General features: G+C 69.7%; 52 protein-coding genes, 1 tRNA gene and 2 pseudogenes (2 of these 55 only partly in view). 19 read left to right on the top strand and 36 right to left on the bottom strand.

Annotated elements, in window-relative coordinates; translation table 11 throughout:
- Window positions 1–330 carry the 5' end (the start) of a BTAD domain-containing putative transcriptional regulator gene (locus tag ABZ267_RS07090; protein WP_356754498.1) on the bottom strand. The gene continues 2400 nt to the left of window position 1, outside the view, so the window shows 330 of its 2730 coding nt (coding positions 1–330); the start codon lies at window positions 328–330; its stop codon lies off the left edge, out of view.
- Between the two features lie 880 nt (window positions 331–1210).
- Window positions 1211–1350: pseudogene (locus ABZ267_RS07085) on the bottom strand (IS5/IS1182 family transposase); the annotation flags it as partial.
- Here ABZ267_RS07085 and ABZ267_RS07080 point away from each other — a divergent pair.
- Window positions 1349–1996: an IS5 family transposase gene (locus ABZ267_RS07080; protein ID WP_356754500.1), complete on the top strand. Its 648-nt coding sequence runs from the start codon at window positions 1349–1351 to the stop codon at window positions 1994–1996. The pseudogene ABZ267_RS07085 and the gene ABZ267_RS07080 sit on opposite strands and share 2 nt — an antisense overlap.
- 489 nt (window positions 1997–2485) lie before the next feature.
- The gene (locus tag ABZ267_RS07075) at window positions 2486–3100 is read left to right on the top strand and encodes a hypothetical protein (RefSeq protein ID WP_356754502.1); all 615 of its coding nucleotides are present in this window, start codon (window positions 2486–2488) and stop codon (window positions 3098–3100) included.
- Here the strand turns inward: ABZ267_RS07075 and ABZ267_RS07070 are convergent.
- The 3 genes from ABZ267_RS07070 to ABZ267_RS07060 all read right to left on the bottom strand — a co-directional run bounded on the left by ABZ267_RS07070 (window position 3054) and on the right by ABZ267_RS07060 (window position 5869).
- Entirely contained in the window at window positions 3054–4013 is a 960-nt protein-coding gene (locus tag ABZ267_RS07070) for a DNA methyltransferase (RefSeq protein WP_356754504.1), read from the bottom strand. The two genes, ABZ267_RS07075 and ABZ267_RS07070, sit on opposite strands and share 47 nt — an antisense overlap.
- Window positions 4014–4558: 545 nt before the next feature.
- Window positions 4559–5020: an ATP-binding protein gene (locus ABZ267_RS07065; protein WP_356754506.1), complete on the bottom strand. Its 462-nt coding sequence runs from the start codon at window positions 5018–5020 to the stop codon at window positions 4559–4561.
- Window positions 5021–5131: 111 nt separating this feature from the next.
- The gene (locus tag ABZ267_RS07060) at window positions 5132–5869 is read right to left on the bottom strand and encodes a methyltransferase domain-containing protein (protein ID WP_356754508.1); all 738 of its coding nucleotides are present in this window, start codon (window positions 5867–5869) and stop codon (window positions 5132–5134) included.
- A gap of 85 nt (window positions 5870–5954) precedes the next feature.
- Between ABZ267_RS07060 and ABZ267_RS07055 the strand changes: the two genes are divergently transcribed.
- Both ABZ267_RS07055 and ABZ267_RS07050 read left to right on the top strand, forming a co-directional pair.
- A complete protein-coding gene (locus ABZ267_RS07055) occupies window positions 5955–6629 on the top strand; it encodes an HAD-IA family hydrolase (protein ID WP_356754510.1) in 675 nt (224 codons plus the stop codon).
- Window positions 6626–7483 (top strand): DUF1932 domain-containing protein, encoded by an 858-nt coding sequence (locus ABZ267_RS07050; protein WP_356754512.1) that lies wholly within the window; start codon window positions 6626–6628, stop codon window positions 7481–7483. Before ABZ267_RS07055 ends, ABZ267_RS07050 begins: the two co-directional genes overlap by 4 nt.
- Before the next feature lie 37 nt (window positions 7484–7520).
- Here the strand turns inward: ABZ267_RS07050 and ABZ267_RS07045 are convergent, their stop codons facing one another.
- On the bottom strand, window positions 7521–8081 hold the full coding sequence (locus ABZ267_RS07045; RefSeq protein WP_356754514.1) for a guanylate kinase: 561 nt from the start codon (window positions 8079–8081) through the stop codon (window positions 7521–7523).
- A pseudogene (locus tag ABZ267_RS07040) lies at window positions 8078–9118 on the bottom strand (AAA family ATPase). The gene ABZ267_RS07045 and the pseudogene ABZ267_RS07040 overlap by 4 nt, the downstream one beginning before the upstream one ends.
- A gap of 212 nt (window positions 9119–9330) precedes the next feature.
- Between ABZ267_RS07040 and ABZ267_RS07035 the strand changes: the two are divergent.
- The 4 genes from ABZ267_RS07035 (at window position 9331) to ABZ267_RS07020 (ending at window position 12918) form a co-directional block, all read left to right on the top strand.
- Window positions 9331–9528, top strand: a complete 198-nt coding sequence (locus tag ABZ267_RS07035; RefSeq protein WP_356754516.1) for a hypothetical protein — start codon at window positions 9331–9333, stop codon at window positions 9526–9528.
- Window positions 9529–9833: 305 nt separating this feature from the next.
- Window positions 9834–10511 (top strand): HAD family hydrolase, encoded by a 678-nt coding sequence (locus ABZ267_RS07030; protein WP_356899706.1) that lies wholly within the window; start codon window positions 9834–9836, stop codon window positions 10509–10511.
- Window positions 10508–11509 (top strand): alcohol dehydrogenase catalytic domain-containing protein, encoded by a 1002-nt coding sequence (locus ABZ267_RS07025; RefSeq protein WP_356754518.1) that lies wholly within the window; start codon window positions 10508–10510, stop codon window positions 11507–11509. The genes ABZ267_RS07030 and ABZ267_RS07025 overlap by 4 nt, the downstream gene beginning before the upstream one ends.
- A 17-nt stretch (window positions 11510–11526) precedes the next feature.
- A complete protein-coding gene (locus ABZ267_RS07020) occupies window positions 11527–12918 on the top strand; it encodes a tyrosine-type recombinase/integrase (protein ID WP_356754520.1) in 1392 nt (463 codons plus the stop codon).
- A 127-nt stretch (window positions 12919–13045) separates the two neighbouring features.
- On the opposite strand, the gene ABZ267_RS07015 is transcribed toward ABZ267_RS07020, so the two are convergent.
- The 8 genes from ABZ267_RS07015 to ABZ267_RS06980 form a co-directional block, all read right to left on the bottom strand.
- Window positions 13046–13119: transfer RNA gene (locus ABZ267_RS07015), tRNA-Thr, on the bottom strand.
- A gap of 118 nt (window positions 13120–13237) precedes the next feature.
- The gene (locus ABZ267_RS07010; RefSeq protein ID WP_356754522.1) at window positions 13238–14770 is read right to left on the bottom strand and encodes an alpha/beta hydrolase; all 1533 of its coding nucleotides are present in this window, start codon (window positions 14768–14770) and stop codon (window positions 13238–13240) included.
- Window positions 14771–14848: 78 nt separating this feature from the next.
- Window positions 14849–16063 carry a DNA polymerase III subunit delta' gene (locus ABZ267_RS07005; RefSeq protein WP_356754524.1) on the bottom strand — a complete coding sequence of 405 codons (1215 nt, stop codon included), beginning with the start codon at window positions 16061–16063 and terminating at the stop codon, window positions 14849–14851.
- Between the two features lie 122 nt (window positions 16064–16185).
- Window positions 16186–19431, bottom strand: a complete 3246-nt coding sequence (gene tmk, locus ABZ267_RS07000; protein WP_356754526.1) for a dTMP kinase — start codon at window positions 19429–19431, stop codon at window positions 16186–16188.
- 158 nt (window positions 19432–19589) lie between these two features.
- Entirely contained in the window at window positions 19590–22484 is a 2895-nt protein-coding gene (topA, locus tag ABZ267_RS06995; RefSeq protein ID WP_356899705.1) for a type I DNA topoisomerase, read from the bottom strand.
- Window positions 22485–22765: 281 nt separating this feature from the next.
- Entirely contained in the window at window positions 22766–22963 is a 198-nt protein-coding gene (locus ABZ267_RS06990; RefSeq protein WP_356755658.1) for a hypothetical protein, read from the bottom strand.
- Between the two features lie 114 nt (window positions 22964–23077).
- Complete coding sequence (locus ABZ267_RS06985) at window positions 23078–23275, bottom strand: hypothetical protein (protein WP_356755538.1); 198 nt, start codon at window positions 23273–23275, stop codon at window positions 23078–23080.
- Window positions 23245–23646 (bottom strand): hypothetical protein, encoded by a 402-nt coding sequence (locus ABZ267_RS06980; RefSeq protein ID WP_356755540.1) that lies wholly within the window; start codon window positions 23644–23646, stop codon window positions 23245–23247. Before ABZ267_RS06980 ends, ABZ267_RS06985 begins: the two co-directional genes overlap by 31 nt.
- A 25-nt stretch (window positions 23647–23671) precedes the next feature.
- On the opposite strand from ABZ267_RS06980, the gene ABZ267_RS06975 reads away from it, so the two are divergent.
- Complete coding sequence (locus ABZ267_RS06975; protein WP_356755541.1) at window positions 23672–24256, top strand: hypothetical protein; 585 nt, start codon at window positions 23672–23674, stop codon at window positions 24254–24256.
- An 84-nt stretch (window positions 24257–24340) separates the two neighbouring features.
- Here ABZ267_RS06975 and ABZ267_RS06970 read toward each other — a convergent pair whose 3' ends face one another.
- From ABZ267_RS06970 to ABZ267_RS06950, 5 genes are all read right to left on the bottom strand, one after another.
- Entirely contained in the window at window positions 24341–25885 is a 1545-nt protein-coding gene (locus ABZ267_RS06970) for a class I SAM-dependent methyltransferase (protein WP_356755543.1), read from the bottom strand.
- Window positions 25886–26014: 129 nt separating this feature from the next.
- A complete protein-coding gene (locus ABZ267_RS06965; protein WP_356755545.1) occupies window positions 26015–26653 on the bottom strand; it encodes a small secreted protein in 639 nt (212 codons plus the stop codon).
- A 274-nt stretch (window positions 26654–26927) separates the two neighbouring features.
- On the bottom strand, window positions 26928–29372 hold the full coding sequence (locus ABZ267_RS06960; protein WP_356755547.1) for a sodium-translocating pyrophosphatase: 2445 nt from the start codon (window positions 29370–29372) through the stop codon (window positions 26928–26930).
- 492 nt (window positions 29373–29864) lie between these two features.
- On the bottom strand, window positions 29865–30317 hold the full coding sequence (locus ABZ267_RS06955) for an ATP-binding protein (RefSeq protein WP_356755549.1): 453 nt from the start codon (window positions 30315–30317) through the stop codon (window positions 29865–29867).
- A 224-nt stretch (window positions 30318–30541) separates the two neighbouring features.
- On the bottom strand, window positions 30542–30895 hold the full coding sequence (locus tag ABZ267_RS06950; RefSeq protein ID WP_003967428.1) for an STAS domain-containing protein: 354 nt from the start codon (window positions 30893–30895) through the stop codon (window positions 30542–30544).
- A 79-nt stretch (window positions 30896–30974) separates the two neighbouring features.
- On the opposite strand from ABZ267_RS06950, the gene ABZ267_RS06945 reads away from it, so the two are divergent.
- A complete protein-coding gene (locus ABZ267_RS06945) occupies window positions 30975–33458 on the top strand; it encodes a DEAD/DEAH box helicase (RefSeq protein WP_356755551.1) in 2484 nt (827 codons plus the stop codon).
- A gap of 63 nt (window positions 33459–33521) precedes the next feature.
- Here ABZ267_RS06945 and ABZ267_RS06940 read toward each other — a convergent pair whose 3' ends face one another.
- Window positions 33522–33707 (bottom strand): hypothetical protein, encoded by a 186-nt coding sequence (locus tag ABZ267_RS06940; RefSeq protein ID WP_356755553.1) that lies wholly within the window; start codon window positions 33705–33707, stop codon window positions 33522–33524.
- Between the two features lie 12 nt (window positions 33708–33719).
- Entirely contained in the window at window positions 33720–33944 is a 225-nt protein-coding gene (locus tag ABZ267_RS06935; protein WP_356899704.1) for a TlpA disulfide reductase family protein, read from the bottom strand.
- 506 nt (window positions 33945–34450) lie between these two features.
- On the opposite strand from ABZ267_RS06935, the gene ABZ267_RS06930 reads away from it, so the two are divergent.
- Complete coding sequence (locus ABZ267_RS06930; RefSeq protein WP_356755556.1) at window positions 34451–34885, top strand: DUF3515 family protein; 435 nt, start codon at window positions 34451–34453, stop codon at window positions 34883–34885.
- Here ABZ267_RS06930 and ABZ267_RS06925 read toward each other — a convergent pair.
- From ABZ267_RS06925 to ssd, 8 genes are all read right to left on the bottom strand, one after another.
- On the bottom strand, window positions 34839–35360 hold the full coding sequence (locus tag ABZ267_RS06925) for a LuxR C-terminal-related transcriptional regulator (RefSeq protein ID WP_356899708.1): 522 nt from the start codon (window positions 35358–35360) through the stop codon (window positions 34839–34841). The genes ABZ267_RS06930 and ABZ267_RS06925 overlap by 47 nt on opposite strands.
- Window positions 35361–35599: 239 nt before the next feature.
- Window positions 35600–36160 (bottom strand): Rv3654c family TadE-like protein, encoded by a 561-nt coding sequence (locus ABZ267_RS06920; RefSeq protein ID WP_356899707.1) that lies wholly within the window; start codon window positions 36158–36160, stop codon window positions 35600–35602.
- Window positions 36161–36228: 68 nt separating this feature from the next.
- Window positions 36229–36561: a TadE family type IV pilus minor pilin gene (locus tag ABZ267_RS06915; protein ID WP_356755562.1), complete on the bottom strand. Its 333-nt coding sequence runs from the start codon at window positions 36559–36561 to the stop codon at window positions 36229–36231.
- 115 nt (window positions 36562–36676) lie between these two features.
- Window positions 36677–36847 (bottom strand): DUF4244 domain-containing protein, encoded by a 171-nt coding sequence (locus tag ABZ267_RS06910; protein ID WP_356755564.1) that lies wholly within the window; start codon window positions 36845–36847, stop codon window positions 36677–36679.
- A gap of 178 nt (window positions 36848–37025) precedes the next feature.
- Window positions 37026–37994: a type II secretion system F family protein gene (locus ABZ267_RS06905; protein WP_356755565.1), complete on the bottom strand. Its 969-nt coding sequence runs from the start codon at window positions 37992–37994 to the stop codon at window positions 37026–37028.
- Window positions 37991–38896 (bottom strand): type II secretion system F family protein, encoded by a 906-nt coding sequence (locus ABZ267_RS06900; RefSeq protein ID WP_356755567.1) that lies wholly within the window; start codon window positions 38894–38896, stop codon window positions 37991–37993. The genes ABZ267_RS06905 and ABZ267_RS06900 overlap by 4 nt, the downstream gene beginning before the upstream one ends.
- Complete coding sequence (locus ABZ267_RS06895) at window positions 38893–40041, bottom strand: TadA family conjugal transfer-associated ATPase (RefSeq protein ID WP_356755569.1); 1149 nt, start codon at window positions 40039–40041, stop codon at window positions 38893–38895. The genes ABZ267_RS06900 and ABZ267_RS06895 overlap by 4 nt, the downstream gene beginning before the upstream one ends.
- Window positions 40038–41177, bottom strand: a complete 1140-nt coding sequence (ssd, locus tag ABZ267_RS06890) for a septum site-determining protein Ssd (RefSeq protein WP_356755571.1) — start codon at window positions 41175–41177, stop codon at window positions 40038–40040. The genes ABZ267_RS06895 and ssd overlap by 4 nt, the downstream gene beginning before the upstream one ends.
- 503 nt (window positions 41178–41680) lie before the next feature.
- On the opposite strand from ssd, the gene ABZ267_RS06885 reads away from it, so the two are divergent.
- Complete coding sequence (locus tag ABZ267_RS06885; protein ID WP_356755573.1) at window positions 41681–42526, top strand: HAD-IB family hydrolase; 846 nt, start codon at window positions 41681–41683, stop codon at window positions 42524–42526.
- Between the two features lie 530 nt (window positions 42527–43056).
- On the opposite strand, the gene ABZ267_RS06880 is transcribed toward ABZ267_RS06885, so the two are convergent.
- Window positions 43057–43881: an oxidoreductase gene (locus tag ABZ267_RS06880; protein ID WP_356755575.1), complete on the bottom strand. Its 825-nt coding sequence runs from the start codon at window positions 43879–43881 to the stop codon at window positions 43057–43059.
- 102 nt (window positions 43882–43983) lie between these two features.
- Between ABZ267_RS06880 and ABZ267_RS06875 the strand changes: the two genes are divergently transcribed.
- Complete coding sequence (locus ABZ267_RS06875; RefSeq protein ID WP_356755577.1) at window positions 43984–44979, top strand: ATP-binding protein; 996 nt, start codon at window positions 43984–43986, stop codon at window positions 44977–44979.
- A gap of 87 nt (window positions 44980–45066) precedes the next feature.
- On the opposite strand, the gene ABZ267_RS06870 is transcribed toward ABZ267_RS06875, so the two are convergent.
- Window positions 45067–46404, bottom strand: coding sequence for a hypothetical protein (locus tag ABZ267_RS06870; protein ID WP_356755660.1), 1338 nt, complete (start codon window positions 46402–46404; stop codon window positions 45067–45069).
- A gap of 406 nt (window positions 46405–46810) precedes the next feature.
- Between ABZ267_RS06870 and acs the strand changes: the two genes are divergently transcribed.
- The 5 genes from acs (at window position 46811) to ABZ267_RS06845 (ending at window position 52313) form a co-directional block, all read left to right on the top strand.
- Window positions 46811–48808 (top strand): acetate--CoA ligase, encoded by a 1998-nt coding sequence (gene acs, locus ABZ267_RS06865; RefSeq protein WP_356755579.1) that lies wholly within the window; start codon window positions 46811–46813, stop codon window positions 48806–48808.
- A 183-nt stretch (window positions 48809–48991) separates the two neighbouring features.
- Window positions 48992–50431 carry a Na+/H+ antiporter NhaA gene (gene nhaA, locus ABZ267_RS06860; protein ID WP_356755581.1) on the top strand — a complete coding sequence of 480 codons (1440 nt, stop codon included), beginning with the start codon at window positions 48992–48994 and terminating at the stop codon, window positions 50429–50431.
- Window positions 50432–50471: 40 nt separating this feature from the next.
- The gene (locus ABZ267_RS06855) at window positions 50472–51008 is read left to right on the top strand and encodes a phage holin family protein (RefSeq protein ID WP_356755583.1); all 537 of its coding nucleotides are present in this window, start codon (window positions 50472–50474) and stop codon (window positions 51006–51008) included.
- A complete protein-coding gene (locus ABZ267_RS06850; RefSeq protein WP_356755585.1) occupies window positions 51005–51979 on the top strand; it encodes an alpha/beta hydrolase in 975 nt (324 codons plus the stop codon). The genes ABZ267_RS06855 and ABZ267_RS06850 overlap by 4 nt, the downstream gene beginning before the upstream one ends.
- Window positions 51980–52094: 115 nt before the next feature.
- The gene (locus ABZ267_RS06845) at window positions 52095–52313 is read left to right on the top strand and encodes a hypothetical protein (protein WP_073874567.1); all 219 of its coding nucleotides are present in this window, start codon (window positions 52095–52097) and stop codon (window positions 52311–52313) included.
- A 94-nt stretch (window positions 52314–52407) separates the two neighbouring features.
- Here ABZ267_RS06845 and ABZ267_RS06840 read toward each other — a convergent pair whose 3' ends face one another.
- The 3 genes from ABZ267_RS06840 to nth all read right to left on the bottom strand — a co-directional run bounded on the left by ABZ267_RS06840 (window position 52408) and on the right by nth (window position 55567).
- Window positions 52408–53607, bottom strand: a complete 1200-nt coding sequence (locus ABZ267_RS06840) for a MarP family serine protease (protein WP_356755587.1) — start codon at window positions 53605–53607, stop codon at window positions 52408–52410.
- A gap of 91 nt (window positions 53608–53698) precedes the next feature.
- Entirely contained in the window at window positions 53699–54505 is an 807-nt protein-coding gene (locus ABZ267_RS06835) for a CoA pyrophosphatase (protein ID WP_356755589.1), read from the bottom strand.
- Between the two features lie 102 nt (window positions 54506–54607).
- On the bottom strand, window positions 54608–55567 hold the full coding sequence (gene nth / locus ABZ267_RS06830) for an endonuclease III (protein ID WP_356755591.1): 960 nt from the start codon (window positions 55565–55567) through the stop codon (window positions 54608–54610).
- Between the two features lie 349 nt (window positions 55568–55916).
- Here nth and ABZ267_RS06825 point away from each other — a divergent pair, with 349 nt between their 5' ends.
- Entirely contained in the window at window positions 55917–56591 is a 675-nt protein-coding gene (locus tag ABZ267_RS06825) for a Crp/Fnr family transcriptional regulator (protein WP_003967450.1), read from the top strand.
- 94 nt (window positions 56592–56685) lie between these two features.
- Here the strand turns inward: ABZ267_RS06825 and ABZ267_RS06820 are convergent, their stop codons facing one another.
- Window positions 56686–56918, bottom strand: the 3' portion of a protein-coding gene (locus ABZ267_RS06820; RefSeq protein WP_356755593.1) for an MBL fold metallo-hydrolase. Its footprint extends 598 nt past the window's final position; only the last 233 of its 831 coding nucleotides appear in the window; its start codon lies off the right edge, out of view; the stop codon is at window positions 56686–56688.

Raw genomic sequence — 56918 nt, 5'->3', positions numbered from 1 at the left:
CTGGAGGGCGAGCGGCCCGAGGATGAGCAGCCGGGGCCGGGCGGCGCCGCGCGGTGGCCCGGTACGGGTGGTGGCCAGCAGCTCCGCCAGCTCACTCCCGCTCAACTCCAGGACTTCGGCCAGCCGTTGCAGCGTACGGGCCTGCGGCCGCTGAACCCGTCCCCGCTCGATGTCCCGCAGCGCCCGCGTACTGATCCCGGCCCGTAAGGCAGCCGCCTCCTGACTCAGCCCGGCCCGCCGCCGGTACGCCTGAAGCCGATGCCCGAACGCCCCCTGCTCCCCCTCCGGCCCACCCGGGGACAGCACCTCGGCCGACGTCCGCTCTGACATGGCATCCCCCTCGTCCGATGACCACCTCCGCCGATCACGGCCCGCGGCGCCACTGCGGGCCGCGCGCGGCCGACTCTCCGGAGGCTTCGTCGCGGATCAGTTTGGACTAGACCAATAGGACAGGCAAGGGGGCATCCGGAGGGCGGAAGGGGGCGCCGGGTGAGGGGTCCGGCCGAGCCGGCCGGGCGTAGCGAGCGCGGCCGACTCCCGCTACGTCAGCCTGACTTCGACGACCATTCCGCCGACCCGGGAAGCGGCGCCGCCGCGGACGTGATGAGACGACGACAGGCACGGGCCATCTTCGCGGCCATGGGCGTACCGGCGAGGAAGTACGAGGTTCTCGACGGGTGACATTCCGGCGACCGGGCTGGTAGGAAGGTTGACTCCAAGGTCACCGAGAAACAAGAAACCGCAGGTCAGGTACCTGACCTGCGGTTCTTGGTGGAGCCGCCTTCGGGATTCGAACCCGAGACCTACGCATTACGAGTCCTGCAAGATCATCCCGGGAGGTGCTGGGCGGTGCCATCGAATCCTACTTCCGCTGATCAGGGACTTGCAGCCGTGATCGTCGTGACAGCTGGTCCGCCCCCGTGCCACCCAGTCCGCTCACGCAGCGCTCACGCAACGGCGACTGCCTTCCGGCCCGCTGCCCCCTCCTCTCAGATGTCACTGCCCAAACTGACGGCCACCGTAGGGACCGTTGGACTTGACGCTTCGAGCTCGCCATATACCCATGACATGGCATTCCTCGTCGACCGAAGGCAGCCCACACTTTCAGCCGACTCCCAAGGGTCACGAGTAGGCGCGCTTGCGGGCTCGTTCGTCTCGGATACTTGATTTCAGAGAGCGAGCCGGGAGCTCGCCGTCATTAAGACCGTGTCTACATGGTCGGTTTGAGGAGTCGTTCGTAGCAGCAGAGTGCGGCGGCCAGCCGAGGAAGGCCAGGCACCTGCCTGGTTCTCGTTCGTGGCGGTAGTTGACTCGGCGGTAGCCGGTCAGCCAGGACCTCGTCCGTTCGATGGTGTCGGACTCTCTGTGGGAGCGGGTAGAGCCGTTGCTCTCACACCGGTTTCGGCACCCTGGACGGAAGCCGCTGCCGGACCGGCAGGTGCTGTGCGGCATCCTCTTTGTGCTGCACACCGGCATCCAGTGGGAGTACCCGCCCAAGGAGGTGGGCTTCGGGTCGGGTATGACGTGCTGGCGGAGGTTGCGGGACTGGAACGAGGCTGGCGTCTCGCAGCATCTGCACGAGATGCTGCTGGCCGAACTCCATGCTGCGGCCCGCCTCGACTGGTTGCGGGCGGTAGTCGAGTCCAGCCATGTGCGGGCCGTAACAGGGGAGCCGGATGGGACCGAGTCCGGTCGATCGTGGCCGAACGGGATCGAAGCACCATCTGATCACCGACGGACAGGGCACCCGCTCGCCGTGATCCTCACCGGCGGCAACCACAACGACGTCACGCAGCTCATGCCCCTGCTCGACGCCATTCCACCCGTTAGAGATCGGCTCGGGCACCCTCGACGGGCAAGCCGGACTCACTCTTCGCCAACCGCGGATAAGACCACGACATCTACCGCAACCCGGTCCGCCAACGCCGCATCGTCCCGGCCATCGCCCGCCGCGGCACCGGACTGGGCAAATACCGCTGGGTCGTCGAAGTGTTAGCCGCTGTAAGGCGAGTTTCAGGCACAGGTTTGGCGGCCCTTCTCCACCGAGGACCGCACGAGCAGTTTCGGCCCCTGACGCATGTCCTGTCGCACCGGCGAGGAGTGATCGCCGGTGCGACAATCACCGATTATGCCCGACTCTCAGACGGACTCCATCCGGGCCCAGGCATGCTGGCAAGACATGGCGTTGCAGCCAGCGCCCTCACCCCCAGGGCGCCGTCCAGAGTAGGCACCGCCTTGCTCCCGGCCAGCGCGGTTCCGACCAGCTCCCGAAACGCCAGCCTTAACGAACGAATCTTTCTAGCCACCAGTGGCTCAAATAGCCAGAACACCCCTCAGTCAATTCGTCACATCATTACAAAAAATCCAAAACGGACACCAGCCTCGCTACGTTGTGACCTAAAGCACGCGTGGACAAAATACCCAAAACAGCCAAAACCCCTGCAGCGCTGACGTCAGAGAGGTCGACAGACTAGACTGACGTCCCATGTCGCTCATCCGTAATGCCGTCGACCCTGACTGCTTCAATCCGGCGCCGTCGCTCCCTTACCAGCTGCGCATTATTGACTTCGAGTCCGCAATGCAGGACGTCTACGATTTTTTTCATGACGTTAATTTGAATTTGCATGAAAAAGGGCTGCGTCGTTTTGAGGACATGCTGAGGCCGGCTATGTGTTCGGGGCTAATTTCAGACATGCTGACCTCTAGTCTCGCTAAGCACTCTCGCACTTTGTGCGAAAATCGATTTTTCAACGGGCACCCTGATCTAATCGTGCAGGGTATCTATTCGAACGATTCTGCACGCTCTGGAGAAAAGGGAATAGAGGTCAAGAGTACTGTCAAGCGCGGCGGCGCCGTTGATACTCATGGCGCAAGAACGCAGTGGCTGTGCGTCTTCGTATATGAGATCGACTCTGAAACAGAACCTGCCTGGAATCGATCTCCGATGAAGTTCACTGAGGTTTACCTTGGACACGTCGAAGAAGAGGATTTTCGACAGAATGGTCGAGGTCGGCTTGGCACCCGTACGGCGACACTCGACCGCGACGGCCTAGCTAAGCTCCGGCAGAATTGGGTTTACTTGGATCGCAATCCCTCTTGACGTTGACCCCGACCTTCATTTCTGCCAACTTCGGGATGGCGTCTCGGGCAATACGGACGTAAGATTCGTCGAACTCAATTCCAATACTGGAGTACCCAATCGCCTCGGCAGCTGCCAAGGTTGAACCCGAGCCGCAAAATGGATCCAAGACAACACCTTCACCCAAGGGAAGTATGGCCCGGACAACCTGCCGGAGAAAGTCCTGAGGCTTTAGGCTCGGATGGTTCGCAATATTGCGTTCTTTAGGGCGTGTAGGCGACGATCTGATCACATCACCAAAAGGCTGTTCGGCGCTAATACGACGTAGGCCGCCAGTCTTCCACTTGCGCAGGTTGTCGGCGATCGTCCCCTCCGGACGCTTACGGAAGAGCAGCCAAGGCTCCCATTGCGACCGCGGCATGACGCTAACATCCGCAAATTCTTCGTGCGCATTTTTAGGACGATCTCCACCGCGCATCGTCTGTACTAGGCGTACAATCTCGCCGCGTCGTTCTAGATCTGCCTTGTAAAGAGCAACACTCACCAGATGGGAAACGAGCGGGTTAGCAGCGACCATCACATGCCCCCCGGGGACAAGCACCCGCTTCAGTTCTTCCCCCCATTGTAGGAAGAATCGCTGCAAATTTTCTAGATCTGCACTAGTAAGCGTGGTGAATCGCGGCAACGGGGACCGTGTGTGACCGTCATAGGAGGGAGGGATTCGCCAAACTCCCCCTTTCTTCGAACGCAACTTCTTCTGCTCATGCGCGGTGTATTCAACCAACCCATACGGTGGATCTGTTACGCAGCCGTGGATACTGCTATCTGGTTGGCTGGCGAGCCAGTCCAGGCAATCACCTTGATAGAGCTTGGCTTGACCGTGCGTAAATACCGGGACCGGAAAGATACTGGGCTGCTTGCTAACTTTGGTCACTTCGAACCCAACTTGTACTGCCCGTGACCAGTTCGCAAAAAGAGCCTGGGCGTATTTAGCCGCAAGTAGGACCTTACCGAGGATGCCGGCACCTCGGAATCAAGTCTGATGTTTACTGCTGCGCAGATATCTTGCACATGACGCGCTTCGGGATAAGCTTCACCAAGATACGCCGTGATAGCATCGCGAACAACGCCCGGGCTGCGGCGTGGCGACATCGCTTCCCCCTCGTTAGACGTCCAGACGTCTGAACGTTACAGGACTACTTGGCCCCCTGTCCAACACGCTTCTGTCAGGCGCGTCCACTTTCCCCTCTCGCACTCCCCGACCCCCATCGGGCTCGTCAACGCGGTCAGATCCTCACGAGCACGGCTTCTCGATACATCGGAATCACTGAGGTTTCTAGGTCCGAGGCATCTAATGTGCCTCGGGCAAGCCGCTCACGCTCGGTAAGCGTTAGGCTACGGTAGCGGTCGCCGGAGGTCGCAAAGGTCAAGCAGCACCTAAAGTGTCTATTCGGACGAGCTCGGCGAAGCCAGGGCCCGTTACGTCAAGGGCGTTGAGGTCACCTTCAAGTAGTTCGCTATTTCCGCCCATACAATTTTCCCCGAGTGCGAATCGGCTAGGCAATACCCCCAGCGACTGGCCAGAGCGTCGGTGAGGAACAACCCACGGCCCCCCACTGCACTGCTATCGCCGGATCGGCGCGTCGGGGACCGATGGTCCTGGTCACTGACTGCTACAAGAACGCCAGGATCCGTGGGCCGAAGCTTGAGACCGACAGTGCCCAGTCCGACGTAGCCTACGTCGGCGTTGACTGTCGATGCCTCTGGACGAGCGTGCCGAATTGCATTGGCGATCAGTTCCGAGACGATGAGCCGGGCAATTTCGATGTCCTCGTCGGGGAAGTTCCAGTGCTGGAGGATACGGGCGGTATGACGCCGAGCATAGGCGACCGCGTCGGTGGTAACAGTGAGCGTCAGTCCGCTAAAGGACAGGGGGGGCATGGTTCACGAGAGCGATTCCTTCAGCAGCGCGGCCAGACGGGCTCGGGACGCTTGGCGTTGATGGAGAGTCGCGAGTCCGTGACGCGCCAAACTCGCGGTCTGCCTACGGGGCTATGTCATTGCGACGACGTAGACGCTGCCCCAGCGACGCTTGAGGCTGGCAATGCTGGGGTCGAAGGGCCAGGGCTCGACGGTGGTGAAGCCGGCCTCGGTGAAGAGCTGGACGAGCTTCTCGTAGTCATAAGCCCACAGTTGCGGGGTGTACGTGGCGTCGTCGTCCTGGTCTCGGAAGACGAGGTTGACGAGGTCGAGACGGGTGTTGATGTCGTCGCGGCAGTCGCGCTTGGCGTACCAACGCTCGATCGTCTCGTCGCAGGTGTCCAGGTGGCCGGGGTACTGGTTGAGGGCGAGGGCGGCGTCTGGGACGCCGGTGATGATCCGGCCACCGGCCGCGAGGACACGGTGGGCCTCGCGGACGTAGTGCCTGGCCGAGCGCGGGTAGTCGATGTGCTCGAGGAAGTGCTCGGAGAAGATCTCGTCGGTGCTGTCGTCTTGGAGGGGAATCCCCTCGCGGATGTCCCAGAGGAGATCGGCCGGCGGCACGAGGTCGATGTTGAATAAGCCTTCGATGCGGTGGGCTCCACCGCCGATCTGCACCTTGGCGGGCTTGTCGTCGATGCGGCCGTTGGGCCAGGCGCGGCAGCTGGAGTGGTGGTAGCGGTGGAGTTCGATCTTCTTGGCGGCGGTCCGGAGGGCACGGGCGAGGCCGTGGATGGAGGCGGGATCGGCGAGGACCGCGGTGATCTGCTCGCCGAGAACGTAGATGGAGGGCATACCGGAGGGACTCATCACGGATCTCCTGCGTGTGAGGTTGCTCGGGGTGGGGTGCGCCGAAAAATGGAGGCGCTTTCCGGGGCGCATTAGGGTGCGGGGTGTGCAGCCGCCTCTAGTTCTCTTCGACCTCGACAACACCCTCGTGGACCGGCGGGGAACGCTCGCCATCTGGGCCGCAGAGTTCACCGCCCAGCACGGCCTGGAGGACGAAGATCAGGCGAATGTCCTAGCCATGGTGGCTGAGCGGGCCTATCCGTCCACTTTTGACACGATCCGCGCCCGGTACCTACTGCCCTTGTCGACTGCCAAGTTGTGGCACACGTACTGCACCGACATCGCGGCCTTGGTGTCGTGCCAGGCGGGGGTCCTCGACGGCTTGGAGGAGTTGCGTGCGGCCGGCTGGCGGGTGGGGGTGGCGACCAACGGTGCGGCGGACATCCAGCGCGCCAAGCTGCGGGCCACCGGTATCTCCGAGCGCGTGGACGGCGTCTTCGTCTCCGAGGAGGCCGACGCGCGCAAACCGCAGACCCGGCACTTCGCCCTGGCGGCGGCCCGCTGCGGCACCGTGCTGGGCGACGGTGGCTGGATGGTCGGGGACAACCCGGTCAACGACATCGGCGGCGGACGATCCGCTGGGCTGCGCACCATCTGGATCGGCGACGGCCGCTCCTGGCCACCGGACGATCCCAGGCCGGACCACGTGGTGCCGCATGCACGCGCCGCCATCGACCTGCTGCTTTTGCACTCCGCTGACCACACAAGGACAACGGCATGACGAACACCGTTGGGTTGTTGCACCCCGGCAGCATGGGATCCGCCTTCGGCGCCCAGCTGCGCGCGAAAGGCCACATCGTGCTGTGGTGCCCCGACGGACGCAGCGACACAACCCGCCGCCGGGCCGAGCACGCGGGCCTCGAAGCCGCGGCGCTGCCCGAGCTCGTCTCCCGCTCCGATGTGCTGCTCTCCCTGTGCCCTCCCGCCGCAGCGGAGGAGACCGGCGGCCAAGTAGCCGAGCTCGGCATGTCCGAAGCGGGCACGATCTATGTCGACGCGAACGCCGTCTCGCCGTCGCGCGTGATGAATATCGCCGACCGCCTGGCCCCGATGCCGGTCATCGACGCAGCGGTGGTCGGATCGCCTCCGGTGGGCGGCAAGTCCCCGACGCTCTACCTTTCCGGCGCCGTCGAACAGACCGACCGGATCGCCGAGCTTTTCGCCGGCACCGACGTGCACACCCACGTCCTGGGCGACTGCATCGGCAAAGCTTCCGCACTCAAGCTCGCGTACTCCAGCTACCAGAAGGTCTCCCGGGTGCTGGCTGCCGTGGCCTACGGGGCGGCGGACACGTACGGGGTCGCGGACGAGCTGCTGCTGATCGCGGCCAAGCGCACCCGCAGCTACCTCGTGGAGACCGACTACATCCCCAAGACCGCTGCTCGTGCCTGGCGTTGGGGCCCAGAGCTTGAGGACGCGGCGGCCCTTCTCGCCGACGCCGGGTTGCCGGACTCCCTTATGCACGCGGCTGCCGCGACGCTTGCCCGGTGGGACGGGAACAGAGACGAGCGGCTGGATGTCGCTGAGGCCCTGGAAGCTCTGCGCCTTGAGCGGGACCCGGACAACCCGAGTTGAGCAGGTCGCATCCGCGCGGGCGCTGACGTCCTGGCTGTCAGGAGCGAGGGGGCGTGGTGCGGACGATGTCGTCGATCCTCTGTGCGGTTTCATGGGGTGCCGTCGCGTCCGTCTCCACGCGCAGTTCCCATTGGGCTCGCGGGTGAGCCGCAAGGTCGGCCTGAGTGGCGTCCCAGGCGGCCAGCCGGGCCGCCGTGTCGGTGTCACCGCGCTGTGGTGAGCGGCGAGCGGTGGTCTCCTTGGAGCACCACAGAAGAACGCGCACCCAGCGCGCCGGGTAGAGGGCGGTCACCTGCTCCATCCCCGCCATCTGGCCGAGGTGGACGACGGGGGTCTTGCCGCCCTCCATGGCCTGGTCGAGGCCGGGGCGGTCGACGACGTAGATGTTGCCGTACCGGTCGTTGCGGTAGATGACATCGTCGCGGGCCTCCAGGGCGGTCAGCTGCTCTGGTGTGCCCATCCGGTAGCCGTGAGTCTTCCCGGTCCCGATCTTCAGCCGAGTGAACAGCACGTACCGCTCGTTGAGTTCGGTGAGCGCTGCCGTGATCGTGCCCTTGCCCGCCGCCGGCGGCCCGTACAGCAGGATGCCCTGCCTCACTGGAACACCGTCCCGAAGACCTGGCGCACCTGGTCCGTGAGCGATATCGCGGAGCCGAGCCGGTTGTCGACAACCAAGTGCGGTACGACGGGCCGAAGCTCAAGGTCGATCCCGGCAGCGTAGGTGTCCCAATTCTGGAGTTTCCAGCTGTCCCGGGCTGCGGACCGGAAGCTGATGTACTCGTGCATCGTGTCGAGGTCGCACTGAATCCAGACGACGGCCACGGAGACGCCGCGGGCTTCGCAGCGGTTGATCAAGCGTCGCATCCACCGAGGGTCGGTGGTCTCGGCGATGAAGGGCGCGGAGAGGACGGTGCTGATCGCGCAGTCGACGTTCGCGTACGCGGTCTCCAGCAGGCACTGGTACTCCAGCGGGCGGACCTTCTCCCGGTAGAGGTCGGTGTGCCGGTCGTTGGGCTCGCTGCCCATTTCCACAAGGAGGCGCTCGACGAGCGGGCGCGTGATCGGATCCTTGTCGAGGACGGGCCATCCAGTGAGTTGCGATACGAAGCGGGCGAACTCCGACTTCCCGCTGCCCGCGTAGCCTCCGACCATCATCAGCGTCGGCCGGTTCGGATCACCGCCGGTGTGACGCCGCTTCCAAGCGTCGAGGATTCGCTGCTGGACGCCCACTCCGTCGGCGTCCTCCGCACTCGGCGCCAGCTGGTGCAACGCCCGTTCCACGGCCAGGACGTGGGCGCCGTTCTGCGGTTCGCTCGACGCGGTGAACTTGAGCTTCGTGGCCTCGTCGGGCAGTGCGTTACGGAAGCCGAGTTCGGGCTCGGTCGCACGGTACAGAAGGCAGTACGCGCGACGGTAGTGCGGTCCAGGGTAGACCTCTCCCTGCTCGTGCTACCACAGCGTCTGAAAGTTGGCCGCCGGCACCGTGAGCCCGGCGGCCCGGGCCACCTCGCGCAACTGCTCGCCCGCGCCCTCGAGCGTCAGGCCGTGAGCTTCGCGTTGTTGTCTCAACTTGTCCGGGCGCCACCCCGGGCGACTCTTACCCACCGCGCCTACCGCCTGCCCATCCCTGGTCATGATCCGGAGCCTAAGTCTGCCTGTCATGAACCCGTGTGTAAGCGGATGTTGAAAAGTCAGGTCGGCTAGCCATGAGCTGCTGATGAGCAGCTTCAGGAACGGCTTGTGATACTCCGCACAGCTCCGAGCCGCTGTCATGGTCACACCGACGCGGTCGTCCCAGTACCCGCCTCGGTGTCCACTATTCGTCCGAGATCGAAGGGGGCTCCGCAGTGGCTGTCGATGTTGCTGTCCTGCTGCTCCTCGGCATCGTGATCGTCTTCTTGTGCCGTGGAGGTGGGCTCAAGGCAGGTCACGCCGTTGTGTGCGCGGTTTTCGGTCTGTATCTCGCCGGGACCCACAACGTCGGCCCGTTCGCGAAGGACGTCACGGCGTCGATCGCCAACTTGCTGTCAGGGCTACGGCTGTGAGCGCGCCGACGGCATCGCCGGGCCCTGGCGACCCAGCGCGGCCTCGACCTGATGGCAGTCAAGTCCTCCTTCCTCGTCTGTCGGACGTCCGAGAAGGCGTCATCTGGCCGCGGCCCAGCCAGCCGGAGAGTTCGGTTCTGCATGAGATCACCGATCTACCGATGGGCCTCACCATGCGCTATCCGCCGACGGGCACCTCCGTGTCGACGAGCCTGTCCGCGCCCGCCACATATCCAGTGGGCGACGTACTGCTTGGCCCTTCACCGCAGCGGAGTTCTGTTGCTCCGGCTCCACGCCCGAATGCAGTGATACTCGATCTATTCGGCACGCTCGTCGCAGCGCCGAGTGTGTTCGAGCGCAGGGCCGCCGCTGCCCAGTTCGCTGCGATCCTGAGCGTATCCCCGGCGGTCGCTGAGTCAGTGCTGTCCGACAGTTGGCAGGCGAGGCACGACGGGCAGATGGCGTCCACCGCCGAGGTGGCGGCTCACCTCGTCGCCCGCTGCGACGCCACCGCTGCCTGTGTGGATGAGCTGGAAGTGCTCCTGGCCCGGCTCGCCCATGTCCGTCTCCAGGCCGATGCCTCTCTCCTGCAGGCGCTGGAGCAGCTTCGGCTCGGTGGCGCCAGGCTGGCCGTCCTCAGCGACGCGTCCCCGGACATCGCCGAAGCGTGGAGCGCAAGCGACCTCGCGCCACACTTCGACGCTGTCGTGTTCAGCTGCCGGGCGGGTGCGGTGAAGCCCGACCGTCTGCTCTTCCGCGCGGTCCTGGGAGATCTCGGTGTTTCCCCGAAGCAGGCCCTCTACTGCGGCGACGGCGGCGGTGACGAGCTTGCCGGCGCAGAGCGGGCCGGCATGCGTGCCGTGCGCGTGGAGCGTCGGGACGGGCCGAGTGGCCTCGCGTTCGGCGAGACCGCCTGGTCCGGCAGGGCGATACCCAATGTGGAAGCTCTCCCCACCTTGCTGGACAGATGGGGGCAGCGATGACCGGCCCGTACGCGTGGGCGGTTGCGAACGGAGTCCTCTGCCGACTGCCCGCTCCGGTCGCCATGTCCTCGGCACGCGACACGACGCTCGTCGAGACACGCTTCTCAGGATTGTGCGGAAGCGACGTCGCGAAGCTCAATCACCCTTGGCAAGGACAGTTGCCGGAACCGTGGTACCCCGGGCACGAGATCGTCGGTGTCGACACGGAGACGGGTGACTGGGTCGCAATCGACCCGCTGGTTTCCTGCCGCTCGTGCCACTACTGCGACCGCGGCCATGTCCACCTCTGCCCACGACTCCAGCGCATCGGGTGGGATCTTCCCGGAGGTCTCGCCGACTGCGTACAGGCGCCCCGCGGCAGCATCGTCCCGCTTCGCCACCTGCACGATCCCGCGCACGGAGTCCTCGCCGATCCGATGGCGGTGGCCCTGCACGGAGTCCGCTGCGGGCTACGTGTGCCCATGGGGCGGCTCGGCATCATCGGGGGCGGCGTCCTTGCGGTGTGTACGGCCATCTGTGCGGCAGAGGCTGGGTGGGACGTGCACATGCTGGTCAGGGAACCCTCGCGATCGCATCAACTGCGCTACGTCCTCGACCGGCACACCACTCTCCACTCTGCCGAGCTGCCAGCGTGCGACGCCGTGGTGGACGCCGCGTCTGGTCAGAGCGATGCCCCCATACGCCAGGCGCTGAGGGCTGTTCGTGACGGGGGAACGGTTCTTGTCCAGAACGCCTACGCCCCCCGCGTCGTTCTCTCGGTCCCCCTGCGCGACGTCTTCCGTCGCTCGATCACCCTGCGCGGCTCCTTCTCGTACTGCCGCGCGGACGGCCAGGACGACTTCCGAGACGCCATCGACGTAATCGCCAAGGGCGGCGACTGGGCCGCCCTCATGACCCGAGACCGATTCCCCCTCGGCGAACTGCCGCAGGGACTGGCTGCCCTGAACAACGAAACCCGCCCTCGCCCCTTCAAGGTCCTGCTCACATCCGACACGTGACGGAAGGAGCCCACGCCATGGCGGTCACAAAGCCATTGCTGGCCCACAAGATCAACTCGCCTGCCGACATTCCACCCCAGGACGTCCACGCCGGGATCACGCGCATCCTCGCCTTACCGGAGGGCCACACGCGCGACGTGATGCTGGGAAGCGTCCTGACGGGACTGCTCCTGCGGGGGCCACGGTTGGAGGAGATCGAGGCCGCTGTCCAGGCCGCGACCTCCCTGGACCGAAGCAACTGGGACTTCCACCAGCCGCCGGGGGGCATGCGGTTCGTCGGCTACACGGGCAGCGGGAAGAAGACTTTCAAGACGATCAACCTCAGCACCGCGGCCGCGCTGGTGGCGGCCACCGGGGGAGCACACGTCGCCAAGCTGGGATCGCGCAGTGCGTCGTCGAAGACCGGGTCCCGCGACTTCATCGACCTCGTGGGCGCGACGAGCGACATGGTGCCGCACCAGGAGATGGTCGACATCACGGCGGAAACCGGCTTCGGGTTCTTCTCCATCGAGAACCGCGTGCCCGAGTTCGACCGCCGCTACGGCGGCAGGTTCCAGGTCGTGCACGCCCTCAGCCTGGCGTTCCCTGCCCTCCTCAGCCCGGTCGCCTGTTCCGCCTACGTGTACGGCCTCTCGCACCCTGCGGTCGGCGCTTCCGCCCGGCTGCTCCGGCTGTACGCGATGTGGCACCTGATCGCGTTCCGCGGCCTGCGCCGAGGCGAGGCGTGCGGCCAGCCGTGGTCGGAGACGAACCTCGACACCCACTTCCTCACCGTCTCCTCTCAACTCGTCCAGGACGGCTGGGAGGTGGAAGCGTCCGACCCCAAGACCGACAGCGGCTCACGCGTGGTCGCCCTCGACGACGACACCGTCGACGTCCTGAAGCACCACCGCGAACGGCAGGAAACGGCCCGCGAAGAATGGGGCACAGCCTGGGTCGAGACCGGCCACGTCTTCACCCAGGAAGACGGCTCCTGGCTCCACCCCGGCAAGGTGACCGACCTCTTCGAGCGCCTCGTCGCCGCCTCCGGTCTCCCGCCGATCCGCCTGCACGATCTGCGCCACGGCGCGGCCACCCTCATGCTCGCCGCCGACATCGACATCAAGATCGTGTCGGACACCCTTGGGCACAGCGACACCCGCATCACGCGGGACATCTACCAGAGCGTCCTCCCCCACGTCGGCAAGAACGCCGCCGAGGCCACCGCGAAGCTCGTCCCCCTCCAGCGCAAGGCCGAGGCCGAGAAGGCCGCGCGCAAGGCCGCGAAGAAGGAGAAGGCCAGGAAGGCTGCGGCCAAGGCGGCCGACGTCGGCAAGGGCAGCAAGGGCGGCGGCAAGCCGAAGGGGGACAAGGTGAAAGCCCAGACCAAGGCCGCCAAGAAGGCCACACGCCGCAAGCCCACAAAGTAGGTCCCGAGCGGCTCCGCTCACGCACCGCTCACGCAAGCAACGTCACGGCAACCCGGCCGTCTATCCCGCCATGCCCCAAGCAACAGAAAACCCCAGGTCACGGACTATGTGACCTGGGGTTCTTCTGAGCCGCCTTCGGGATTCGAACCCGAGACCTACGCATTACGAGTGCGTTGCTCTGGCCAACTGAGCTAAGGCGGCGCGCCCTGTCGCACTATGGTGCGATCAGCAGCGGGGCCAAGTCTACACAGTTTCCGGGGGTGCTCCGTACACGGCGGGTCCGGAGGCGTTTGGCCTGGTCAGAGTGGGTCAGAGGTGGTCAGGTGCACTTCTTGGCGTTCGTGGGCGGGGTGCCCTCCAGGAGGTAGGTGTTGATCGCCGTGTCGATGCAGTCGCTGCCACGGCCGTACGCCGTGTGGCCGTCGCCGTCGTAGGTGAGCAGGGTGCCGGAGTCGAGCTGGGCGGCCAGGGCCTTCGACCACTTGTACGGGGTGGCCGGGTCGCGGGTGGTGCCGACCACGACGATCGGGGCCGCGCCCTTCGCCTCGGTGCGGTGAGGGGTGCCGGTGGGCTTGGTGGGCCAGTACGCGCAGTTCAGGGACGCCCAGGCGAAGCCTCGGCCGAAGACCGGGGATGCCTTCTCGAAGTCCGGGACCGCCTTCTCCACCGCGTCGGGGCCCTCGAAGGCGGGCGGGAGGTCGAGGCAGTTCACGGCGGCGTTGGCGAACATCAGGTTCGCGTACTTTCCGTCCGGGCCGCGCTCGTAGTAGCTGTCCGCCAGCGAGAGGAGGCCGGAGCCGTCGCTGCGCTGGGCGCCCGTCAGCGCCTCGCGGAGCTGGGGCCAGGCCGCCTCGTCGTACATCGCCGCGATCACCCCGGTCGTCGCCAGGGACTCGCCGAGCTTGCGGTCCCCGTCGCCGGACGGGATCGGTTTGGCGTCCAGGTCCTTGAAGAGCTGCTTCAGGTTCGTCGCCGCGTCCGCCGTGGACGTCGTGCCCAGCGGGCAGTCCGGCTGCCTGACGCAGTCCGCGGCGAAGGACTGGAACGCACCCTCGAAGCCCGCCGTCTGGTCGCGGTTCATGTCGATCGCCTTGAGGGACGGGTCCATCGCGCCGTCCAGGACCAGCCGGCCGGCCCGGTTCGGGAAGAGGTCCGCGTACGTGGCGCCCAGGAACGTCCCGTACGAGGCACCCACGTAGTTCAGCTTCTCGTCTCCCAGCAGGGCCCTCAGCACGTCCATGTCGCGGGCCGTGTCGACGGTGGAGACGTACGGGAGGATCTCGCCGCTCCGCTTCTCGCAGCCCTGCGCGAACGTCTTGAAGGCCGCGCTGAGCTTCTGTACTTCCGCCTCGTCGTCCGGTGTCTGGTCGACCTGGGTGTAGGCGTCCATCTCCTTGCCCGTCAGGCAGTCCACCGGTTCGCTGCGGGCCACGCCGCGCGGGTCGATGGCCACCATGTCGTAGCGGGCGCGCACCGGGGCCGGATAGCCGAGTGCCGCGTACCCCTGGAGATAGCTGATCGCGGAGCCGCCCGGGCCGCCCGGGTTCACCAGGAGCGAGCCGATCCGTTTGCCGGGGCCGGTGGCCTTCTTGCGGGAGACGGCGAGGTCGATGTCGCCGTCATCCGGCTTGTCGTAGTCCTTCGGCGCCTTCATCGTCGCGCACTCGAACCCCTCCACCCCGCACTCCCGCCAGCTCAGCTTCTGCGTGTAGTACGCCGACAGCCCCTCCGGCGCCGCTGTGCCGGTGGCCGAGGCGTTCGGCGACGAGCCGCCGCTGCTGCAGCCGGAGATGAGCAGACCGGCCGTGCCGATCCCGATGGCGAAGGTGCGGAGCAGGCGCCTGGTATCCATCCTGGGAGCGTATCCGGCGGGTGACGAGTCGTCCGATTCCCTGCTCAATCGGGTGAACAAGGCCGGCCCGAAAATCCTTCAGCCCGCTCTCAGCGACATCGTCATCGCCTCCACCGCCAGCAGCGGCGCCACGTTCCGGTCCATCGCCTGCCGGCACGCGATCACCGCCTCGATCCTGCGCAGCGTCTGCGCCAGCGTCGACGACTCCGCGATCCGGTCCAGCGAGTCCTGCACGTCCACATTGGCGATGGCGATCCGCGAACCGAGCTGGAGCGCCAGCACATCGCGGTAGAAGCCGGTCAGCTCGGTCAGCGCCAGGTCCAGGCTGTCGCGCTGCGTCCGCGTCTTGCGGCGCTTCTGCTTGTCCTCCAGCTCCTTCATCGCCCCCGCCGTGCCGCGCGGCATCCGGCCGCCCGCCACCCCGCCGAGCGCCGCCTTGAGGTCCTCGGTCTCCTTGGCGTCCACCTCCTCCGCCATCTGCTTGGCGTCATCGGTGGCCGTGTCGATCAGCTCCTGGGCCGCCTTGAGGCAGCCGCCGACATCCGCGACCCGCAACGGAACCTTGAGCACCGCCGCCCGCCGCGCCCGCGCCCGCTCGTCCGTCGCCAGGCGGCGCGCGCGGCCGATGTGCCCCTGAGTGGCCCGCGCCGCCGAGTGCGCCCGGTCCGGATCGACGCCGTCGCGGCGGATCAGGACGTCCGCCACGGCCTCCACCGGCGGCGTGCCGAGAGTGAGGTGGCGGCAGCGGGAGCGGATCGTCGGCAGCACGTCTTCGAGCGAAGGAGCGCACAGCATCCACACCGTGCGCGGCGCCGGCTCCTCGACCGCCTTCAGCAGCACGTTGCCCGCGCCCTCGGTGAGCCGGTCGGCGTCCTCCATGACGATGACCTGCCACCGGCCGACCGCCGGAGAGAGCTGGGCGCGGCGGACCAGGTCGCGGGTCTCCTTCACACCGATGGAGAGCAGGTCCGTACGGATCACCTGGACGTCGGCGTGCGTACCGATCAGGCTCGTGTGGCAGCCGTCGCAGAACCCGCAGCCCGGCTCTCCGCCGAGCGCCCGGTCCGGGCTCGTGCACTGGAGCGCGGCGGCGAAGGCCCGGGCGGCGGTGGACCGTCCGGAACCCGGCGGTCCGGTGAAGAGCCAGGCGTGGGTCATCTTCGAGCCCTGCGCCTCGGCGTCCTCCGGCTTACCGTCCGAGACCGCCGTGACCAGCGCGTCGGCGTCCTTGGCGGCGGCCGAGAGCTGCTCCCTCACCCGGTCCTGTCCGACCAGGTCGTCCCATACGGTCACCGGTCCCCGCCCTTCCTGTCGCGCGATTCCGTCGTCGGATTCCATTGTGGGGGACACCACTGACAAGTCCGGCCCGCCCACCCCTCACGGGCGGACGGGCCGGACTCGAGGACACGTACAGGTCAGCCGCGCGGCCGGCGTCCCCGGCCCCTGGGCTCATCGTCGTCGTGCCCGCCGAGCAGCTCGTCCGCCAGCGTCGGCAGGTCGTCGAGCGGAGTCTCCTCGGCCCAGTCCGGACGCGGGCGCTTGCGACGGGCGCGGGACTCGTCGGCCTGGCCGGCCGCCCGCGGGTCCTCCACCTGCGGCAGCTCCCGGGTGCGCTCGTTCTCGCTCTCGGCCGGCAAAGTCGCCGGGCCCTCGTCCCGGAAGTAGCCCTTGGGCACCCGGTCGGAAGGCTGATCACCGCGTACGGGAGGCAGTACGGCCGTCTCGTCGGCGGCACGGGCATCACGAGCGTCACGCCCATCACGAGAGGCGTCACGCCCGGGCCGCTCGTCCGCGATCCGCGGCAGCATCGCCGTCTCATCGTCTCCGGAAGACCCCGACCCCGAGCTCTCCGGCCGGGCCGCCGGCACCGGCTGCGTGATCTCGTTCGGGTTCACGATCGGTGTGGGAACCGTCAGCTCGTTCTCCGGAACGGTCGGCCCATGACCCTCCGACCGCGAGGACGTCTCAGGCCGGGAGCCACGGGAATCATGCGAGTCACGGGAGTCACGCGAACCCCGCTCCGCCGCCTCCGCGCGCGAAACCCGCTCCGCCTCCGCCCGAGCCGCCTCCGTACGAGCAGCCGCCTCGGCCTCAGCCCGCCGCCGCGCCTCCTCGGCCCGTACCAGCGTCTCCTCCGCCTTCCGCTGCTTCTCCAGGCGGAGCGCCTCGGCCTCCTTGCGCAGCCGGGCCTCCTCCTCGGCCTGCTTGCGGAGGCGTTCCTGCTCGGCCTCGCGGGCCCGCTCCTCGGCCTCCAGCCGGCGGCGGTCCTCCTCGGCGCGGCGACGGGCCTCCTCGGCGCGCTGCCGGGCCTCCTCCGCCTGGCGCTCGGCCTCGCGGCGGCGGGCCTCCTCCAGTTCGCGCTGCTTGCGCTCCTCCTCCTCGGCGCGCAGCCGGGCGAGCTGCTCCTGGCGCTCCTTCTCCAGGCGCTCCTCCTCGGCCTTGCGCGCGGCCTCTTCCTCCGCCTTGCGCCGCGCCTCCTCCTCGGCCTTGCGCCGGGCCTCCTCGATGGCCTCGATCTCGGCCTCGGAGAGCGGAAGGAGCCGGTCGAGCCGGTGACGTACGACCGTGGTGATCGCCTCGGGCTCCTGCCCGGCGTCCACCACCAGGTAGCGCGTCGGGTCGGCGGCGGCCAGGGTCAGGAACCCGGACCGTACGCGCTCGTGGAACTCCGCCGGCTCCGACTCCAGCCGGTCCGGCGCCTCCGTGAACCGCTCCCGCGCGGTCTGCGGGTCGACGTCCAGCAGCACCGTCAGATGCGGTACGAGGCCACTCGTCGCCCACCGCGAGATCCTGGCGATCTCGGTCGGCGCCAGGTCGCGGCCCGCGCCCTGGTAGGCGACGGAGGAGTCGATGTAGCGGTCCGAGATGACGATCGCACCGCGCTCCAGCGCCGGGCGGACCACGGAGTCGACGTGCTCGGCGCGGTCGGCCGCGTACAGCAGCGCCTCGGCGCGGTTGGAGAGACCGGCGGAGGAGACGTCCAGCAGGATCGACCGCAGCCGCTTGCCGACCGGCGTGGCGCCGGGCTCGCGGGTCACGACGACCTCGTGGCCCTTGGAGCGGATCCAGTCGGCGAGCGCCTCGACCTGCGTGGACTTGCCCGCTCCGTCGCCGCCCTCCAGCGCGAGGAAGAAGCCGGTGGCCGCGGGCGCGACCGCCGGGTCGCCGCCGCGCAGCGCCTCGCGCAGGTCGCGGCGGAGCGGCACTCCTGCCCGGTCGTCGGTCTTCGCGACCACGATCGCGGCCAGTGGCAGCAGCAGCGCGCCGATCAGCATCAGCGTGAAGGCCGCACCGCCGTGGGCGAAGACGAAGTCACCGGAGGCGGAGGCCAGCCGGTGCTGCCCGATCGCGGCGGCGAGCAGCGGGCCCGCGACCGCGCCGAGCGCGACGAGCACCCGGACGAGGGCCTGGAGGTGCTCGGTGGTCCGGGCCTGCCGGGCCGCCTCGGTCTCCTGGTCGATGATCGTGTGCCCGATGTTGGCGGCGATCCCGGCCGCGTAGCCGGCGATCAGCGCGATCGCGATACCGGTGGCCGTGTCCGGCACCAGGCCGAGCGCCAGGAGCCCGAGGCCCGTGACGGCGGTGGCCAGCGCGAGGAGGCGGCGCCGCGACAGGGCGGGCAGCACCTTCTGCGCCGTACGGATGCCGAGGGCGGTGCCGCCGGTCAGCGCGAGGATCAGCAGCGCGTACGTGGCGGGTCCGCCGCCGAGGTCGTAGGCGTGCAGGACCGATACGGCGGCGGCCGCGGCGATCGCTCCGGCGACGGCCGCGCAGACGGCGACGGTCAGCGGAAGCGCGCCGGTGCGGCCCTTGTCGGGACGGCCGTCGTGGGTGGGGCGGCGCAGGCCTTCCAGGGGCGAGCGCGGCCGGGGGGTCTGGGTCTCGGGCAGTTCGAGGAAGTACAGGGTCGTGATGGAGGCCGTGAACAGACCGGCCGCCACGTACGAGCCCAGCGCCGCCTGGTGGAAGGAGAACCACTCCAGGCCGGTGCCGAGGAGGTTGCCGATCAGCGTGGCGACCAGCAGGACCACCGCGGCTGCGGGGACGGCGAGGAAGTTCGTACGGAGCGACAGCCTGCGCAGGGCGTCGAGGTGGTCGGGAAGCGGACGGACGGCGGCGCCTTCGATCGGCGGGGCCGGCAGCAGCGCCGGGGCGGCGCTGTCCTTGGCCACCGACCACAGGCGCTCGGCGGCGCCCGTCACGAAGACGGTGATGAGGATCACCATGAGTGCCTTGTCCGGCACCCAGTCGATCCACAGCGGGGCGATGATCAGCAGGGCGAGCCGCAGCGCGTCCGTCCCGATCATCAGCCATCGCCGGTCCAGTTTTCCGCCGGGCGCGGTGAGCGACGTCAAAGGCCCCAGGAGTACGGCTCCGAAGAGCACGGTGGACAGGATGCGGGCACCGAACACGGCGGCGACGGCGAAGGCCGCCCCGCGGTATCCGGCCCCGAATGAGCCCTCCAGGACCGCTGCTTGCAGCGACAACAGCACCAGCACGAGAAGGGCGAGTGCATCGCCGATACCGCCGACGAGCTGGGCGCTCCACAACCGCTTCAGCGGGGGAACACGCAACAGGGCCCGTACGGCGCGCTCGCGTGAGTCTGCGGCAAGTGTGTCGGAGGTGGGGCTCACGACCGTTGGCTGCTCGGCTCGCGTCATCCGCCCAGCCTATCGGCAGCGATGCGGTGACTGTCGGCCCGTCCGAACATATGGCCGCGGATGATTTCCGGCCGACTCGCTCACGGGCTCTTGACGCAGCGCCGCCCGGCACCTTTATAAGGCAGGTGCCGGGCAGGGTCACACGATCGTGGAAGCGGTCAGTCCTCCGAGGAGGACGACGAGGAAGCGGACGCGGAAGCCGTCTTCTTCGCCGTCGCCGTCTTCTTCGCGGCCGTCGCCTTCCTGGTGGTCGTCGTCTTCTTCGCGGCGGTCTTCTTGGCGGCCGTGGCGGTCTTGGTGGCCGTCGTCTTCTTCGCGGCCGTCTTCTTGGCCGTCGTCTTCTTCGCCGGGGCCTTCTTCGCCGTCTTCTTCTTGGCGGGTCCCTTGGCGCGCTTCTCGGCCAGCAGCTCGTAGCCGCGCTCCGGCGTGATGTCCTCGACGCTGTCGTCGGTCCGCAGTGTCGCGTTGGTCTCGCCGTCGGTGACGTACGCGCCGAAGCGGCCGTCCTTCACCACGACCGGCGAACCGCTCACCGGGTCGGTGCCCAGCTCCTTCAGCGGCGGCTTGGCCGCGGCCCGGCCGCGCTGCTTGGGCTGGGCGTAGATCGCGAGCGCCTCTTCGAGCGTGATGTCGAAGAGCTGGTCCTCGGAGGTGAGCGACCGGGAGTCGGTGCCCTTCTTGAGATACGGGCCGTACCGGCCGTTCTGCGCGGTGATCTCGACGCCCTCGGCGTCCTCACCGACGACGCGCGGCAGCGACATCAGCTTGAGGGCGTCGGCGAGCGTGACCGTGTCCAGGGACATGGACTTGAAGAGCGAGGCGGTCCGCGGCTTCACCGCGTTCTTGCCGGTCTTCGGCGTCCCTTCGGGCAGCACCTCGGTGACGTACGGGCCGTAACGGCCGTCCTTGGCGATGATCTGGTTGCCGCTGACCGGGTCGGCGCCCAGCTCGAAGTCGCCGCTCGGCTTGGCCAGCAGCTCCTCCGCCAGCTCGACCGTCAGCTCGTCGGGCGCCAGGTCCTCGGGCACGTCGGCGCGCTGGTGGCCCTCGGCGTCCTTCTCGCCCCGCTCGATGTACGGGCCGTAGCGGCCGACGCGGAGCTTGATGTCGTTGCCGACCGGGAAGGAGGAGATCTCCCGGGCGTCGATCGCGCCGAGGTCGGTGACCAGCTCTTTCAGGCCACCGAGGTGGTCGCCGTCGCCGTTGCCCGCGTCGGAGGCCACACCGGCACCGGAGGTGTCGTCACCGGGCTGCGCGCCGAAGTAGAAGCGCTTCAGCCACGGCACGGACTGGGCCTCGCCGCGCGCGATGCGGTCGAGGTCGTCCTCCATGCGGGCGGTGAAGTCGTAGTCGACGAGCCGGCCGAAGTGCTTCTCCAGCAGGTTGACCACGGCGAAGGAGAGGAAGGACGGGACGAGCGCGGTGCCCTTCTTGAAGACGTAACCGCGATCCAGGATGGTCCCGATGATCGAGGCGTACGTCGACGGGCGGCCGATCTCGCGCTCTTCCAGCTCCTTGACCAGCGAGGCTTCGGTGTAGCGGGCCGGGGGCTTGGTGGCGTGACCGTCGACCGTGATCTCGTCGGCGCTCAGCGCGTCGCCCTCGGCGACCTGCGGCAGCCGGCGCTCACGGTCGTCCAGCTCGGCGTTCGGGTCGTCGGCGCCTTCGACGTACGCCTTCATGAAGCCGTGGAAGGTGATCGTCTTGCCGGAGGCGGAGAACTCGGCGTCCCGGCCGTCGCTCGCGCGGCCGCCGATCTTGACGGTGACGGAGTTGCCGGTCGCGTCCTTCATCTGGGAGGCGACGGTCCGCTTCCAGATGAGCTCGTAGAGCCGGAACTGGTCGCCGGTGAGGCCGGTCTCGGCAGGCGTGCGGAAGCGGTCGCCGGAGGGGCGGATCGCCTCGTGCGCCTCCTGCGCGTTCTTGACCTTGCCGGCGTACGTACGCGGCTTGTCGGGCAGGTAGTTCGCGCCGTACAACTGCGTGACCTGGGCCCGGGCCGCGGCGACCGCGGTGTCCGAGAGGGTCGTGGAGTCCGTACGCATATAGGTGATGAAGCCGTTCTCGTACAGCTTCTGCGCCACTTGCATGGTCGCCTTCGCGCCGAAGCCCAGCTTGCGGCTCGCCTCCTGCTGGAGGGTCGTCGTACGGAACGGCGCGTACGGAGAGCGTCGGTACGGCTTCGACTCGACGGACCGGACCGAGAAGGAGGAGTCGGTGAGCGCGGCGGCGAGCGCGCGGGCGTTCGTCTCGTCCAGGTGGAGCGTCTGCGCGGAGCCGGCCTTGAGCTGTCCGTCGGGGCCGAAGTCGCGGCCCTGCGCGATGCGGCGGCCGTCGACCGCGCTGAGGCGGGCGGTGAGGGTCGACGGGTCGGAGGCGTCACCGGTACGGCCGGTGGCGAAGGTTCCGGTCAGGTCCCAGTACTCGGCGGAGCGGAAGGCGATGCGCTCGCGCTCCCGCTCGACGACGAGGCGGGTGGCGACGGACTGGACGCGGCCCGCCGAGAGCTTCGGCATGACCTTCTTCCACAGGACCGGCGAGACCTCGTAGCCGTAGAGGCGGTCGAGGATACGGCGGGTCTCCTGAGCGTCGACCATGCGCTGGTTGAGCTCGCGCGGGTTGGCGACGGCGGCCCGGATCGCGTCCTTGGTGATCTCGTGGAAGACCATCCGGTGGACCGGGACCTTGGGCCGCAGGACCTCCTGGAGGTGCCACGCGATGGCTTCGCCCTCGCGGTCCTCATCGGTGGCGAGGAAGAGTTCGTCGGACTCGGCCAGCAGCTGCTTGAGCTTCCTGACCTGGGCCTTCTTGTCGGCATTGACCACGTAGATGGGCTGGAAGTCGTTCTCGACATCCACGCCGAGGCGGCGGACCTCGCCGGTGTACTCGTCCGGGACCTCGGCCGCGCCGTTCGGGAGGTCGCGGATGTGCCCGACGCTCGCCTCGACGACGTATCCGGGGCCGAGATAGCCCTTGATCGTCTTCGCCTTGGCAGGCGACTCGACGATGACGAGTCGGCGGCCGCCCTGTGCGGTCTCGCTGGTCGGGGACAACTTCGCTCTTCTCTCCGGTCGACACTCGATGGGCATCCGGGCAGCGTCGTGACGCTTCCCGCGGTGCTGTCGCTGCGGAGTGTGACGGTACAACCCGCCCCCGTGTCAAACGGCAAAAGCCCGCAACGGCCACTCGAACGGTAACCCGACTTCCGCCATTCCTGCCGCCCGGACCGCCCGGTCCGTGCCGTGCGAAGCCCGGGCCTGCGGCTTTTCCGGGGTGGTCGCGGAGTGCGGTGGGCGACCCCTCGACCCCGGCGCGGCCCCGGCGGGAGCGAGGATCAGACGAGCGTGAAGCACCACACGCCGAGGACCAGGAAAACTACGCCGAAAAGTGTCGTGAGTGCGGTGGAGGCGACGGGGCTCACACCGTGCAGCACCGGCGCGCGATGCAGGGCGCGCGCCCCGGTCCAGACGAGGAGCGCGGCGCCGAACAGCGTGAAGGCCGTGCCGGCGAAGACTGCTGCGACGCTCTCCATGTCGTACTCCTCGACCCTGTCGTACCGCTCGATCATGGGGAGGCTGCCAGCCCGGGGCGTCGCCGACACGAACCCCGGGTGAACAGCGCGCAGCCACGTGGAGTACCGGGGCCGTCACCTGACGTCAAGGGCCGCGCGGCGGCGGCTGCCTCGCTCGAATACGGCCAGCAGCACCACGGCGAGCAGCGCGTATCCGGCGCCGACGAGCAGCTCCGCTGCGAACAGCGCGCGGTCGAGACCGCCGCCCCTGGCCGGCGCGCGGGCGGCCTCCATGGCGTGGGTCAGCGGCAGCGCGTCGCCGGCCGCCCGCATCGAGCCGGAAGCGCCTCACGCGGCACATGGGCTCCGGTCAGCAGGAGCAGTACGGATCCGGCCACGTTGGAGATCAGGAACACGTCACGGAAGCGGAGCCCGAGCGCGCCGAGCGCCGGTCCGAACGCCGAGCACCCTGCGGCGGCCGCCGCCAGCACCGCCGCGAGGCCCGCCAGAGCCGCGAGCGGAATGCGCGGACCGAGCAGGAGGGAGGCGGCGGTGAGCGTGAAGGCGCTGATGAGGAGGCCGTTGAGGACATAGGGAAGGGCTCGGCCGATCCAGAGCGGAGTCCGGTGGCAGGAGCTGAGGAGGACGGCTCCGAGGTGCCGTACCGGCGTTCGTCGGACATCGCCGTCGTCCGCCGTACACACAGGCGGTGGAGGAGGCGAGCACCGCGTGGACGAGCGGGGTCAGCGGCAACCGCCGCTCACCGGCCCGGTGGTCGGCCTCGATGTGCTTGGTCAGCTCCAGCACCGGAGGCTGCCGGCCGGCCCACGACTCCGGCCCGGCGAAAAGCGCGCCGGCGCCTTCGGACGCGAAGGTCCGGGCGAGGACGAGCACCTCGTCCTCGACGAGCCGGCGCACGGTGGGCCGATGCCGCTCCAGCACGCCTTCCCAGTACGCCGCGTACGCCTCGGCGAGCGCGGCGCAAGCGGCCTCGGGATCGTCCACGTACGGCCGGACGAACGGATGGTCCTCCATCCCCGCGTAGTGTTCCCGCACACCGGCCCGTACGACATCGGCCTCAGTGGCCCGGACGATGTCCAGCTCGGCGTCGACGGACGCGGCACCGACCGGCCGGGCAGCAGGAAGTCCGGGAAGCTGTACGGCCCGTGGGTCAGCAGCCGCAGCGGCCTGGTCCGCTCGTCGTCCCGCAGCAGCTCGCGCGCCCGGGACGACCCATTCCCCGTACGGCCAGGGCACCCGGCCGGGCCCGCCAGGTACATGCTGCAGAACGCAACGCGTCCCACAGTGGGCTGATGGCGATCCGGGTGGCTCCGAGCGAGGCCTCGTCCAGCTCGGTCCGGATCACGCCGCCCTCACTCGCTCCGGATCACGCCGACCTCACCGGAGACCCTCACCGGCAACAGTCCCCGGCACAGCTCCCTCCACCGGCTCCAGGAAGCCCTCCTCGACCAGCAGCCGGATCGCCTGCGGGGTGCGGTCGCGCAGGAGCACCGGGTCCTCGGACATCAGCTGGGCGATGGCGTCCAGGATCCGTCCGGCGGGCAGCGACCCGTCGCACACTCCGGCGAACCCGGCGGCCACCGCGTCCACCTTGGTCGCCCGCATCATCCCGCGGTGCTGGCGCAGCACCACATGCTCGGGATCCTCCGCGCCGGGCAGGCCCACCTGCTCCTGCACGACCTCGGCGGCGAGCGTGAAGTGCCCGGCGAGCAGCGCGGCGTCGTCCTGGTCGCGCAGATAGTCCTGACGGGCGAAGTGCTCCTCGACGGCCCGGCCGAGCGGCTGCTGCACGGCGTGCGGCCACTCCTCGACGACGATCGACGGATTCCCGGCGGCCGCGGCGGCGGAGCGGCGCAGCGTGATCCAGCCGAAGCCGACCGAGGTGGTGCCGCGCGCCTCGAACTCGTCGAGCCAGGCCTCGTACCGCTCGGCGTACGCGGCCGGGTCGCTGCGGTGGTCGCCGCTGTCGCGCAGCCACAGCTCGGCGTACTGCGTGACGTCCTGGACCTCGCGCTGCACGATCCAGGCGTCGCACCCGGCGGGCACCCAGGAGCGCAGCCGGTCCTGCCACTCCTCGCCGTCCACGTGCTGCCAGTTGGCGAGGAACTGGGCGTATCCGCCGTCGTTCAGATGGTTGCCCGCCTGCTGGACCAGGGTGCGGCAGAGGTCGTCGCCGCCCATGCCGCCGTCCCGGTAGGTGAGGCGGGCGCCGGGCGAGATGACGAAGGGCGGGTTGGAGACGATCAGGTCGAACGTCTCGCCGCCGACCGGCTCGAAGAGCGAGCCCTCGCGGAGGTCGGCCGGGGCGGCGCCGGAGAGGGCGAGGGTGAGCCGGGTGAACGCCAGGGCGCGGGGGTTGAGGTCCGTGGCGGTGACGCGGGTGGCGTGCTGGGCGGCGTGCAGCGCCTGGATGCCGGAGCCCGTACCGAGGTCGAGGGCCGAGGCGACCGGCGTACGCACGGTGATGGAGGCGAGGGTGGTGGAGGCCCCGCCGACGCCGAGGACGACGCCCTCCTCACGTGAGCCGATCCCGCCCGCGCCGCCGACCGCGCAGCCGAGGTCGGAGACGATGAACCAGTCCTCGCCGTCCGGACCGCCGTACGGCCGCACGTCCACGGTGGCGCGGATCTGGCCGTCCTCGGCGCTCACCCAGCCGTCCTGGACGCACTCCTCCAGCGGCAGGGCCGCGCGGGCCTGCTCCTCGGGGACGGGCCGCTGGAGCAGGAACAGCCGCACCAGCGTGTCGAGCGGCGACACGCCACGGGTGGCGCGCAGGGCGGGCACGGTCTCGCTGCGGGCGAGCGCGGCATAGGCGGCCGCGCCGAGCCGGTCGAGGAGGCCGTCGGCGGTGAAGGCCGCGGCGAGCAGCGCCTCGCGGAGGCCGGCGGTGTGGTCGGGTGCGGGAAGGCTGGTCTCACTCACCCGACCATTGTGGCCGGTCCCACTGACAACGGCAGCGGCCCGGACACTCACCGAGTGTCCGGGCCGCCCGGCCGAGGCCGTTCTCGCGAAGCCACCGAGGCCGTCATCGCGCGCCGTCGTACGGGAGGGCTACGCCTTCTTGTCCTCCGAGGCCGACGCGGAGGGAGTCGCCGCAGCCGCGTCCGGCGCCTCGGAGCCGCCGGGGCTGGCGGGTCCGGTCGAGGCCTTCAGCTTCTGGCAGCCCTTCTGCTTCGACATCGCGGAGCCGATCTCGCCGGACTCCAGCTTCTTCAGCGCCTGGTCACCGTTCTTGCTGATCTTGTCCAGCTCGACGGCGATGTCCTTGAGACCGTCGGCGAACTTCGCCTGGTCCTTGGTCTCGATGGCGTCGACCTTGGTCTTCAGAGCCGCGTAGGCCGCGGAGGCCTCGTTGAGCTCCTTCGCGGCGTCCTTCTGCATGGTCTCGCCGTCGTCGACCGGCGGCGGACCGGCCGAATCCACGGCCTTGCCCAGCGCCTTGTACGCGTCGGAGATCTGCTGGAAGGCAACCGAGTCGGCCTTCTGGACGTCAACGGGCTTGCTGTTGTCCGAGGTCTGCTGCTGGATGGAGGCGTTGGCGTTGGTGATCTTCTGCAACTGGGGCTGGAACTGGTCGCAGACGTTCTTGGCCCAGTCGTTCACCTTGTCGTCGCTGTCATCGCTGCAGCCCGACAGCGTCAGTACGAGTACCGCACCGCCGGACAGTGCGGCTGCAAGCTTCTTGTTCACCGGTTGGTCCCTTCCAAGGCTCTCGGCCCCGGAACTTACACGCCAAGAGGGCTCCATCCGGGTGCCGGGCATCCGATGCGCACGCTTTTGAAGCCATTTGCACCAAGGGAAATGAGGGAGACGCCACTCGGCCAGCGATTTCCTACACCTGTGCGGTCACTCACCGGAACGACGGGATTCGATCGCCGGCGGCCGCACAGGAACGCGGGCGGACGGTACGCCAACGCGTACCGTCCGCCCGCAGGGTGACGACCGGTCACCTGGGAACGCGGCTCTAGGGAGCCGCCGCCGGGTCCGGTGACGGGAGCGGCGGACCGCCGCCGCCCGGCGCACCGCTGTCGTCGTCGCCGACGGTGATGCCGCGCCGCTTGGAGACGTAGACCGCGCCGACGATGACGGCGATGGCGAAGACGGCCACCAGCGCCCGGATCCACGGGTTGGCGTCCGTCCCGTAGCTGAACTGCACCACCGCCGGGGCGATGAGCAGCGCGACCAGGTTCATCACCTTCAGGAGCGGGTTGATCGCCGGGCCGGCCGTGTCCTTGAACGGGTCGCCGACCGTGTCACCGATCACGGTCGCGGCATGCGCGTCGCTGCCCTTGCCGCCGTAATGTCCGTCCTCGACGAGCTTCTTGGCGTTGTCCCAGGCCCCGCCGGAGTTGGCGAGGAAGACGGCCATCAAGGTGCCGGTGGCGATGGCGCCCGCGAGGTACGAGCCGAGCGCGCCGACGCCGAGACCGAACCCGACCGCGATCGGCGCCAGGACCGCGAGGAGGCCGGGCGTGGCCAGCTCGCGCAGGGCGTCCTTGGTGCAGATGTCGACGACCCGGCCGTACTCCGGCTTCTCCGTGTAGTCCATGATCCCGGGGTGCTCGCGGAACTGCCGCCGGACCTCGTGGACGACGGCCCCGGCGGACCGGGAGACCGCGTTGATGGCGAGCCCGGAGAAGAGGAAGACGACCGCCGCGCCGAGGATCAGGCCGACGAGGTTGTTGGGCTGCGAGATGTCCAGGCTCAGCCCGAGATCTCCCGCTCCGGCACCCACGTCGGCGACCGCCGTGGCGATGGCGTCGCGGTACGAACCGAAGAGCGCGGCCGCCGCAAGGACGGCCGTGGCGATGGCGATGCCCTTGGTGATGGCCTTGGTCGTGTTGCCGACGGCGTCCAGGTCGGTGAGCACCTGGGCGCCGGCGCCGGTGACGTCACCGGACATCTCGGCGATGCCCTGGGCGTTGTCGGAGACCGGCCCGAAGGTGTCCATGGCCACGATGACCCCGACCGTGGTGAGCAGCCCGGTCCCGGCGAGCGCCACCGCGAAGAGCGCCAGCATGATCGACGTACCGCCCAGCAGGAACGCCCCGTAGACGCCGAGGCCGATCAGCAGCGCGGTGTAGACGGCCGACTCCAGGCCGATGGAGATACCGGCCAGCACCACGGTCGCCGGGCCGGTGAGCGAGGACTTCCCGATGTCCTGGACCGGGCGGCGCCCGGTCTCGGTGAAGTAGCCGGTGAGCTGCTGGATCAGCGCGGCCAGCACGATGCCGATGGCCACCGCGACCAGCGCGAAGACGCGCGGGTCGCCGCCGTGCGCGGTGATCGCCTCGTCGGTGACGCCGGTCAGCTCGGCGTACGAGGACGGCAGATAGGCGAAGGCGGCCACGGCCACCAGGACGAGCGAGACGACCGCCGAGATGAAGAAGCCCCGGTTGATCGCGGTCATCCCGCTGCGGTCGGCCCGGCGAGGAGCGACGGCGAAGATCCCGATCATCGCGGTGACGACACCGATCGCCGGGACCATCAGCGGGAAGGCCAGGCCGGAGTCGCCGAAGGCGGCCATGCCGAGGATGAGTGCGGCGACGAGCGTCACGGCGTACGACTCGAAGAGGTCGGCGGCCATGCCCGCGCAGTCACCGACGTTGTCGCCCACGTTGTCGGCGATGGTGGCTGCGTTGCGCGGATCGTCCTCCGGAATGCCTTGTTCCACCTTGCCGACGAGGTCGGCGCCCACATCGGCGGCCTTGGTGAAGATGCCGCCGCCGACCCTCATGAACATGGCGATCAGCGCCGCACCGAGGCCGAATCCCTCCAGCACCTTGGGCGCGTCGGCCGCGTAGACGAGCACCACGCAGGAGGCGCCGAGCAGCCCGAGCCCGACCGTGATCATTCCGACCACACCACCGGTACGGAAGGCGATTTTGGTCGCCCGGTGCGAAACGGCGGTGAGATCCTTTTCCGGTTCGCCTTCTCCCGGAGTCGCCTCACGCGCGGCGGCGGCCACGCGCACATTGCTCCGTACGGCGAGTCGCATACCGATGTATCCGGTCGCCGCCGAGAAAAGCGCACCGACCAGGAAGAAGAGCGAACGCCCGGCGCGCTGCGACCAGTTGTCGGCCGGCAACACCAGCAACAGGAAGAACACGATCACGGCGAATACGCCGACCGTCCGCAGTTGCCGGGTCAGATAGGCGTTGGCGCCTTCCTGGACCGCCGCGGCGATCTCCTTCATACGCTCGGTGCCCTCGCCGGCCGCCAGGACCTGGCGCACCAGCAGCCGGGCGACGATGAGCGCGGCGACGGCGACGACCGCCACGATGATGACGATCAGCCGGTTGCCGTCGGTGAGGACCGCCGCCGCGAGGGAAGCGGACCCGTCGGAAAGTGCGGATTCCTGCGTCGCCGCAGCCGGTGCGGCCATTGGGGTGGTGAAGAACTCCGCCATACGTCCTCCTTGACGCTCAGCGCTCAAGACGTGGACGGATTGTAGGGAGCGGAACCGGATCAAAACAGTGGTCCGGAAGATAATTGATCGCACTCCCCCCAACGCCGAAAGATCACCGGAGGATTTTCCCCGAATGCAGTAACGGGACAGGCGCATTACGCCGATGCATTACCGCGGATATCGCACAGGACGGCGGCGCGAGGCCACAGGAAAAAAGGCCCTGCTCAGCAAGGCTCGCAAAGGCGGCACCGGCAGCCATGGGGTGGGCGTACGCCTAGGGCTCGCGTCGTACGGGACGGTATGGGCGTACGCCGCACGAGCGGCATGGGCTCACGTCGACGAGACGGTGTGCGCTCGCGTCGTGCGGGACGTGGCGGGGCTTGTGGCGTACGGGGACGGCGCGGACTCACACGTACGGACAGCGCAGGCTTACGCCGTACGAGGCAGCCCGGACCGGCATCCATGCCTCGTGCATCACGCGACGGGCGCGCGTCAGGAGCGGACCGCGGCGAGGGCCGTCGGCCAGGTCATGCGGATGGTTCCGCCGTCCGCACCGGACCGGACCTCCACGTCGTCGACGAGGCCGCTGATGACCGCGAGGCCCATCTCGTCCTCGCTCCCGTCGCTCTCGGGCTCGTCCGGCCCTCCGGACGCGCCGCCGCGCGCTCCGGGCGTGGCGGGCTCGCTCGCGGGATCGGGGACGCCGTCCCCGACCTCGATGGAGAACGCCTTCTCCTCATCGGTCAGCACCACGCTGACCGGCTCGGTGATGCCGTGGCTGCGGTGCAGCCCCACGGCACGGCTGCACGCCTCGCCGACGGCGAGCCTGACCTCGTCGAGCACCGCCTCGTCGACGCCGGCCCGGCGCGCCACGGCGGCCGCCACCAGGCGGGCCGTCCTGACATGTTCAGGCTGGGCACTGAAGCGGAGTTCAACGGTGGCCATGCGATCCCCCTGGAACGTTCGGGCGTACGCGTCAGAGGCCCCGGGCCTGAAGCCCGGCACCCCTGCTCTCTCCTCCGGAGGCCGACAGGATCCACGGATCCGCGGGATCGACGGAACCGACAGCCGACCCGAAGGCCGACCGCCTGCCCGTCGCGGCCCGGTCGCTGCCGCTGTCGGTCCGTCCACTGCCTGACGACCGGCCCGCGGGCCGGTCGAAACCGACCTCAGTCGGTGGCGGCGACAGCCTCGTCGACCGTGGTGTGAATCGGGAACACCTTGGTCAGACCCGTGATCCGGAAGATCTTGAGAATGCGCTCCTGGTTGCAGACCAGGCGCAACGAGCCCTCATGGGCCCGGACACGCTTCAAGCCGCCCACGAGCACGCCGAGGCCGGTGGAGTCGAGGAAGTCGACACCTTCCATGTCGACAACCAGGTGGTAGCTGCCGTCATTCACCAACTCGACCAACTGCTCGCGCAGCTTGGGCGCGGTATACACATCAATCTCGCCACCGACCTCGACGACCGTACGGTCGCCACCAGGCCCGGACACATTGCGAGTCGACAGGGACAGGTCCACGGATCCTCCAGCACCTTGCTATCGAGCGGTCGCCCCTCGGTCTCCCCGACGGAGGCCAGGGGACGGATCGCCAGCCGCGATGGCATTCAATCACTTACCAGCAGCCATGCACGACGCCTTGGGACCATTGTCCGTCACGCCAGTGACACACTCGGTGCCGATGGCCAAGAATCACCGTCCCGGACGACCACCCGAGAGTGGGGACAGACGCCCCCCTCCCGCCATGATCCTCGACCGGCTCGCCACAGGGGCGGGCCGGGCCGCGCGCATCACTCATACGGAGCACCTGCCCCCTAGATCGGGAACCCATGCCATCTGGCCGGATCGCATCCGGCCAGAAGTGATCTCGGCGATCCAAAAAGCCGGAATCGACCATCCGTGGGCCCACCAGGCGGCCGCCGCCGAGCACGCACTGGACGGTGAATCGGTCGTGATCGCCACCGGCACGGCGTCGGGCAAGTCGCTCGCGTACCTCGCTCCGGTCCTCAGCACCCTGCTGGACGGCTCCGAGGCGCCGAACGGCCGCGGAGCGACCGCGCTGTACCTCGCGCCCACCAAGGCCCTGGCCGCCGACCAGCGGCGCTCGGTGAAGGCCCTGGCGGCTCCGCTCGGCAACGCGTTCCGGCCCGCGGTCTACGACGGCGACACCCCGGTCGAGGAACGCGAGTGGGTGCGCCAGTACGCGAACTACGTCCTGACCAACCCCGACATGCTGCACCGCGGAATCCTGCCGTCCCACCCGCGCTGGTCCTCCTTCCTGCGCGCGTTGCGCTTCGTCGTGATCGACGAGTGCCACACGTACCGGGGCGTCTTCGGCTCCCACGTCGCCCAGGTCCTGCGCCGTCTGCGCCGCCTCTGCGCCCGCTACGGGGCCGACCCGGTCTTCCTCCTCGCCTCCGCCACCGCGGCGGATCCCTCGGTCGCCGCCGGGCGGCTGACGGGCCTGCCGGTCAAGGAGGTGTCCGACGACGCCTCGCCGCGCGGCGAGCTGGTCTTCGCCCTCTGGGAGCCTCCGCTGACCGACCTGCACGGCGAGAAGGGCGCGCCCGTACGCCGTACCGCGACGGCCGAGACCGCCGACCTGCTCACCGACCTGACCGTCCAGGGTGTCCGCTCGGTCGCCTTCGTACGGTCCCGGCGCGGCGCCGAGCTGATCTCGGTCATCGCGAAGGAGCGCCTCGCGGAGGTGGACCGCTCGCTGCCGCAGCGGATCGCCGCCTACCGCGGCGGCTACCTCCCGGAGGAACGCCGCGCTCTGGAGCGGGCCCTGCACTCCGGCGAACTCCTCGGACTGGCGGCCACCACCGCCCTGGAGCTCGGCATCGACGTCTCCGGTCTCGACGCCGTCGTCATCTGCGGCTATCCGGGCACCCGGGCCTCGCTCTGGCAGCAGGCGGGCCGCGCCGGCCGTTCGGCCCAAGGCGCCTTGGCCGTCCTCGTCGCCCGGGACGATCCGCTGGACACCTACCTGGTGCACCACCCGGAGGCGCTGTTCCGGCAGCCCGTGGAGTCGACCGTGCTGGACCCGGACAACCCCTACGTCCTGGCCCCTCACCTGTGCGCGGCCGCCGCCGAACTGCCGCTCACCGAACCCGACATCGCGCTCTTCGGACCCGCCGTGCCCGAGCTGCTGCCGCAGTTGGAGACCGCGAAGCTGCTACGCCGACGGGCGTCCGGCTGGCACTGGACCCGCCGCGAACGGGCCGCCGACCTCACCGACATCCGAGGCGGTGGCGGCCGGCCGGTCCAGATCGTCGAGGAGTCCACCGGGCGCCTGCTGGGCACGGTCGACGCGGCCGCCGCACACACCGCCGTCCACGAGGGCGCCGTCCACCTCCACCAGGGCCGCACCCACCTGGTCCGGAAACTGGACCTGGAGGACTCCGTCGCCCTGGTCGAACAGGCCGACCCGCCGTACTCGACCGTCGCCCGCGACACCACGGCCATCTCCGTCCTGGAGACCGAGACCGAGATTCCGTGGGGCCAAGGACGGCTCTGTTACGGCTCCGTCGAGGTCACCAACCAGGTCGTCTCCTTCCTCCGCCGCAAACTGATGACCGGTGAGGTCCTCGGCGAGACCAAGCTCGACCTGCCGCCGCGCACCCTGCGCACCCGTGCCGTCTGGTGGACGGTCACCGAGGACCAGCTCGACGCCGCCCGCATCAACCCGGAGATCCTCGGCGGCGCCCTCCACGCGGCCGAACACGCGTCGATCGGCCTGCTCCCGCTCTTCGCCACCTGCGACCGCTGGGACATCGGCGGCGTCTCGATACCGCTGCACCCGGACACCCTGCTGCCGACGGTCTTCGTCTACGACGGTCATCCGGGCGGCGCCGGATTCGCGGAGCGCGCCTTCCACACCGCCCGTACGTGGCTGACGGCGACCCGCGAAGCCATCGCCTCCTGCGAGTGTGAGGCGGGCTGTCCCTCCTGCATCCAGTCCCCCAAGTGCGGCAACGGCAACGAGCCCTTGCACAAGCGCGGTGCCGTACGTCTCCTCACCGAACTCCTCAAGGGAGCGCCACCGGAACCACCGCCCGCGGAGGACGGACCCGGGACCTGACAGTCAGGCCGGCGGCACGGGCCAACGACGCGGCGGCGCGGGCCAACGACGCGGCGGCGCAGGTCAGACCGGCAGCAGGGGTGCGACCAGACGCTTCAGTTCCGCTTCGCCGATCGTGCCGATCCGCGCCGCCACGATCCGTCCCTCCGGGTCGACGTTGATCGTGAACGGGTAACCGACGGTGCGGACCACGCCCTTCGGCAGGCGGAGAAGCTGGCGTCCCTGGGGGTCGTGCAGGCTCGGATACACGAGCGCCGCGTCCTACTCGAAGGAACGCGCCGCCTCGACCGAGACGTCGGCGTCGACCCCGACCACCCGCAGGCCCTTGGTCCGCACCTTCTCGTGCACCCGGGAGAGGCCGGGAGCCTCCGCACGGCACGGGCCGCACCACGACGCCCAGGCGTTGACCACGACGACCTTGCCCCGCAGCTTCTTCAGGCCGACCCGGCCGTCGCCGTCCACACGCTCACCCGCCAGCTCCGGCATCACCGGCCGGTCGGCAGCGGCAAAGGACTTCAGCGGCCCGGGTCCGCGGGCGTCGTCCGCCGACGGAGGCGATGCCGAACACCCGGCCAGCACAAAAGGCAGAAGGACCGCCGTAGCTGAGGCTCGCAGCGTTCTCACACTCGCCGATGATGCCACCGCACCCCGTAGGCCCCGCACATGGGCGGCGACGAAGGCGCCATTCTTCTCGAGACAGGCCTCATTCCCGGCGACTGCGCGCCTTGCTCGAATCGAAACCCTCCTCCATGACGAACAAAGGGGACGAAAAAAGGCTGAGCGCTCGAACCTGGAGATGAAATCAGCTCCACACCAGGGCACTTGGGGTCGAGCCCATAAGGGCATTACCTCAAAGGGTAGAGGAGAGACCCGCATTCAGAACGCCTGACCCCATGCCATAACGTGTCGCACGACCACCTCTTCCGGAGCGGGAAGACGAACTGCTGACCATGCCTGGTAAACGCACAACCCTTCCTCTGGCGGCGGCAGTCATGGCCGTCGTCGCCGTGCTGATCTTCGTCGTGTCCAAAGAGCCGCACTACAACGTCCGGCCGGGCGCCCAGGCCGACAACGCCCACTGCGGACGCATCACGGAGAACGCTCCCGGCAAACTGGCCGGGCACCCCAAGCACGCCACCCAGCTGGCCGGCGTCGCACTCTGGGGTGACAGCAACATCGTCCTGCGCTGCGGAGTCACCGAGATCAGGCCCACCGCGGACCTCTGCTTCGCGGCCGACGGCGTCGACTGGGTCATCGACACCGCGCGATCCAGCGACAACAAGAAGGTGATCATCACCTACGGCCGCGCTCCGGCCACCGAGGTCACGGTCACCAACTCCCCCAAGACACCGGACGAGAATTTCGTCGAGCTCTCGGCCCTCATCGCGCCGATAGCGCAGACCTCACCGTGCATCCGGTCGGAGTGAGATCGCCACGCCTGAGGTGAGTCCGGCCCCCACGCCGGGGTGAGTCCGACTCATTCGGGAGCGAGTTCGGCCTGTAAGGGGCGAGTTCGGCCTGTACGGGTGCGGATTCGACCGACTCGCGCTGGGAGCGTCGACCGTAAAGCGGCACCGGTCCGGCCGGTCCTGCGCCCGCCCCTGGTACGGAACGGGCGCAAGCCGCGCCGTCACGCGGCGGCAGGCCGCCGGTGGCGGCTCGGTATCGGGGGTTGGTGTCGCGTGCACGACGGGTCGTCACACAGCGCGTCATGCGCGAGAGCCGACACGATCGCAGCCCGGGTCCGCGTCTCCTGCCCGATCTCACTCCCCCCACGAAATTCGCGATGTGCGCCTTCACCGTCCTATCCGCTGTCCCCAGCTCCTGCGCCAACTGTTTGTTGCGCAGACCCGCACCGAGCAGGAGAAGCCCTTCCCCCTCCCGTTCGGTCAGGCTCTCCAACAGCCATGCGGCGCTCGCGGGGCCGTGCCCGTACCCAGGTATGGACAAGGCGTCTCCACTGCCTCGGACCGTGTGGTCATTCCGGCGCTCCCTGGTCCCCGCTCCCTCCAACAGACCCCCGTGGCCTGGTGACAACGGAGACCGGCTTCCACCGCACCGACCGCCGCTGACATCGGCGCGACCGATTCAAAGCACCCAAGGCCGCTCCGCACGCGTCATATCGCCTTTTCAGACGGACGCTATCGGGCTATTTCCGAAGAGGCGATTTCCGCCCAACCAGTTCTCTCCATGTCGTCGTTGAGAAACCTTTTCATGCCCCCTACAGGCCGACCGGCTGACGCCGTGCGATTGCTCGTGGCCGGATCGGAGGGCCGATCGGCCGGCCACCGGACCGTCGGAGGGGCGGCCCGGGCCCTGACCGTGGGCGCGTAGCGACCCAGGCTCGACCGGGCGACCACATCGGCGATCTCTCCGTACACCGTGCAACGGACGAGGACCGCTCCCTGCGCCGAGGCCACCCGCCGGGCCGCCTCGCAGGCTGCCTCCGGACCCTCCAGCGCCCGGTCCGCTGCCGCCAGCGCCGCCAAATCCGCCGCGCTGCCCGCCCGATGACGCGCGGTCACCGCCTGCCCCAGCTCCAGCACGAGGGCGAACACCGCGCACAGCGCCGCAGTGGTGACGGCCACCCACACCATCGCCACGCCTCGGTCCGCTCGCCGAAGCCGTCCCCAGCCCGACTGCCGGCGCCGGGCCCGCGTCCCGGGCCGCCCTCTACCCGTCCGACTGCCCCGGGCCCGCATCCAAAGTCGGCCCCAGACCTCCTCCCCGTGGCCCAACCGACGCCTGCGGGCCCCAAGGCCCGTCACCTTCATGGCACAGCACCTCCCACCGTGTCCTCGGCCAGGGCGACTGCCTCCGCGCGCAGCGTCAGGGCCAGCGCCGCAGGGCCCGGAGTCGGCGTCTCCACCGTGACGCGCCACAACTCCCCGTCCCTGCCCACCGCGACCCGGGACCCATGAGGCGCGGCGTCGCGCGCGGCCGTCAGGACCGCCGCCTCCGGCTCCGAACGGGCCGCCGCTCTGGCCCCTGCCCGTGCCGCGTCCACGCACCGGATCTGGGCCGAGGCAGCCACCAATGCCCAGAGCAACACCATGACGAAGGCCACCAGCACCGGGAGCATCACCGCCGCCTCAGCCGTCACCGCCCCACGGTCCCGAAGCCGATACGTGCTCCGACTCCCTGTCCCGGCTTCGGAGCTCCTGCTCCGACGCGCGGCCCCGACCTCAGGCCCTCTGCTCCGACGCGCGGCCCCGACCTCAGAACTGTGCATCGAGCGCGCCCGCGATCATGGACTGCAGCGCCGACATCACCGGCCCGCTGTTGACCACCTTGTAGAGCACCGCGGCGAAGGCGCACGCGGCGATGGTGCCCACCGCGTACTCGGAGGTGGTCATCCCGCGGTCGGACGACCGGCTCAGCCTGCGCATCCACGTCGACCGGCGGACGCGGCAGAGCGCACCAACCGCTCGTCCCGCACGTTCGGTCCGTCCGGCGCTTTCGGTTCGTTCCTCGAATTTCTTGTTCATCTCGTCCCCCGATGGGCATCGATCGATATCGAGCAGGCGTCCGCACGGAACGCCCATGTGCAGAGAAGGACCGCCCGGCCTAACCCGTGGTCAGCAGTCCGCCGGCCAAGCCGATGATCACCGGCGCCACCCCGACCGCCAGGAAGGCGGGGAGGAAGCACAGTCCGACCGGCGCGGTGATCAGGACGCCGGCCCGCTGGGCGCGTGCCACAGCGGCACCGGCCTGCTCGGCGCGCATCGCGTCGGCCAGCCTGGAGACCGGTTCCGCCGCCGGGGCTCCGGTCGACCCGGCCCGGTGCAAGCAGCGGGCCAGCGGTCCGGCGCCCGGTATCTCCCCGAGCCGCCCCCACGCCTCAGCAGGCTCTCCGCCGAGGCAGATCTCTGCGGCGACGCGGGCCAGCCGGTCGCCCACCGGGCCACCGATGGACTCACCGACCGCCTGCGCCGCCTCGCGGGGCCCGGCGCCGACGGCGACGCACGCCGCCAGCAGATCGGCGGCCAGAGGAAGCTGCGCAGCGATCGCAGCCCGCTCCTCACGGGACTCACCCGGCCCGGGCCGAGGCCGAGAACGCTGCCAGCGCCACGTCCCGTACGCCGCAGCCACCCCGACGGCACACCCCACCAGCCCACCGACCAGAACCCACCCGGTCACCCACGCCCCCGCAGGACCCGCCCACCGCAGGACCCCACCAGCTCTATCGGCACCGGCACCAGCACCGCTGCCCATCCGGACACCACCCCCGGGTCCGACACCACCGCCCGACCCAACGCCACCGCCGGCCCGAACACCACCGCCCGCTCCGACGCCAATGCCCATCGCGGTACCACCGCCCGCCCCGGCCCGCACAGCAGCCGCCCAACGCCACCAGCCGCCAAGCCCGGTACATCCGGTACGTACACCCGGCGCCACCTCCAGCAGCTGCGCGCCCCGGCCCCGCACCACTCGTCCCCGGCGGACCGAGGCCCCGACAAGTGCCAGCTGCACCGCCGCGCCAAACAGCGCCGCCAGCATCCCCAGGCTGTGGAGAACTTCTCCCGTCACGCTCATGGCGCCTCCCCGCTCCGCACGATCCGGCAGGCCCAGAAGAGGCCGGCCGCTTCCAGCAACCCTCCGACCGCCAGGCAGAGCAGCCCGCCCGGTGTGTGGAGCAGCACGCGCAGCGGATCGGCTCCCAGCGCGGCGCCCAGACCCAGACCCGCCACCGGCAGCAGCGCCAGGACCACGACGGTCGACCAGGCTCCCGCCAACTGGGCCCGCAACTCCTCCCGCCTGCGCCGGTCGGCCCGCAACGCCGTCTCCAGACGGTCCAGGCCCGCCACGAGACCGGCCCCGCCGTCCACCGCGACCTGCCAGCACGCGGCCATCCCGGACAGGCCCTCCAGCCCCGGCCCGTCCGCCGCCTGCCGCAACGCCCCGGGCACATCGCCCCCGAACCGCGCGGCCGCCAGCACAGCGGCCTCCGCCTCCCCGAGCCACGCCTCACCGCCCGGCCCGCCCCTCACCTTCGGCTCCCCGTCCGCCGCGCGCTCCCGCAACCCGGCCAGCAGCGCCTGGCCCGGCTCCTGTCCGGCCCGCAGCTCTCCGACCACGGCCGCACACAGCGCCGCCACCGAGTCCGCCGCCCGCTCACGCTGCCGTCGCCGGGCTCGACCGCGCACCCACCGTCGTACCAACGGCACCGCCGCGGCTCCGGCGATCAGTGGCAGTACCGACGCACCGAGCACGGCCAGCAGCACCGCCACCGGAACGCACCACCACTCGCGCCGCTCCACGATCAGCTCCCGGGTCTTCAGCAGGCGCGGCCACGATCGCCACGGATCCGCCGGCCCGTCCACGAACAGCACCCGCGCCCGTCGGGCTCCGGGCTCCCGCATCGCGACCAGCCACACCGCCGCACCCGCGCAGAGGGCCGCCGCATGCGCCGCGTAACCCGCGGCTCCCGCCGTCACAGCGCACCCCCGAGCAGCGACTCCAGCCGCACCCAGCCCCGCTCCGGGACGAACCCGTCGGCGCCCCAGCTCAGAGCGGGCACCGTGAACACCAGGCCGGCCGCGTCCCGTTCCAGCACGTGCACATCGGCGATCCGGCGCCGGCCGGCCCGGTCCCGTACGAGATGGACGACCACCGAGAGCGCGGCCGCCAACTGGCTGTGCAACGCGGTCCGGTCCAGGCCGGCAGCGGTGCCGAGCGCCTCCAGACGGGCCGGCACGTGCTCGGCGGCGTTCGCGTGGACGGTTCCGCAGCCTCCTTCGTGCCCGGTGTTCAAGGCGGCCAGAAGCTCCGTCACTTCGACCCCTCTGACCTCTCCCACCACCAGCCGGTCCGGGCGCATCCGCAGCGCCTGGCGCACGAGGTCGCGCAGGGTCACGCGGCCCGCGCCCTCCTGGTTGGCGGGGCGGGACTCCAGGCGCACCACGTGCGGGTGGTCGGGGCGCAGTTCGGCGGAGTCCTCGGCGAGCACGATCCGTTCGTCCGCGCCGACGGCGCCGAGCAGGCTGGCGAGGAGGGTCGTCTTGCCCGCCCCGGTGCCTCCGCTGATCAGGTAGGAGAGCCGGGCCTCCACCATGGCCCGCAGAATCCGGTCGCCACCCGGCGGCACGGTCCCGGCCGCCACCAGCTCCGCCAAGGAGAAGGCCCGCGGGCGCACCACTCGCAGGGAGAGGCAGGTCGAGCCGACGGAGACCGGAGGCAGCACGGCATGCATCCGCGTCCCGTCCGGCAACCGCGCGTCCACCCACGGCCGGGCATCGTCCAGCCGCCTGCCCGCGACGGCGGCGAGCCGCTGAGCCAGCCGCCGCACCGCCGCGGCGTCCGGGAAGGTGATCCCGGTCAACTGGAGCCCGCCGCCGCGGTCCACCCACACCCGGTCCGGCGCGGACACCAGCACATCGGTCACCTCGGGGTCGGCGAGCAGCGGCTCCAGCACGCCCGTGCCGACGAGTTCGCCGCGCAGCTCGGCCGCGGCCCCGAGCACCTCAGCGTCGCCCAGCAGCCGTCCCTGGGCCCGGAGAGCGGCCGCCACTCCGGCAGGTGTGGGCGCGTCACCACTGCGCGCCAGCCGCTGGCGTACGGCATCGAGCAAGGCGTCGGTCATGGCGCGCCTCCCCCGGCCGGAGCCCCGGCGGAACCGGGCTCTCCCGCCACTGCCGCCGCCTGCTCCCAGAACTCCGCGCAGAAGCGGGCGAGCGGACCGCGGGCGTCGGCGCCCGGCGGCATTCCGGCGTCCTGAGCGGCCAGCAGGCCGGACTCCGGGGGCAGTTCGCCGACGAGCGGCAGGCCGATGGCCTGGGCGACCCAGCGCCCGTCCAGGCCTGCCGCATACGGTCCCCGAGCCACCACCCGTATGTCGTCGAGCACCATGCGAACCGTGGAGGCCACGCGCTTGGCCGCCGCGACCGCCCGCAGCTCGCCCGGCACCACGAGCAGGCCGAGGTCGAGCTGGGCCAAGGCTTCCGTGACGGCCTCGTCCACCCGGCGCGGCAGATCGACGACCACCACACCGCCGAGCCGGCGCGCGGCGGCCAGGACCGCCTGCACGGCCTGAGGCGCGATGGCCACCTCGTCGTCACGGCCCCAGCTCAGCACCCGCAGTCCGTGGAGCGCGGGCAGGGAGTCCTCCAGGGCCCCACCACCGAGGCGGCCCTTGGAGTGGGCGAAATCCGGCCACCGCATTCCCTCGGCCCGCTCCCCGCCCAGCAGGACATCGATGCCTCCGCCCAAGGGGTCCGCGTCGATCAGCATCGTCCGCCGGCCCGACCTGGCCGCGCTGACGGCGAGGGCGCAGGCCAGCGTCGATGCGCCGGAGCCGCCCCGTCCACCCATCACCCCGACGGTGAGCGCCGGTCTGCCGACGCCTTCGGCGGCGTTGGCGATCTGGTCGACGAGCCAGCCCTCCGAATCGGGCAGCCGGAGCACGTATTCGGCCCCGATCTCGACCGCTCGACGCCAGACGTCCGGGTCGTCCTGGTCCCGCCCGACCAGCATCACCCCCCGCCTGCGGGCGGCACCGCGACACCGTGCGGCCGCGTCGTCGCCCACCAGGACCATCGGTGCCCGCTCCCAGCCGCCCCGGCGCCCTGGCGGCTCGTGATGGACCTCCGGCTCCGCCCCGGCCGCGGCGCAGAGCCGCAGCAGGTCATCGAGCAACTCCATGTCTTCCGTCACGATCAGCGGTCCGCCGCGTCGCCCTTCGGCGACCGTCAGCCCTTCTCGCGTGAGGGATCCAGCCACGATCTCCGCCCCCTTCTCACTGCCCCTTCGGTGCGGTTCGCGGCGATCTCGGAGCGTTTCCGAGATGCGCGATTCCGGTACCCGCGGACTTCGCGGGAGGAATCAACGTGCAGCACCGCGGAAAAACATGTGGATCTTGCTCGAAAACTGTGGACAACTTCGGCGTTGTGAATAACTCCGTCACCCGAACCAGCGACTTCCGGAGCGCAGCCTCGCTGCTACACACTGTGACGAGACGAAGCGCGCGTCGACACCGCACACGAGCGGGCCTCGCAGGGCCTGGAAGGGAGGGAAGCGCTGGGCCCGGGCATCAGAAACGCATCCGGACATGCGACGACCCCCGCCGGGGGGGAGAGCGGGGGTCGTCCCCACGGCCGACTCGGGGGGGGAGGAGCCGGACCGGGGTTAGCACGGTCGCGAACGATCCGTGACTTCCATGGTGTACCCGAGGGCCTTCTCAGGCAAACCCACGCACCGGATTTTACGCCGAATGGCGGCCCCCTATGCTCAGCGTTGTGGAAAACTGCTTCTCGCCGCGCACAGCAGCCTTCTTTGACCTGGACAAGACGGTCATTGCGAAGTCTTCGACGCTGACCTTCAGCAAGTCCTTCTACCAAGGCGGGCTGATCAACCGCCGCGCCGTACTGCGCACCGCGTACACACAGTTCGTGTTCCTGGCCGGGGGCGCCGATCACGAGCAGATGGAGAAGATGCGTGCCTACCTCTCCGCCCTCTGCAAAGGATGGAACGTCCAGCAGGTCAAGGAGATCGTCGCCGAGACCCTGCACGACCTGATCGACCCGATCATCTACGACGAGGCGGCCACCCTCATCGAGGAACACCACACGGCCGGCCGCGACGTGGTCATCGTCTCGACCTCCGGCGCGGAGGTCGTCGAACCGATCGGCGAACTGCTGGGCGCCGACCGTGTCGTCGCCACGCGCATGGTCGTCGGCGACGACGGCTGCTTCACCGGAGAGATCGAGTACTACGCCTACGGACCGACCAAGGCCGAGGCGGTGAGGGCGCTCGCCGCCTCGGAGGGGTACGACCTTTCGCGCTGCTACGCCTACAGCGACTCGGCGACCGACGTACCGATGCTGGAAGCGGTCGGCCACCCGCACGCGGTCAACCCGGACCGCGCGCTGCGCCGCGAAGCGACCCTTCGCGAGTGGCCGATTCTCGTCTTCAACCGCCCGGTCCGGCTGAAGCAGCGGCTTCCCGAATTCTCCATGCCGCCGCGCCCGGCACTGGTGGCCGCCGCGGCGGTCGGCGCCGCAGCCGTCACGGCGGGACTCGTCTGGTACGCCAGCCGCCGCCGTACCGCCACCTCGGCGCTGCCTGGCTGAGGCGGGCCGCGACGCCGAGGCGGACCGCTAAGCCACAAGCGGTCCGCGCGGACGAGGCGGTCCGCAGCTGAAGTGCGGCATCCGAGGAGCACCACCATCGCCCCTCAGGTGCCGCCGACCGATTCGCCCTTGATTGAACCTAAAAGTAAAGAAGTGAGGCCAGGGGTTTCCCTTCCCCTGGTCCTGGAGTACAAAGGATTCACGGCCCGCGAGACCAAGGACATCCGTGAGGATGACCTGTAACGCAGTGACGGCCCACGGACCGCGCACGAAAGCCGAGCACCCACGCGACGTCGACCCGTCGATTACGGGCCAGCCGCACCAGGTGACGGGCAAAGCACCCGACCTGATGGGCAATTTACGAGGACGCTTGGTAACTGGGCGGACGTGCCAGCGGCGGTACCGCATTCCGGTACCGCCGCAACCCTTTCCCGGACCTCCCGGACCGGTTCACGCCCGCCCGGACCTGCACCCGCGCACAGGCCAAGGCCCCCGGCCCGAGCAGCCCGCCCCGCCGGACCTCGTGACGCCTACGCCGCGCCGCGCTGCAGCGCCTCGCAGACCGCCGTCGACTCGCGGACTCCCAGCTCGACCGAGCGCCCGCAGTGCGCGATCCACGCTGCCATGCCTTCCGGGGTTCCCGCCGTGTAGCCCTCGAACGCCGCGACGTACGCCGCCCGGCCCTGTTCCGCATGGCCCACCTCGGCCGGGCAGATGGACTTCGGGTCCAGTCCGCTGCCGATCAGCACGATGCGCTCGGCGGTCCGGGCCACCAGGCCGTTGTGCGAGCCGAAGGGGCGCAGCGCCAGTAGTTCGCCGTGGACGACCGCAGCCGTCACCAGGGCCGGGGCGGCCGAGCCCGCGATGATCAGCTGCGCAAGCCCTTCGAGCCGTCCGGCCACCTCGTCGGCGCCGGGAAGCGGCGCCTCGAGAAGCGGATCGTCGACGGATTCGCCGGCCAGCCGCGGGCGGCCGACCGCGTCGTCCGGCGCGGCTCCGCCGGCCGCCACCAGGTGCAGCCGCGCCAGCACCCGAAGCGGTGACTGCCGCCAGATGGAGAGCAGTTGGCCGGCCTCCGCAGTGAGCCTCAGCGCGGCTCCGACCGTGCGCGCCTCGTCCTCACCGCTGAAGTCGGTGCGCCGGCGCACCTCCTCCAGGTTCCAGTCGGCGCCGGCGAGCGCCGCCGACCCACGGGAGCCCCGCAGCGCGGCCTCGGCCGTGACCTCGTTGCTGCGGCGGCGCATGACGCGGTGACCGTAGACCCGGTCGACGGCCTTGCGTACGGAGTCCACCGCGTCGGGCACTCCGGGCAGGGAGCCGAGCGTGGCGAGCGGGTCCGATGCAGTCGTACTCATAAGTAGCGAGGCTACGCGCCCCCTACACCCGAACCGCCCCCACGTGGCCATCTTCACGAACATCGACAGCACAGCGCGATCGACCCGCTACCCTAGGTGAACATGAAGATCGCTTTCGTCGGGAAGGGCGGCAGCGGTAAGACCACGCTGTCCTCGCTCTTCATCCGCCACCTCGCCGCCAATGAAGCCCACGTCGTCGCCGTCGACGCCGACATCAACCAGCATCTGGGGGCCGCGCTCGGCCTCGACGAGGCGGAGGCCGCCGCACTGCCCGCCATGGGCGCGCACCTCCCTCTCATCAAGGAGTACCTGCGCGGGACCAACCCCCGTATCGCCTCGGCCGAGACGATGATCAAGACGACTCCGCCCGGTGAGGGCTCACGGCTGTTGCGGGTCTGCGAGGACAACCCGATCTTCGGCGCCTGCGCGCGTACGGTCCGGCTCGACGACGGGGACATCCGGCTGATGGCGACCGGGCCGTTCACGGAGTCCGACCTCGGGGTGGCCTGCTACCACTCCAAGGTCGGGGCCGTCGAGCTCTGCCTGAACCATCTCGTCGACGGCCCGGACGAGTACGTGGTGGTGGACATGACGGCGGGGTCGGACTCGTTCGCCTCGGGGATGTTCACGCGCTTCGACATGACGTTCCTGGTCGCGGAGCCGACCCGGAAGGGCGTGTCGGTGTACCGGCAGTACAAGGAGTACGCGCGGGACTTCGGCGTCGCGCTGAAGGTCGTCGGCAACAAGGTGCAGGGCCCGGACGACCTGGACTTCCTGCGTGCGGAGGTCGGCGACGACCTGTTGATCGGTGTGGGCCACTCCGACTGGGTGCGGTCCATGGAGAAGGGGCGGCCGTCCCGGTTCGAGCTGCTGGAGGCGGACAACCGGATGGCGCTGCAAGCCCTCCAGGACGCCGCCGAGGACTCGTACGAGCTGCGCGACTGGGATCGCTACACCCGGCAGATGGTGCACTTCCACCTGAAGAACGCGGAGAGCTGGGGCAACGAGAAGACGGGCGCCGACCTGGCCGCCCAGGTCGACCCCTCCTTCGTACTCGGTGAGCGGCTGGCGGGAGCGGGCGTCCCGGCACCCGCCTGACCATCCGCGCCACATCCTCCCGTCACCCCGGCGACGTACCGACGTACCGACGTACCGACGTACGACCGAGGTGACGGGAAGAGGCCGCTAGCCCGCGTTGCGGGGCGCCGGCTCGTCGGCCTCGGCGCCCGCCGCCTTGCCCTTCTCGGCCTTCGGAGCAGCGGCGGCCTGAGCGCCGAGGTACGTCTTCCAGCCCTCCTTGGGCGCCTCGCCCACGCCGAGCGTGGTGAGCTTGGCCAGCGCCTGCGGGCCCTGCGCGTCCAGCCAGTCCGCGAGCTGTCGGAAGGAGACGCAGCGGACCTCCTCCTTGGTGCACACCTTGGCGATGGTCTCCTCGATGGCGCGCATGTAGGTGCCGCCGTTCCAGGACTCGAAGTGGTTGCCGATGATCAGCGGCGCCCGGTTGCCGTCGTACGAGCGGTCGAAGGCCTGGAGCAGGCCGTCACGCATCTGGTTGCCCCAGTACTCGTGCTGGGACGGGTCGCCCTGGGTCTTCGTACCGGACTGGTTGACCATGAAGTTGTAGTCCATCGAGAGGGTCTCGAAGGCGCGGCCGGGCATCGGGACGAGCTGAAGCGGAATGTCCCAGACGCCGTCCTTCTTCTTGGGCCAGACCTGGTTGCCGACGCCGCTGGAGTCGTAGCGGAAGCCCATGTCTCGGGCCGCGGCGACCATGTTCTTCTGCCCTTCGAGGCAGGGGGTGCGGGCGCCGATCAGCTCCTGGTCGTAGTCGAAGGGGAGCGGAGCCTCGCCCTTCAGCTCCGGTGCGTTGGTCTTCCAGTTCTTGACGAAAGCTTTCGCCTGGCTGATCTCGCTCTTCCACTCCTCGACGGACCAGGTGCCGACGCCGCCGTCCGGGCCGCAGAAGTGGCCGTTGAAATGGGTGCCGATCTCATTGCCGTCCTTCCAGGCGGCGCGCACCTCGGCGAGGGTGTCGCGGATGCCCTCGGTGTCGTTGAAGCCGATGTCCGAGCGGCCCGCGGAGTGCTGCGGCGGAGCGTAGACGGATCGTTTCTCCTCAGGCAGGAGATACACACCGCTGAGGAAGTACGTCATGGTGGCGTTGTACTTCTTGGCGACGCCGCGGAAGTGCGAGAAGAGCTTCTGGCTGTCCTCTCCGGCGCCGTCCCAGGAGAACACCACGAACTGCGGCGGCTTCTGACCGGGCGCCAGACGCTGGGCGGCCGGCACCTTCGGCTGGACTCCGGTGAAGGCGGTGGAGCCGTCCCCGATGAGCTTGACGGCGCTCTTCGGCGCGGCGGCCTCCGGAGCGTTCTCCTTCGCGCCGTGCGCCCCCTTCTCCGCGCCGGCACCGTTCCCTCCGGGCTCGGAGCCCCCGGATCCCGCTCCGGAGCAGCCCGTGAGTACGGCGACCAGCGCCGTGGTCATGACGCCCAGGGCGATCCTCTTCGTGGCGGCCATCATCCGCCCACCCTCTTCCTTGCAGGTCATTTGCGTTGAGTGCCGACACGGCGCGGCCAAACTCGCACGCGTCCTGCGTGAAGGAGAACGACATACCGAATGAAAAGCTGCTTATTCACTGGAATGGGCGGGGAACTGACCTGAATGCCACGCACGCGAAGCCCAGGCGCACCCGCTTCCCGAGGAGCCCGGCTCCGGCTCCGGCACCGGCGGCTCTGAACCGGACAGCCCCCGGCCCCGTGAGACCTGGTGACCCCACTCCGCACAGCGACTTCGCGCCAAACGGCGTCAACACGCGTCGTAAAGCCGTCCTGACCAGCGGAGCGGGATCATGCTTCCATACACGAAGACACAGGTCTAAACCAATTCCCGGCAGACACTTGTCACCCGGCCTCGCGCCTGATGAGCTATGCCCCGGGACACAACGGACACCCTGGGACTGGGAGAAGTCGTGAGCAACGAGAGCCTGGCCAACCTGCTTCGGGAAGAGCGGAAGTTCGCTCCGCCTGCCGAGCTGGCCGCCAACGCCAACGTCACCGCAGAGGCGTACGAGCAGGCCGAGGCGGACCGGCTGGGCTTCTGGGCCGAGCAGGCCCGCCGCCTGACGTGGGCCACCGAGCCGACCGAGACCCTCGACTGGAGCAATCCGCCCTTCGCGAAGTGGTTCGCGGACGGCAAGCTGAACGTCGCGTACAACTGCGTGGACCGGCACGTCGAGGCGGGCAACGGCGACCGGGTCGCCATCCACTTCGAGGGCGAGCCCGGCGACAGCCGCGCCATCACGTACGCGGAGCTGAAGGACGAGGTCTCCCGCGCCGCCAACGCGCTGACCGAACTCGGCGTCAGCAAGGGCGACCGGGTCGCGGTCTACCTGCCGATGATCCCCGAGGCCGCCGTCGCGATGCTGGCCTGTGCCCGCATCGGCGCCACGCACTCGGTGGTCTTCGGCGGCTTCTCCGCCGACGCCATCGCCACCCGTATTCAGGACGCGGACGCCAAGGTCGTCATCACGGCCGACGGCGGCTACCGCCGCGGCAAGCCCTCCGCGCTCAAGCCGGCGGTCGACGACGCCGTCTCCCGTATCGAGAGCGTCGAGCACGTCCTCGTGGTCCGGCGCACCGGTCAGGACACCGCCTGGACCGAGGGCCGCGACGTCTGGTGGCACGAGATCACCGCGCGCCAGTCCGCCGAGCACACGCCCGAAGCCTTCGAGGCCGAGCAGCCGCTCTTCATCCTCTACACCTCGGGCACGACGGGTAAGCCGAAGGGCATCCTGCACACCTCCGGCGGCTACCTCACCCAGGCGGCCTACACGCACCACGCCGTCTTCGACCTCAAGCCTTCGAGCGACGTCTACTGGTGCACCGCCGACGTCGGCTGGGTGACCGGCCACTCGTACATCGTGTACGGGCCGCTGGCCAACGGCGCGACCCAGGTCATGTACGAGGGCACGCCCGACACGCCGCACCAGGGCCGGTTCTGGGAGATCGTGCAGAAGTACGGCGTCACGATCCTCTACACGGCGCCGACCGCGATCCGTACGTTCATGAAGTGGGGTGACGACATCCCCGCCAAGTTCGACCTGAGCAGCCTCCGCGTCCTCGGTTCGGTCGGTGAGCCGATCAACCCCGAGGCGTGGATGTGGTACCGGAAGCACATCGGCGCCGACAAGTGCCCGATCGTGGACACCTGGTGGCAGACCGAGACCGGCGCGATGATGATCTCGCCGCTGCCGGGCGTCACCGAGACCAAGCCGGGATCCGCCCAGCGCGCGCTGCCGGGCATCGCGGCCACCGTCGTGGACGACGAGGCCAACGAGGTACCGAACGGCGGAGGCGGCTACCTCGTCCTCACCGAGCCGTGGCCCTCCATGCTCCGCACCATCTGGGGCGACGACCAGCGGTTCCTCGACACCTACTGGTCGCGCTTCGAGGGCAAGTACTTCGCGGGCGACGGCGCCAAGAAGGACGAGGACGGCGATGTCTGGCTGCTCGGCCGGGTCGACGACGTCATGCTCGTGTCGGGCCACAACATCTCGACCACCGAGGTCGAGTCGGCGCTCGTCTCCCACCCGTCGGTCGCCGAGGCGGCCGTGGTCGGTGCGAACGACGAGACGACCGGTCAGGCCATCGTCGCGTTCGTGATCCTGCGCGGTACGGCGAAGGCGTCCGACGAGCTGGTCGCGGAGCTGCGCAACCACGTCGGCACGACGCTCGGCCCGATCGCCAAACCCAAGCGTGTGCTGCCGGTCGCCGAGCTGCCGAAGACCCGCTCCGGCAAGATCATGCGCCGCCTGCTGCGCGATGTCGCCGAGAACCGCGAGCTGGGCGACGTCACCACGCTCACCGACTCCTCGGTGATGGACCTGATCACCACCCAGCTGCCGTCCTCGTCCTCCGAGGACTGACCAGAAAATCTTCTTGTACGGCTCCGATGGGCATCCGGCACCGCGCCGGATGCCCATCGGTGCTCCCGTACAGTGAAGGACGTACCGCCCGCGCGTCGGAGCGGCACGAAACCGCCGTAGTGGCGGAAAAACCTCACAGGGGCGCCGGGAAGTCTGGTCGGCAGGTCCATCTGCCATGGCATCATGCCCTTCCCCACCCGGAGGTTCCCCCTCGTGGCACCGCCCACCCCTGCCCCGCCCACGCCGCCCCGCCGCACCCTGCTCGGCATGCTTCCGCTACCCGAGCGCACCTACCTGGCGGACGCGCTCCGCACCGAGACCGTCGGCGGTCTGATCCTGCTGGCCGCCGCCGTCACGGCTCTGATCTGGGCGAACACCTTCGGCGGCTCGTACGCGAGCGTCAGCGACTTCCACTTCGGCCCCGCCTCGCTCGGCCTGGACCTCTCCGTGGCGCACTGGGCGGCGGACGGGCTCCTCGCGGTCTTTTTCTTCGTCGTCGGCGCCGAGCTCAAACGGGAGCTGGTCGCGGGCCAGCTCCGCGACCCCAGGGCGGCCGCCCTCCCGATCGTGGCGGCCCTGTGCGGTATGGCGGTGCCCGCGCTCGTCTACACGGTCACCAACGTCGTGGGCGGCGGTTCCCTCGCCGGCTGGGCCGTGCCCACCGCCACGGACATCGCCTTCGCGCTCGCCGTCCTCGCGGTGATCGGCACCTCGCTGCCCGCCGCTCTGCGGGCCTTCCTGCTCACGCTCGCCGTCGTCGACGACCTCTTCGCCATCCTGATCATCGCGGTCTTCTTCACCGACGACCTCGACTTCCTGGCGCTCGGCGGAGCCGCTCTCGGCCTGGCGCTCTTTTACCTGCTCCTCCGCTTCGGCGTCCGGGGCTGGTACGTCTACGTACCGCTCGCGCTGGTCATCTGGGGCCTGATGTACAACAGCGGCATCCACGCCACCATCGCCGGTGTCGCCATGGGCCTGATGCTGCGCTGCACCCGGCGCGAAGGCGAGGAGCACTCTCCCGGTGAGCACATCGAGCACCTGGTGCGCCCGCTGTCGGCCGGGGTCGCCGTGCCGCTCTTCGCCCTGTTCGCGGCCGGGGTCTCTCTCGACGGCGAGGCGCTGGCCGGCGTCTTCACACGGCCCGAGACGCTCGGTGTCGTCCTCGGACTCGTCGTGGGCAAGACCATCGGCATCTTCGGCGGCACCTACCTCGCCGCCCGCTTCACCAAGGCGGAGCTGAACAAGGACCTGGCCTGGGCGGATGTCTTCGCGGTCGCCTCACTCGCCGGTATCGGGTTCACCGTCTCGCTCCTCATCGGCGAGCTCTCCTTCGGCGACGACGCGGACACGGTCAACGAGATCAAGGCCGCCGTACTGCTCGGATCCCTGATCGCGGCCGTGCTCTCCGGTGTACTGCTGCGGCTCCGGGTGCGCAGATACCGCGAGCTGTACGAGGCCGAGGAGCGGGACGAGGACGCGTCCGGCGTGCCGGATATCTATGAACAGGACGATCCGGGGTACCACCTGCGGATGGCCGCGATCCATGAGGAGAAGGCGGCCGAACACCGCCGTCTCGCCCAACAGGCGGGGGCAACGCGCAACGAGCCGGACAGTCCGGCATGATCTGACATCAGGTGTGTCGAAGACGGAGAGGGAGTCAGGGATGAGCGACCCCGGCAACTACGTGGGCAGCGCGGACCGCAGCATCGGGCAGCTGGTCGCCGCGGCGACGGCCGAGATGTCCGCGCTGGTGCACGACGAGATCGCCCTGGCGAAGGCGGAGGTGCGTCAGGACGTCAAGCGCGGGGCGATCGGCAGCGCGGCGTTCATCGCGGCGGGAGTGCTGCTCCTCTTCACGATGCCGATGCTGAGCTTCGCGGCCGCGTACGGGATCCACAACCTGGGTCTCGGCCTGGCGTGGTCCTTCCTGATCGTGGCCGGCGCCTTCATCCTGCTGGCCGCCCTGATCGGGTTCATCGGCCTGCGGAAGTTCAAGAAGATCAAGCCGCCGGAGAAGTCCATCGCCTCCGCCAAGCAGACCGCCGCCGTCCTGCAGAAGGCGAAGCCGCACCCGCGTCCGGCCATCGAGGCCGACGCGATCCTCAAGCGCTCCGGTTCCAGCCTCGCGGCCGGCACGGGCGTGGAGGCCCTGCCGCCGGGTAAGGACAGCGCCTCCGCTGTGGCACGCTCGTCCACATGACGGTTCCCGATTCCAGCGCATCCGGTCCGGCGGGCTCGGCGAGCCCGGCCGGCGCCGGAGGCCCCGTACGGCTCGACGGCCCCTGGATCCACCGCGATGTGGCGGCCAACGGGGCGCGGTTCCACATCGCCGAAATGGGCGAGGGGCCGCTGGTCCTCCTGCTGCACGGGTTCCCGCAGTTCTGGTGGACCTGGCGCCACCAGCTGCCCGCGCTCGCCGACGCGGGCTTCCGGGCCGTCGCGATGGACCTGCGCGGCGTCGGCGGCAGCGACCGGACGCCACGCGGTTACGACCCCGCCAACCTGGCGCTCGACGTCACCGGGGTGATCCGGTCCCTCGGTGAGCCGGACGCGGCCCTGGTCGGCCACGACCTGGGCGGCTACCTCGCCTGGACGGCCGCCGTGATGCGGCCCAAGCTGGTGCGCCGGCTCGCCGTCTCCTCCATGCCGCACCCGCGCCGCTGGCGCTCGTCGATGCTGTCCGACTTCGCGCAGTCGCGGGCGGGCTCGTACGTCTGGGGCTTCCAGCGGCCCTGGCTGCCGGAGCGTCAGCTCGTCACTGACGACGCCGCGCTGGTGGGCCACCTGGTCCAGGACTGGGCCGGGCCCCGGACTCCGGAGTTCCCGGACGAGGAGACCCTGGCCGTCTACCGGCGGGCCATGAGCATCCCGTCGACCGCGCACTGCTCGATCGAGCCGTACCGCTGGATGGTCCGCTCGATGGCTCGTCCCGACGGGGTCCAGTTCAACCGGCGGATGAAGCGGCCCGTCCGCGTACCCACGCTGCACCTGCACGGGTCACTCGATCCGGCGGTCCGGACGCGGAGTGCGGCGGGGTCCGGCCAGTACGTCGAGGCGCCCTACCGGTGGCGACTTTTCGACGGTGTCGGCCACTTCCCGCACGAGGAGGACCCGATCGGCTTCTCCACCGAACTCATCAACTGGCTCAAGGATCCTGAGCCCGACCGGTAGCCGCGCACCTGCCAGGGGCACACCTGTCCGACGAACAGCCACTTGCCTGCCGCATAAGCCAATTGGCTGACTCGCGCGCGATTACCGACCTTGGGTCACGGGCAGACGTCGGGGTATGGGCTGGACGCACGACTTCACTGACGAAGCACGCAACCGCCGCTCCACCGCGACAGCAGGTGCGAGCACTCATGAGGGGGGCGGCCCTCTGGGCCGGGTGCACGATGTGCAGGACCTTCACCACCACCGGCTCGGGAATCACCGGCTCGGGATTTCGCGCATTCTCCGCCGTCGGGCCCGCTGGGTCTCGGCGCGGCTGCGCCATCCCCGTAGCTGACCTCCCCGGACCCTCCTGACTCTCACTTCGACAACCGCACCCCCGCCGATCCGCATGCGCTGACCGGCGGGGGTCTTTCAGGTCCTGATCCGGTTCAGAGGGCGCAGCCCTGGCTGTCGACCTGCTGGTTGGCCGCGCGGCCGATCTCGATGTCCTCGCGGATCTCGTCGGCCGTCAGCGCGTAGCCGGTGTCGGGGTCGTCGAGCGACTTGGCGAACACCACTCCGTACACCTTGCCGTCCGGAGTGAGCAGCGGGCCGCCCGAGTTGCCCTGGCGCACGGTCGCGTAGAGGGAGTAGACGTCGCGGAGGACGGTGCCGCGCTGGTAGATGTCGGGGCCGTTGGCGTCGATTCGGGCGCGGACGCGGGCGGAGCGTACGTCGTAGGCGCCGTTCTCCGGGAAGCCGGCGACGATCGCGCTGTCGCCGGTCCGGGCGTCGTCGTCGGTGAACTCCAGGGGCGTCGCCTTGAGGTCGGGGACGTCCAGGACGGCGATGTCGCGCTGCCAGTCGTAGAGGACCACCTTGGCGTCGTAGAGCCGGCCCTCGCCGCCGATCTGGACGGTCGGCTCGTTGACGCCGCCGACGACGTGGGCGTTGGTCATCACGCGGCGGTCGGAGAAGACGAAGCCGGTGCCTTCGAGGACCTTGCCGCAGCTCGGAGCCGTACCGACGACCTTGACGATCGACTTCTTGGCACGGGCGGCGACCGGGCTGCCGACCAGTGCCGGGTCCGGCGGCTTGACGTCGGTGATCGGCTCGTTGTCGAAGGGACTGAAGACCTGCGGGAAGCCGTTCTGCGCGAGGACGGAGGAGAAGTCCCGGAACCACGGCGGCGCCTGTTGGGGCATCACCCGGGAGATCCCGAGGAGGACCGAGGAGTTACGGACCTCCTTGCCGAGGGTCGGCAGCGAGGTGCGGGCCAGCGGCAGGGCGATCAGCCAGGCGACCAGCAGCATGGCCACCACGTTGACCAGAGCGCCGCCGGTGGCGTCCAGCGCGCGGGCGGGCGACCAGGTGATGTGTCTGCGCAGCTTGTTGCCGAGGTGCGTGGTGAAGGCCTGGCCGATCGAGGCGCAGACGATGACGATGACGACCGCGCCGATGGCGGTCGCGGTCGAGACCTGCGCTCCCTCGGTCGCCCGGTCCCAGATGATCGGCAGCAGGTAGACGGCGACGAGGCCGCCGCCGAGGAAGCCGATCACCGACAGGATGCCGACGACGAAACCCTGTCGGTAGCCGATGACCGCGAACCATACGGCGGCGAGCAGCAGCAGGATGTCCAGCACGTTCACCGTCGATAGCCTCGCAGTTTCGTCACCTGGCCCGTCGGGGGTGACGGGGTCCGGGCCGGGCCCGGTACAGCGCAGCAGGACAGCAAGCGTGTCATGAGCGCCAGTCGAGCGGCACCTGTCTGGCCTGGTCCCACGGCCGTTCCCAGCCCGCGTAGTGCAGGATCCGGTCGATCACTCCGGCCGTGAATCCCCAGACCAGGGCCGATTCGACCAGGAAGGCCGGGCCGCTGTGGCCGCTCGGATGGACGGCCATGGCCCGGTTGGCCGGGTCCGTGAGATCCGCCACGGGCACGGTGAAGACCCGGGCCGTCTCCGCCGGATCCACTACCCCGACCGGGCTGGGCGCACGCCACCAGCCGAGGACGGGCGTCACGACGAAGCTGCTGACCGGGATGTAGAGCCGGGGCAGCACGCCGAAGAGCTGGACGCCTCGGGGATCGAGGCCGGTCTCCTCCTCGGCCTCGCGCAGCGCGGCCCGCAGCGGCCCGGTGGTGGCCTGGTCGCCATCCTCGGGGTCGAGCGAGCCGCCGGGGAAGGAGGGCTGTCCGGCGTGGGAGCGCAGGGTGCCGGAACGCTCCATCAGCAGCAGCTCGGGGCCGCGCGCGCCTTCGCCGAAGAGGACGAGGACGGCGGACTGCCGGCCCGCGCCGCTCTCGGGCGGCAGGAAGCGGCTGAGCTGGTGCGGCCGGACGCTGCGGGCGGCCTCGGCCACGGGGTCGAGCCAGGCGGGCAGACCGGCGGTGGTCACGTTGACGGCCGCGCGGTCGACCGCCGCACGCGTGTCGGCCGCGTCGGCGTCGGCCGCGTCGGCGCCCACGCGGGGGTCGGCCGGGTGGTCGCGCGCAGGGATGTCCGCGTGTGCGCCGGTGTGCGGGTTCTCGGTGTGCGTGTGCGTCATCGGCACCCCCCTCTTTCGCCTGGTTTCACAACGCCTGTCGTCGTCCATTTCGTTCCGAGCCATTTCGTGGTCCGTCGGAAGGGTGCTCGCTGCGGCACTCCCTCATGCGGCTCCCAGAGCGGGAGCGGGCTCGCCCGGGAAGTCGGCGGGCGGGCTGAGCCGCTGGCCCGGATAGCCGCCCATCTCGTACTTCAGCAGCTTCCTGGCCTTCTCGGGGTCGGTCTCGCCCTCACCGTACGAAGGACAGAGCGGCGCGATGGGACAGGCGCCGCAGGCCGGTTTACGGGCATGGCAGATACGGCGGCCGTGGAAGATCACCCGGTGCGAGAGCATCGTCCACTCGCTCTTCGGGAAGATGTCGGCGATCACCGCCTCGACCTTCACCGGGTCCTCCTCGTCCGTCCACTTCCAGCGCCGGACCAGGCGGCCGAAGTGCGTGTCCACGGTGATGCCGGGAACACCGAAGGCGTTGCCCAGCACCACGTTGGCGGTCTTGCGCCCGACGCCGGGCAGCTTGACCAGATCCTCCAGCCGACCGGGGACCTCGCCGCCGAAGTCGTCCCGCAGCGCGGCGGAGAGGCCGAGGAGCGACTTGGTCTTGGCCCGGAAGAAGCCGGTCGGCCGGATCAGCTCCTCCATCTCCTCCGGGACGGCCGCCGCCATGTCCTCGGGCGTCGGATAGGCGGCGAAGAGGGCCGGAGTGGTCTGGTTGACCCTCAGGTCGGTGGTCTGGGCGGAGAGGACCGTGGCGACGAGCAGCTCGAAGGGGTTGCGGAAGTCCAGCTCGGGATGGGCGTACGGATAGACCTCGGCGAGCTCGCGGTTGATCCGGCGGGCGCGGCGGACCAGCGCGAGGTGCGACTCGCCCTTGGGGATCTTCGGCGCCGTGGGCGCGGAGGATGCCCTGGATTCTTCACGGGACGCCTTGGACGCCTTGGATGCCTTCGTGGGCGCCTTGGCTGCCTTCGCAGGCGCCTTCGGTGCCGTGGACGCCTTCGTGGCCCGGGGCTTCTTCGGCGCGGCCGAGGTCTTAGGTGTCGTACCGGACTCTGACGATGTCACTGCGGACCTCCTGGCCGACTTCGGGACCGGCTTCTCCGGCCCTCCCAGGGAGCCATTCGCTCCACTTTCCGGGCCGACCGGGGAGTGTTCGCCCACAGCGGAATCGCGCTGTCCCGACACCTCATCAGCCCTCTCGGCCCGTGTACTCCCCGGCATTCTGGACACCCGGCCAGCCTAGAGCCAGCCACTGACAACCGCCCCGGTCACCGCGTATCCACCCCCGATCGGCCCCCTGCCGTAGGGACCGGCACGCCCGTGCGTCAAACTGGTTTGTGATTGATCGCACTGTTTTACCGTCCGGCATGATGGGGACCACGGTTCCCTGAACAGGCCGACAAGGAGAGAACTCGTGGACGACGTTCTGCGGCGCGCCCCGCTTTTCGCGGCGCTCGATGACGAGCAGGCCGCGGAGCTCCGCGCCTCGATGAGTGAGGTGACCCTCGCGCGCGGCGACGCGCTTTTCCACGAGGGCGACCAGGGTGACCGCCTGTACGTGGTCACCGAGGGCAAGGTGAAGCTCCACCGCACCTCGCCCGACGGGCGCGAGAACATGCTGGCCGTGCTCGGCCCCGGCGAGCTGATCGGCGAGCTCTCGCTCTTCGACCCCGGCCCGCGTACGGCGACCGCCTCCGCGCTGACCGAGGTCAAGCTCCTCGGCCTCGGCCACGGCGACCTGCAGCCCTGGCTCAACGCCCGGCCCGAGGTCGCCACCGCGCTGCTGCGCGCGGTCGCCCGGCGCCTGCGCAAGACCAACGACCAGATGTCCGACCTGGTCTTCTCCGATGTGCCGGGCCGTGTCGCCCGCGCCCTCCTGGACCTGTCGCGCCGGTTCGGCGTCCAGTCGGAGGAAGGCATCCACGTCGTGCACGACCTCACGCAGGAGGAGCTGGCCCAGCTGGTCGGCGCCTCCCGCGAGACGGTCAACAAGGCCCTCGCGGACTTCGCCGGCCGCGGCTGGCTGCGGCTGGAGGCCCGCGCGGTCATCCTGCTGGACGTGGAGCGCCTCGCGAAGCGCTCGCGCTGACCTGACGCGAAGGGCCCCGCGCCGACCGGACGTACTCCGGTCGGCGCGGGGCCCTCACGTTCACGCGGTGCCCCAGTACGTTCACGCGGCCGCTCTAGATGAGCCCGTGCCCGGCGAGGTACTCCAGCTGCGCCCGTACCGACAGCTCGGCGGCCGGCCACAAGGAGCGGTCCACGTCGGCGTAGACCCGGGCCACCACCTCCGACGGCGTACGGAGACCCGCCTCCACCGCCGTCTCGACCTGGGCCAGCCGGTGCGCGCGGTGGGCCAGATAGAACTCCACGGCCCCCTGCGCGTCCTCCAGGACCGGCCCGTGGCCCGGCAGCA

This window comes from Streptomyces sp. NPDC006174, assembly GCF_040614075.1.
Classification (GTDB): Bacteria; Actinomycetota; Actinomycetes; order Streptomycetales; family Streptomycetaceae; genus Streptomyces.
Note: the sequence above shows the minus strand (reverse complement) of the source record. Positions and strands in the feature narration are given on the sequence as shown.

Coding starts and splice junctions, on each gene's coding strand:
- ABZ267_RS06910 (WP_356755564.1), bottom strand. CDS start 36,847: ATGCGCAGGCTGAGCCGGTCGTCCGACCGCGGGATGACCACCTCCGAG.
- acs (WP_356755579.1), top strand. CDS start 46,811: ATGCCCCGGGACACAACGGACACCCTGGGACTGGGAGAAGTCGTGAGC.
- ABZ267_RS06945 (WP_356755551.1), top strand. CDS start 30,975: ATGGCATTCAATCACTTACCAGCAGCCATGCACGACGCCTTGGGACCA.
- nhaA (WP_356755581.1), top strand. CDS start 48,992: ATGCCCTTCCCCACCCGGAGGTTCCCCCTCGTGGCACCGCCCACCCCT.
- ABZ267_RS07065 (WP_356754506.1), bottom strand. CDS start 5,020: ATGCCCCCCCTGTCCTTTAGCGGACTGACGCTCACTGTTACCACCGAC.
- ABZ267_RS06990 (WP_356755658.1), bottom strand. CDS start 22,963: ATGGAGAGCGTCGCAGCAGTCTTCGCCGGCACGGCCTTCACGCTGTTC.
- ABZ267_RS07025 (WP_356754518.1), top strand. CDS start 10,508: ATGACCGGCCCGTACGCGTGGGCGGTTGCGAACGGAGTCCTCTGCCGA.
- ABZ267_RS06880 (WP_356755575.1), bottom strand. CDS start 43,881: ATGAGTACGACTGCATCGGACCCGCTCGCCACGCTCGGCTCCCTGCCC.
- ABZ267_RS06855 (WP_356755583.1), top strand. CDS start 50,472: ATGAGCGACCCCGGCAACTACGTGGGCAGCGCGGACCGCAGCATCGGG.
- ABZ267_RS06955 (WP_356755549.1), bottom strand. CDS start 30,317: ATGGCCACCGTTGAACTCCGCTTCAGTGCCCAGCCTGAACATGTCAGG.
- ABZ267_RS07010 (WP_356754522.1), bottom strand. CDS start 14,770: ATGGATACCAGGCGCCTGCTCCGCACCTTCGCCATCGGGATCGGCACG.
- ABZ267_RS06870 (WP_356755660.1), bottom strand. CDS start 46,404: ATGATGGCCGCCACGAAGAGGATCGCCCTGGGCGTCATGACCACGGCG.
- ABZ267_RS06895 (WP_356755569.1), bottom strand. CDS start 40,041: ATGACCGACGCCTTGCTCGATGCCGTACGCCAGCGGCTGGCGCGCAGT.
- ABZ267_RS06960 (WP_356755547.1), bottom strand. CDS start 29,372: ATGGCGGAGTTCTTCACCACCCCAATGGCCGCACCGGCTGCGGCGACG.
- ABZ267_RS06835 (WP_356755589.1), bottom strand. CDS start 54,505: ATGACGCACACGCACACCGAGAACCCGCACACCGGCGCACACGCGGAC.
- ABZ267_RS06845 (WP_073874567.1), top strand. CDS start 52,095: ATGGGCTGGACGCACGACTTCACTGACGAAGCACGCAACCGCCGCTCC.
- ABZ267_RS06930 (WP_356755556.1), top strand. CDS start 34,451: ATGGCCGTCGTCGCCGTGCTGATCTTCGTCGTGTCCAAAGAGCCGCAC.
- ABZ267_RS06885 (WP_356755573.1), top strand. CDS start 41,681: ATGCTCAGCGTTGTGGAAAACTGCTTCTCGCCGCGCACAGCAGCCTTC.
- ABZ267_RS07075 (WP_356754502.1), top strand. CDS start 2,486: ATGTCGCTCATCCGTAATGCCGTCGACCCTGACTGCTTCAATCCGGCG.
- ABZ267_RS07050 (WP_356754512.1), top strand. CDS start 6,626: ATGACGAACACCGTTGGGTTGTTGCACCCCGGCAGCATGGGATCCGCC.
- ABZ267_RS06850 (WP_356755585.1), top strand. CDS start 51,005: ATGACGGTTCCCGATTCCAGCGCATCCGGTCCGGCGGGCTCGGCGAGC.
- ABZ267_RS06905 (WP_356755565.1), bottom strand. CDS start 37,994: ATGAGCGTGACGGGAGAAGTTCTCCACAGCCTGGGGATGCTGGCGGCG.
- ABZ267_RS06920 (WP_356899707.1), bottom strand. CDS start 36,160: ATGCGGGCCCGGGGCAGTCGGACGGGTAGAGGGCGGCCCGGGACGCGG.
- ABZ267_RS07080 (WP_356754500.1), top strand. CDS start 1,349: ATGGTGTCGGACTCTCTGTGGGAGCGGGTAGAGCCGTTGCTCTCACAC.
- ABZ267_RS07020 (WP_356754520.1), top strand. CDS start 11,527: ATGGCGGTCACAAAGCCATTGCTGGCCCACAAGATCAACTCGCCTGCC.
- ABZ267_RS06875 (WP_356755577.1), top strand. CDS start 43,984: ATGAAGATCGCTTTCGTCGGGAAGGGCGGCAGCGGTAAGACCACGCTG.
- ABZ267_RS06985 (WP_356755538.1), bottom strand. CDS start 23,275: ATGCGGGCGGCCGGCGACGCGCTGCCGCTGACCCACGCCATGGAGGCC.
- ABZ267_RS07060 (WP_356754508.1), bottom strand. CDS start 5,869: ATGAGTCCCTCCGGTATGCCCTCCATCTACGTTCTCGGCGAGCAGATC.
- ABZ267_RS06935 (WP_356899704.1), bottom strand. CDS start 33,944: ATGCCGGAGCTGGCGGGTGAGCGTGTGGACGGCGACGGCCGGGTCGGC.
- tmk (WP_356754526.1), bottom strand. CDS start 19,431: ATGACGCGAGCCGAGCAGCCAACGGTCGTGAGCCCCACCTCCGACACA.